Origin of the sequence: Sphingomonas sp. 3-13AW, from assembly GCF_049311085.1 — a bacterium.
Classification (GTDB): domain Bacteria; phylum Pseudomonadota; class Alphaproteobacteria; order Sphingomonadales; family Sphingomonadaceae; genus Sphingomonas.
Genome location: NZ_JASNVZ010000002.1, coordinates 288,358 through 345,266 on the forward strand (window position 1 = coordinate 288,358; position 56,909 = coordinate 345,266).

General features: G+C 65.8%; 53 protein-coding genes and 2 tRNA genes (1 of these 55 running past the window's edge). 23 read left to right on the plus strand and 32 right to left on the minus strand.

Translation table 11 applies throughout. The annotated features are described in order from the left end of the window. The first annotated feature begins 65 nt into the window (after positions 1 to 65). From QP045_RS04435 to QP045_RS04450, 4 genes are all read left to right on the plus strand, one after another. A complete protein-coding gene (locus QP045_RS04435) occupies positions 66 to 377 on the plus strand; it encodes a hypothetical protein (protein WP_422513750.1) in 312 nt (103 codons plus the stop codon). Further along, positions 374 to 1,954, plus strand: a complete 1,581-nt coding sequence (locus QP045_RS04440) for a PepSY-associated TM helix domain-containing protein (RefSeq protein WP_422513751.1) — start codon at positions 374 to 376, stop codon at positions 1,952 to 1,954. The genes QP045_RS04435 and QP045_RS04440 overlap by 4 nt, the downstream gene beginning before the upstream one ends. Beyond that, a complete protein-coding gene (locus QP045_RS04445; protein WP_422513752.1) occupies positions 1,951 to 2,238 on the plus strand; it encodes a DUF3325 domain-containing protein in 288 nt (95 codons plus the stop codon). The genes QP045_RS04440 and QP045_RS04445 overlap by 4 nt, the downstream gene beginning before the upstream one ends. Before the next feature lie 167 nt (positions 2,239 to 2,405). After that, positions 2,406 to 3,347 carry a family 43 glycosylhydrolase gene (locus tag QP045_RS04450; protein WP_422513753.1) on the plus strand — a complete coding sequence of 314 codons (942 nt, stop codon included), beginning with the start codon at positions 2,406 to 2,408 and terminating at the stop codon, positions 3,345 to 3,347. Between the two features lie 122 nt (positions 3,348 to 3,469). Here QP045_RS04450 and recA read toward each other — a convergent pair whose 3' ends face one another. From recA to smpB, 6 genes are all read right to left on the minus strand, one after another. Continuing rightward, a complete protein-coding gene (recA, locus tag QP045_RS04455; protein WP_422513754.1) occupies positions 3,470 to 4,564 on the minus strand; it encodes a recombinase RecA in 1,095 nt (364 codons plus the stop codon). 168 nt (positions 4,565 to 4,732) lie between these two features. Continuing rightward, positions 4,733 to 5,086, minus strand: coding sequence for a response regulator (locus QP045_RS04460; RefSeq protein ID WP_422513755.1), 354 nt, complete (start codon positions 5,084 to 5,086; stop codon positions 4,733 to 4,735). A 40-nt stretch (positions 5,087 to 5,126) separates the two neighbouring features. After that, a complete protein-coding gene (locus QP045_RS04465) occupies positions 5,127 to 7,520 on the minus strand; it encodes a response regulator (RefSeq protein WP_422513756.1) in 2,394 nt (797 codons plus the stop codon). A 94-nt stretch (positions 7,521 to 7,614) separates the two neighbouring features. Beyond that, positions 7,615 to 9,693: a M13 family metallopeptidase gene (locus QP045_RS04470; protein ID WP_422513757.1), complete on the minus strand. Its 2,079-nt coding sequence runs from the start codon at positions 9,691 to 9,693 to the stop codon at positions 7,615 to 7,617. A 56-nt stretch (positions 9,694 to 9,749) separates the two neighbouring features. After that, entirely contained in the window at positions 9,750 to 10,280 is a 531-nt protein-coding gene (locus tag QP045_RS04475; RefSeq protein WP_422513876.1) for a DUF2062 domain-containing protein, read from the minus strand. Between the two features lie 56 nt (positions 10,281 to 10,336). Beyond that, positions 10,337 to 10,819 (minus strand): SsrA-binding protein SmpB, encoded by a 483-nt coding sequence (smpB, locus tag QP045_RS04480; RefSeq protein WP_422513758.1) that lies wholly within the window; start codon positions 10,817 to 10,819, stop codon positions 10,337 to 10,339. A gap of 103 nt (positions 10,820 to 10,922) precedes the next feature. On the opposite strand from smpB, the gene pip reads away from it, so the two are divergent. Continuing rightward, positions 10,923 to 11,879 carry a prolyl aminopeptidase gene (gene pip, locus QP045_RS04485; RefSeq protein WP_422513759.1) on the plus strand — a complete coding sequence of 319 codons (957 nt, stop codon included), beginning with the start codon at positions 10,923 to 10,925 and terminating at the stop codon, positions 11,877 to 11,879. 46 nt (positions 11,880 to 11,925) lie between these two features. Here pip and QP045_RS04490 read toward each other — a convergent pair whose 3' ends face one another. The 7 genes from QP045_RS04490 to QP045_RS04520 form a co-directional block, all read right to left on the minus strand. Continuing rightward, a complete protein-coding gene (locus tag QP045_RS04490; protein WP_422513760.1) occupies positions 11,926 to 12,135 on the minus strand; it encodes a hypothetical protein in 210 nt (69 codons plus the stop codon). A 49-nt stretch (positions 12,136 to 12,184) separates the two neighbouring features. Next, a complete protein-coding gene (locus tag QP045_RS04495) occupies positions 12,185 to 13,006 on the minus strand; it encodes a glycoside hydrolase family 16 protein (RefSeq protein ID WP_422513761.1) in 822 nt (273 codons plus the stop codon). A 78-nt stretch (positions 13,007 to 13,084) separates the two neighbouring features. Beyond that, positions 13,085 to 15,295, minus strand: a complete 2,211-nt coding sequence (gene paoC / locus QP045_RS04500) for an aldehyde oxidoreductase molybdenum-binding subunit PaoC (RefSeq protein ID WP_422513762.1) — start codon at positions 15,293 to 15,295, stop codon at positions 13,085 to 13,087. 4 nt (positions 15,296 to 15,299) lie between these two features. After that, a complete protein-coding gene (locus QP045_RS04505) occupies positions 15,300 to 16,250 on the minus strand; it encodes an FAD binding domain-containing protein (RefSeq protein ID WP_422513763.1) in 951 nt (316 codons plus the stop codon). Further along, on the minus strand, positions 16,247 to 16,885 hold the full coding sequence (gene paoA, locus QP045_RS04510; protein ID WP_422513764.1) for an aldehyde dehydrogenase iron-sulfur subunit PaoA: 639 nt from the start codon (positions 16,883 to 16,885) through the stop codon (positions 16,247 to 16,249). Before paoA ends, QP045_RS04505 begins: the two co-directional genes overlap by 4 nt. Before the next feature lie 209 nt (positions 16,886 to 17,094). Next, entirely contained in the window at positions 17,095 to 17,682 is a 588-nt protein-coding gene (locus QP045_RS04515) for an alpha/beta hydrolase (RefSeq protein WP_422513765.1), read from the minus strand. 60 nt (positions 17,683 to 17,742) lie between these two features. After that, entirely contained in the window at positions 17,743 to 18,423 is a 681-nt protein-coding gene (locus QP045_RS04520; protein ID WP_422513766.1) for an RBBP9/YdeN family alpha/beta hydrolase, read from the minus strand. A 410-nt stretch (positions 18,424 to 18,833) separates the two neighbouring features. Here QP045_RS04520 and QP045_RS04525 point away from each other — a divergent pair, with 410 nt between their 5' ends. Together QP045_RS04525 and QP045_RS04530 are read left to right on the plus strand one after the other, a co-directional pair. Beyond that, on the plus strand, positions 18,834 to 20,936 hold the full coding sequence (locus tag QP045_RS04525; RefSeq protein WP_422513767.1) for a putative bifunctional diguanylate cyclase/phosphodiesterase: 2,103 nt from the start codon (positions 18,834 to 18,836) through the stop codon (positions 20,934 to 20,936). Next, a complete protein-coding gene (locus tag QP045_RS04530; RefSeq protein ID WP_422513768.1) occupies positions 20,933 to 22,780 on the plus strand; it encodes a diguanylate cyclase in 1,848 nt (615 codons plus the stop codon). Before QP045_RS04525 ends, QP045_RS04530 begins: the two co-directional genes overlap by 4 nt. A gap of 114 nt (positions 22,781 to 22,894) precedes the next feature. Here the strand turns inward: QP045_RS04530 and dapA are convergent, their stop codons facing one another. Then, positions 22,895 to 23,779, minus strand: coding sequence for a 4-hydroxy-tetrahydrodipicolinate synthase (dapA, locus tag QP045_RS04535; RefSeq protein ID WP_422513877.1), 885 nt, complete (start codon positions 23,777 to 23,779; stop codon positions 22,895 to 22,897). A gap of 65 nt (positions 23,780 to 23,844) precedes the next feature. Between dapA and QP045_RS04540 the strand changes: the two genes are divergently transcribed. The 4 genes from QP045_RS04540 to QP045_RS04555 all read left to right on the plus strand — a co-directional run bounded on the left by QP045_RS04540 (position 23,845) and on the right by QP045_RS04555 (position 27,629). After that, complete coding sequence (locus QP045_RS04540; RefSeq protein WP_422513769.1) at positions 23,845 to 25,914, plus strand: lytic transglycosylase domain-containing protein; 2,070 nt, start codon at positions 23,845 to 23,847, stop codon at positions 25,912 to 25,914. Positions 25,915 to 25,924: 10 nt separating this feature from the next. Beyond that, entirely contained in the window at positions 25,925 to 26,407 is a 483-nt protein-coding gene (greB, locus tag QP045_RS04545; RefSeq protein WP_422513770.1) for a transcription elongation factor GreB, read from the plus strand. Positions 26,408 to 26,457: 50 nt separating this feature from the next. Continuing rightward, complete coding sequence (locus QP045_RS04550) at positions 26,458 to 26,688, plus strand: hypothetical protein (RefSeq protein WP_422513771.1); 231 nt, start codon at positions 26,458 to 26,460, stop codon at positions 26,686 to 26,688. A 116-nt stretch (positions 26,689 to 26,804) separates the two neighbouring features. Further along, positions 26,805 to 27,629, plus strand: a complete 825-nt coding sequence (locus QP045_RS04555; protein WP_422513772.1) for an NYN domain-containing protein — start codon at positions 26,805 to 26,807, stop codon at positions 27,627 to 27,629. A gap of 35 nt (positions 27,630 to 27,664) precedes the next feature. Here the strand turns inward: QP045_RS04555 and QP045_RS04560 are convergent, their stop codons facing one another. Further along, the gene (locus tag QP045_RS04560) at positions 27,665 to 28,318 is read right to left on the minus strand and encodes a peptidylprolyl isomerase (RefSeq protein ID WP_422513773.1); all 654 of its coding nucleotides are present in this window, start codon (positions 28,316 to 28,318) and stop codon (positions 27,665 to 27,667) included. Between the two features lie 109 nt (positions 28,319 to 28,427). After that, positions 28,428 to 30,107, minus strand: a complete 1,680-nt coding sequence (gene ettA, locus QP045_RS04565; RefSeq protein ID WP_422513774.1) for an energy-dependent translational throttle protein EttA — start codon at positions 30,105 to 30,107, stop codon at positions 28,428 to 28,430. A 162-nt stretch (positions 30,108 to 30,269) separates the two neighbouring features. Between ettA and QP045_RS04570 the strand changes: the two genes are divergently transcribed. From QP045_RS04570 to QP045_RS04580, 3 genes are all read left to right on the plus strand, one after another. Next, positions 30,270 to 31,655 carry a M20/M25/M40 family metallo-hydrolase gene (locus QP045_RS04570; RefSeq protein ID WP_422513775.1) on the plus strand — a complete coding sequence of 462 codons (1,386 nt, stop codon included), beginning with the start codon at positions 30,270 to 30,272 and terminating at the stop codon, positions 31,653 to 31,655. Between the two features lie 47 nt (positions 31,656 to 31,702). Further along, positions 31,703 to 32,038 (plus strand): hypothetical protein, encoded by a 336-nt coding sequence (locus QP045_RS04575; protein WP_422513776.1) that lies wholly within the window; start codon positions 31,703 to 31,705, stop codon positions 32,036 to 32,038. A 483-nt stretch (positions 32,039 to 32,521) separates the two neighbouring features. Next, a tRNA-Pro gene (locus QP045_RS04580) sits at positions 32,522 to 32,598 on the plus strand. A gap of 77 nt (positions 32,599 to 32,675) precedes the next feature. Here QP045_RS04580 and QP045_RS04585 read toward each other — a convergent pair. After that, positions 32,676 to 33,290, minus strand: coding sequence for a TetR/AcrR family transcriptional regulator (locus QP045_RS04585; RefSeq protein ID WP_422513777.1), 615 nt, complete (start codon positions 33,288 to 33,290; stop codon positions 32,676 to 32,678). A 25-nt stretch (positions 33,291 to 33,315) separates the two neighbouring features. Between QP045_RS04585 and QP045_RS04590 the strand changes: the two genes are divergently transcribed. Beyond that, on the plus strand, positions 33,316 to 34,479 hold the full coding sequence (locus QP045_RS04590; protein WP_422513778.1) for a cytochrome P450: 1,164 nt from the start codon (positions 33,316 to 33,318) through the stop codon (positions 34,477 to 34,479). Further along, complete coding sequence (locus QP045_RS04595; RefSeq protein WP_422513779.1) at positions 34,476 to 34,892, plus strand: DUF2147 domain-containing protein; 417 nt, start codon at positions 34,476 to 34,478, stop codon at positions 34,890 to 34,892. Before QP045_RS04590 ends, QP045_RS04595 begins: the two co-directional genes overlap by 4 nt. 47 nt (positions 34,893 to 34,939) lie before the next feature. Here the strand turns inward: QP045_RS04595 and QP045_RS04600 are convergent, their stop codons facing one another. The 10 genes from QP045_RS04600 to QP045_RS04645 all read right to left on the minus strand — a co-directional run bounded on the left by QP045_RS04600 (position 34,940) and on the right by QP045_RS04645 (position 45,742). Further along, entirely contained in the window at positions 34,940 to 35,722 is a 783-nt protein-coding gene (locus QP045_RS04600; protein ID WP_422513780.1) for a hypothetical protein, read from the minus strand. Between the two features lie 90 nt (positions 35,723 to 35,812). Next, positions 35,813 to 36,604, minus strand: coding sequence for a helix-turn-helix domain-containing protein (locus tag QP045_RS04605; protein ID WP_422513781.1), 792 nt, complete (start codon positions 36,602 to 36,604; stop codon positions 35,813 to 35,815). A 154-nt stretch (positions 36,605 to 36,758) separates the two neighbouring features. Beyond that, complete coding sequence (locus tag QP045_RS04610; protein WP_422513782.1) at positions 36,759 to 37,517, minus strand: DUF4334 domain-containing protein; 759 nt, start codon at positions 37,515 to 37,517, stop codon at positions 36,759 to 36,761. 6 nt (positions 37,518 to 37,523) lie between these two features. Next, positions 37,524 to 40,649 (minus strand): TonB-dependent receptor domain-containing protein, encoded by a 3,126-nt coding sequence (locus tag QP045_RS04615; protein WP_422513783.1) that lies wholly within the window; start codon positions 40,647 to 40,649, stop codon positions 37,524 to 37,526. Positions 40,650 to 41,248: 599 nt separating this feature from the next. Continuing rightward, the gene (locus QP045_RS04620) at positions 41,249 to 41,635 is read right to left on the minus strand and encodes a hypothetical protein (protein WP_422513784.1); all 387 of its coding nucleotides are present in this window, start codon (positions 41,633 to 41,635) and stop codon (positions 41,249 to 41,251) included. Between the two features lie 205 nt (positions 41,636 to 41,840). Further along, complete coding sequence (locus tag QP045_RS04625) at positions 41,841 to 42,086, minus strand: hypothetical protein (protein WP_422513785.1); 246 nt, start codon at positions 42,084 to 42,086, stop codon at positions 41,841 to 41,843. 293 nt (positions 42,087 to 42,379) lie between these two features. Further along, entirely contained in the window at positions 42,380 to 42,778 is a 399-nt protein-coding gene (locus QP045_RS04630; RefSeq protein ID WP_422513786.1) for an HdeA/HdeB family chaperone, read from the minus strand. Positions 42,779 to 42,865: 87 nt separating this feature from the next. Continuing rightward, a tRNA-Ile gene (locus QP045_RS04635) sits at positions 42,866 to 42,941 on the minus strand. 48 nt (positions 42,942 to 42,989) lie between these two features. After that, positions 42,990 to 43,994, minus strand: a complete 1,005-nt coding sequence (locus QP045_RS04640) for a polysaccharide deacetylase family protein (RefSeq protein WP_422513787.1) — start codon at positions 43,992 to 43,994, stop codon at positions 42,990 to 42,992. Positions 43,995 to 43,996: 2 nt separating this feature from the next. Next, positions 43,997 to 45,742, minus strand: a complete 1,746-nt coding sequence (locus QP045_RS04645; RefSeq protein ID WP_422513788.1) for a histidine kinase dimerization/phospho-acceptor domain-containing protein — start codon at positions 45,740 to 45,742, stop codon at positions 43,997 to 43,999. A 180-nt stretch (positions 45,743 to 45,922) separates the two neighbouring features. Here QP045_RS04645 and QP045_RS04650 point away from each other — a divergent pair, with 180 nt between their 5' ends. Then, the gene (locus tag QP045_RS04650; RefSeq protein WP_422513789.1) at positions 45,923 to 46,390 is read left to right on the plus strand and encodes an Lrp/AsnC family transcriptional regulator; all 468 of its coding nucleotides are present in this window, start codon (positions 45,923 to 45,925) and stop codon (positions 46,388 to 46,390) included. 79 nt (positions 46,391 to 46,469) lie between these two features. Here QP045_RS04650 and QP045_RS04655 read toward each other — a convergent pair whose 3' ends face one another. Continuing rightward, a complete protein-coding gene (locus tag QP045_RS04655; protein WP_422513790.1) occupies positions 46,470 to 47,726 on the minus strand; it encodes a tetratricopeptide repeat protein in 1,257 nt (418 codons plus the stop codon). Between the two features lie 196 nt (positions 47,727 to 47,922). Between QP045_RS04655 and yaaA the strand changes: the two genes are divergently transcribed. The 4 genes from yaaA (at position 47,923) to QP045_RS04675 (ending at position 52,640) form a co-directional block, all read left to right on the plus strand. After that, positions 47,923 to 48,684: a peroxide stress protein YaaA gene (gene yaaA, locus QP045_RS04660; RefSeq protein ID WP_422513791.1), complete on the plus strand. Its 762-nt coding sequence runs from the start codon at positions 47,923 to 47,925 to the stop codon at positions 48,682 to 48,684. Then, positions 48,681 to 49,379, plus strand: coding sequence for an SDR family NAD(P)-dependent oxidoreductase (locus tag QP045_RS04665; protein WP_422513792.1), 699 nt, complete (start codon positions 48,681 to 48,683; stop codon positions 49,377 to 49,379). Before yaaA ends, QP045_RS04665 begins: the two co-directional genes overlap by 4 nt. A gap of 100 nt (positions 49,380 to 49,479) precedes the next feature. Next, entirely contained in the window at positions 49,480 to 52,296 is a 2,817-nt protein-coding gene (gene gyrA / locus QP045_RS04670; RefSeq protein WP_422513793.1) for a DNA gyrase subunit A, read from the plus strand. Then, a complete protein-coding gene (locus tag QP045_RS04675; protein ID WP_422513794.1) occupies positions 52,293 to 52,640 on the plus strand; it encodes a DUF952 domain-containing protein in 348 nt (115 codons plus the stop codon). Before gyrA ends, QP045_RS04675 begins: the two co-directional genes overlap by 4 nt. A 146-nt stretch (positions 52,641 to 52,786) precedes the next feature. Here the strand turns inward: QP045_RS04675 and QP045_RS04680 are convergent, their stop codons facing one another. Together QP045_RS04680 and QP045_RS04685 are read right to left on the minus strand one after the other, a co-directional pair. After that, positions 52,787 to 53,023, minus strand: a complete 237-nt coding sequence (locus QP045_RS04680; protein WP_422513795.1) for a hypothetical protein — start codon at positions 53,021 to 53,023, stop codon at positions 52,787 to 52,789. Between the two features lie 270 nt (positions 53,024 to 53,293). Continuing rightward, complete coding sequence (locus QP045_RS04685) at positions 53,294 to 53,740, minus strand: DUF488 family protein (RefSeq protein ID WP_422513796.1); 447 nt, start codon at positions 53,738 to 53,740, stop codon at positions 53,294 to 53,296. Between the two features lie 105 nt (positions 53,741 to 53,845). On the opposite strand from QP045_RS04685, the gene trmFO reads away from it, so the two are divergent. Continuing rightward, positions 53,846 to 55,162: a methylenetetrahydrofolate--tRNA-(uracil(54)-C(5))-methyltransferase (FADH(2)-oxidizing) TrmFO gene (gene trmFO, locus QP045_RS04690; protein WP_422513797.1), complete on the plus strand. Its 1,317-nt coding sequence runs from the start codon at positions 53,846 to 53,848 to the stop codon at positions 55,160 to 55,162. Here trmFO and QP045_RS04695 read toward each other — a convergent pair. Together QP045_RS04695 and QP045_RS04700 are read right to left on the minus strand one after the other, a co-directional pair. Beyond that, positions 55,159 to 55,467 (minus strand): hypothetical protein, encoded by a 309-nt coding sequence (locus QP045_RS04695; RefSeq protein WP_422513798.1) that lies wholly within the window; start codon positions 55,465 to 55,467, stop codon positions 55,159 to 55,161. The genes trmFO and QP045_RS04695 overlap by 4 nt on opposite strands. 217 nt (positions 55,468 to 55,684) lie before the next feature. Further along, positions 55,685 to 56,386 carry a squalene/phytoene synthase family protein gene (locus QP045_RS04700; protein ID WP_422513799.1) on the minus strand — a complete coding sequence of 234 codons (702 nt, stop codon included), beginning with the start codon at positions 56,384 to 56,386 and terminating at the stop codon, positions 55,685 to 55,687. A gap of 154 nt (positions 56,387 to 56,540) precedes the next feature. Between QP045_RS04700 and QP045_RS04705 the strand changes: the two genes are divergently transcribed. Continuing rightward, a protein-coding gene (locus QP045_RS04705; protein ID WP_422513800.1) for a pilus assembly protein TadG-related protein crosses the window boundary here: on the plus strand, positions 56,541 to 56,909 show its 5' end (the start). The gene runs 1,353 nt beyond the window's last position; the window shows 369 of its 1,722 coding nt (coding positions 1-369); it begins with the start codon at positions 56,541 to 56,543; its stop codon lies off the right edge, out of view.

The following is a 56,909-nucleotide window of genomic DNA, read 5'->3' on the forward strand; positions in this document are numbered from 1 at the left end:
AGGGCAGCATGCGCTGACATGCTCGCGGTCCCTCCCCAACCGCTGGGCCCGCGAGTGCGCCGCCCGTGACCGCCTCCCTATCCAAGCAGAAGGCCGGCGGTTTCTCGGCCGGCCTCGCCGCTCGCATTCTTGCCGCTACCATCGGCAATTACGTCGTCACCTCCCTCGCGATGGCGCTGCTCGCTCGCATCTGGCCGATCGCGCCGGAGCAGGCGAGCATGGCGTCGACGCTGTTGTCGTTCGCGATCTTTCCTGTGCTGGCAATGACCGCTTTTGCCGTGCGGTCTCCCTGGCGGCTGTGGGCGTGGCTGATCACCGCGACGGTGCTTCTGAGTGGCGCCCTGTGGCTGTCGCTCGCGTCGGGAGGGCGGCTGTGAAGGACGGCTTCCGCCAGTGCATGGCCTGGCTGCATACCTGGACCGGCTTGCTGTTCGGCTGGCTGCTCTTCGCGGTCTTCGCCACCGGGACCGCCGCCTATTTCCAGGACGAGATCACGCGCTGGATGCGACCGGAGGTGACCGGTCGCCCGTCCACGCTTCAGTCCGCCGAAGGTGCGGTTCGCTGGCTGAGCAAGGAAGCCGGGGACGCGCGGAGCTGGTACATCACCCTGCCCAGCGCACGCGGTGCCGAGACAACCGTGTACTGGGTCCCGGGCGAAAAGGCAGAAGGTCCGCGCAAGGGCGGCGGCCGGCGTCGGCAGGACACCCAGGCCGTGCTCGACGGCGACGGGCACAAGGTTGCGGCACGCGACACCCGGGGCGGCTTCTTTCTCTACCGCTTCCACTTCGACCTTCATTACATGCCGGTATATTGGGCGCGCTACCTCGTCGGCATCGCCGCGATGTTCATGCTGATCGCGATCCTCTCCGGCATGGTCACCCATAAAAAGATCTTCGTCGATTTCTTCCTGCTGCGCTTCGGCAAGGGGCAACGCAGCTGGCTCGACGCGCATAATGTCACCGCGGTGACGGCGCTGCCGTTCCACCTGATGATCACCTACACGGGCCTGGTGACGCTGGCGGTCATGTACATGCCCTGGGGCATCGCCGCGAACTATGCGGAGCCGACCACCTATTACCAGCAGCTGCGCGGCGACCTGCCGCCGGTCGAGCGGGCCGGGGTCGCTGCGCCCCTGGCCCCCATCGCGCCGATGGTCGCAGAAGCGCGGCGGCGGTGGAACGGCGCGGATGTGGGTGTGGTCACGGTGGCGAATCCGGGCGACAGCACCGCGGCCGTGACCCTGATCCGGTCGATGGGCAGCGCGATCGGTACGCGCGGACCCTCCGTCACCTTTGAGGGAGCGACGGGCAAGTTCGTATCGGCCAGTCCCGTTCAGGGCATCGCAGCCGCGACCGAAAGCGTGATGATCGGCCTGCACGCTGGCCGCTTCGCCGAGGTCGGCCTGCGCTGGTTCTACTTCCTGTCGGGCGTGGGCGGCACGATCATGGTCGCCAGCGGCCTTGTACTGTGGACCGTAAAGCGGCGGGCGAAGCTGCCCGACCCCGCCCGTCCCCACCTCGGCTTCCGCCTGGTGGAGCGCCTCAACATCGCCGCGATCGGCGGTCTGATGGCAGGGATGGCGGCATATTTCCTCGCCAACCGGCTGTTGCCGCTGCAGATGGCCAACCGCGCCGACTGGGAGATCCACTGCATGTTCATCGTGTGGGGCGCCTCGCTGGTATGGGCGATCGCCCGCCCGGCGCGACGGGCATGGGTTGAGGTTCTGACGGTTGGCGCCGTCCTCTACGCCCTCGTCCCCGTCGTGAACGCGGTGACGACGCCGCATAATCCGATCACCAGCCTGGCTGCCGGCGACTGGCTGTTCCCCAGCTTCGACTTGGTGATGCTGGTGACTGCGGCAGCGCTCGCCTGGAGCGCCCGCAAGGTCCACCGCTACACGCCCAAGCAAGCGCCGGAGCGCGCCCGAGAGGCGAAGGAGCTCGCGCTCGCATGATCGACTTGCTGCTCTTCGTCGTGGCTGCGCTGAGCTTCAGCGCGCTGATGCACGGCCAGCCGCGGCACCAGGGACCACTGTTGCACCGCATGTTGCCGCCGCAAACCAGCCGCGGTCTGCGCGTGGCGGGATGGGTCGGGCTGGCACTCGGCTATGCGCTGGCCGTCGTGGCGCTTGGCTGGGGCTATGGCACGATCACCGCCCTGGGTGCCGCCACCTTGGGGGCGCTGGCTGCCGTCCTGCATCTGGCGTTCCGAACCCAGTCCCGCCGCCACGTCCGCTGAGGGGCTACCCTTCCGCGGAAGCGTCCTGGGGGTTCTTGCCACCGCCTTCGATCCAGAGGTCGATCTGCTGCCGGAGGACAGGCCACCAAAGTGCCCGGCCCGCCGCAGCGTTCGAGTTCAGCCGCCGTCCCTTGCGCGCGTCCCTGTTCACCCGCCAAACTGGCTCGATGACAGAAAGGAAGCGCGAACCCCGACCCTTGGCGCCGTTTGGGGCGGCGGTGGGGTTGCTCCTGGCGAGTGCAGGGGTCGCACAGGAGGTACCGTCGGTATTTGCCGGTGCCGACCCCTCGGCGTTGGTCACGGCTGGTCGGATGTGGATCTACCCGACCGGCGGCGACGGGCTCCATGCCTGGACATCGACGGACCGCCGCGCGTGGACGAAGCATCCGCTCCTTCGTCTGGCGGACATCCGCTGGGCGGAATGCGACGGTGCGCCGGTGCATTTCCTTTGGGCGCCCGACATGGTCGCCGTGCGGGGGCGCTATTATCTCTATTATTCGGTGGGTCCACAGAACCCGACGCCGAGCCGGATCGGCGTTGCCCTGTGCACCTCCCCTGCCGGCCCCTGCACCGACAGCGGGAAGCCGCTGCTCACCGGCGGACGGGGCTTCGAAGCGATCGATCCGAGGGTTTTCGTCGACCGCAAATCCGGCCGACGGCTGTTGTATGCAGGCGGCAGCGCAGGCGCAAAGCTGCGGGTGTTCGAACTCACGCCAGACATGGTGACGATCGCCCGTGAAATCGCCGTGGATCAGCCACCCAACTTCACCGAAGGCGTGTTCATGCACGAGCGCGGTGGGGTCTATTATCTGTCGTACAGCCACGGAAGCTGGAACCGGGCCGACTATACGGTCCACTACGCGACCGCGCCCTCACCCACCGGGCCGTGGCACTACCGCGGCACGATCCTGAAGGCGGATGCCAAGTACAAGGGGCCAGGCCACCACAGCTTTGTCCGCGATCCCAAGACCGGCGAATGGCTGATCGTCTATCATCGTTGGGAAGGACAAAGCGGGGACGGACCCTATCGCGGAGAACGCCGCGTGGCGATCCAGCCGATCCGCTATGATGCCAAGGGGCTGATAGAGCCGGTCCGAATGACGGACTGATACCCCACCCCCACGCGACCCCAGATGAAATCCGCACAGGGATCTGCAGACCGCAACCGCCCAGAACGAGAAAGGCCCGCCGGCGGATGCCAGCGGGCCTTCTTCATTCCAGAGGATTTCGATCAGAGATCGTCGCCGTCGTCCTCGGCGTCGGGCCCGGTCATCATTTCCTCGGCGACCTTTTCGGTACGGGCGCGGATCGCGCGCTCAAGGCGCTCGCGAAGCTCGTCGTTTTCCTTGAGGAAGGTCTTGGCGTTCTCACGACCCTGGCCGATGCGGACCGAGTCATAGCTGAACCAGGCGCCAGCCTTTTCTACCAGCCCGGCCTTTACGCCCAGGTCGAGGATTTCGCCGATCTTGGAGATGCCCTCGCCATACATGATGTCGAACTCGACCTGCTTGAACGGCGGGGCGACCTTGTTCTTCACGACCTTTACGCGCGTGGCGTTGCCGATGATGTCGTCCCGATCCTTGATCTGGCCGGTGCGGCGGATGTCGAGACGCACGGAAGCATAGAACTTCAGTGCGTTGCCGCCGGTCGTCGTCTCCGGGTTGCCGTACATCACGCCGATTTTCATCCGCAGCTGGTTGATGAAGATCACCATGCACCGCGAACGGCTGATCGAGCCGGTCAGCTTGCGCAGCGACTGCGACATCAGGCGCGCCTGAAGGCCGACGTGGCTATCGCCCATCTCGCCCTCGATTTCGGCACGCGGCACCAGTGCCGCCACCGAGTCCACGACCAGCACGTCAATCGCATTGGACCGCACCAGCGTGTCGACGATCTCCAGCGCCTGCTCGCCGGTGTCCGGCTGCGACACGATCAACTCATCGATGTTGACGCCCAGCTTCTTGGCATAGACCGGGTCCAGCGCATGCTCGGCATCGACGAATGCCGCCGTGCCGCCGCCCTTCTGCGCTTCTGCAATGACATGCAGCGCAAGCGTCGTCTTGCCCGAGCTTTCCGGACCATAGACTTCGATCACGCGGCCGCGCGGCAGGCCGCCGACGCCCAGCGCGATGTCGAGGCCGAGCGAACCGGTCGAGATCGCCTCGACCTGCATCGCTTCCTTCTGGCCCAGCTTCATCGCCGAACCCTTGCCGAATGCGCGATCGATCTGCGCGAGCGCTGCGTCGAGCGCCTTCTGCCGCTCGCCCGCCGCCTTATCGTTGGTCGCTGCCATCTTGCCGTCGATCACCTTGAGGTTTGCCGCCATTCGTGGCCTCCATCGCTAGAGCAACCGCGCGAGCCGTTCAACGCGTTGTTCGCCATGTATCCGATATGTTCCGCGGGAACAAGAGGCGAACTTGCACGAGAACGGGACACTGCTGCGCCCGCCCGCTTCACTAACCCTGCAATGAAAGCCGAGACCGCGCGTGCCGGATCAGCCGAGTTCGGCGAGCGCCTTTTCTACGCCGTCCATGGTGAACGGCTTGGCCAGCACCGGCCGGCTGCGATGCCGCGGCTCGACCGCGTCGCCGGACCCGCCGGTGGCAAGCACGAACGGGATGTCGGCAGCCTCGAGCGCGTCGGCGATCGGCCAGCTTTTCTCTCCGCCCCGCAGGTTCACGTCCAGGATAGCGGCATCGATTCCGCCGTCCTCGATTCGCGCAAGCGCATCCGCCACGCAATCGGCAGAGCCGGCGACGGACTTCCCGAGGATATCGAGGAAGTCCTCGAGCATCATCGCAATAAGGGGCTCGTCCTCGACAATGAGGACCCGCTGTGGAGCTGTCATGTACGCGCGTCTAAGCAGATGCGCGCGCCCGCGCCAAGCGTCATTTCGTTGCCAGAACATCGCGCGCTGCTTCGCCGAGTTGCTGCACGGAGAACGGCTTGGGCAGGAACGCGACATTGCCAAGGTCGATGGACCGACGGAGCTGTTCTTCGGCATAGCCGGACATGAACAGGATCGGGAGATCCGGATAGATGCGCCGCACCTGCCGCGCCATCGTCGGCCCGTCCATCGCCGGCATCACCACGTCGGAGATGAGCAGGTCGATCTGCGGGCGATCGGCCAGCAGGTCGAGGGCGACTTCGCCATTCTCCGCGGTCAGCACCTTATACCCCTGGCGTGTCAGCGCGCGCTCCGCGACCGAGCGGACCATGTCCTCGTCCTCGACCAGCAGGATCGTACCCGTGCCCCAGATGTCGCCCGGCCGTTCACGACGTGCCGGCACGGCCAGCGGCGCCGCCGCGATCGCAGGTGCGGCGTGGACCGGCAGGTAGATGGTGAAGGACGTACCCTGCCCCACCGCGGAGTCGGCAAAGATATATCCGCCCGACTGCTTGATGATGCCATAGACGGTGGAGAGGCCGAGGCCGGTCCCCTTGCCGACTTCCTTGGTGGTGAAGAACGGCTCGAAGATCTTTGGCAGCACCTCCGGCGCAATGCCCGTCCCCGTATCGGTGATGCGCACGGCGGTATAATCGCCCACCGGCAACACCTCATTCTCCATGGCGCGCACCTCGGCGGCACCGACCGACAGCGTCTCGATGATCAGGCGACCCCGCCCGTTCGGGTTCTTGGCCACCATCGCATCGCGCGCATTGACCGCGAGGTTCACGACGACCTGTTCGAGCTGGCCCGGGTCGGCGCGCACCGGCCCCAGGTTGCGGCCGTGGCGCACCACCAGTTCGACCGCTTCGCCCAGCAGGCGCTTCAGCAGGTTGGATACCTCGGAAATGACGTCCGGCAGCTGCAGGACCTGGGGACGCAAGGTCTGCTGGCGCGAGAAAGCGAGCAACTGCCGCGTCAGGCTGGCCGCGCGATTGGAGTTGGCGCGGATCTGCTGGATGTCGTCATAGTCGCTGTCGCCCGGCGTGTGGCGCATCAGCATAAGATCACAATGGCCGATAATAGCGGTTAGTATGTTGTTGAAATCATGGGCCACGCCACCTGCCAGCTGACCCACGGCCTGCATCTTGGTGGCCTGTGCGACCTGCCGCTTGAGCCGTGATTCCTCGCCCGTATCCTTGAGGGTCAGCAACACCGCGGCGTCGCCCAGCCCGCGGCCGCCGCCGATGGTGAGGGCAATCGGCTCGTCCGGGTGGCTGATCAATCGCACCGCCATGTCGGACGCATGCTGCGCGCCGCTGGCAAAGCGGCGGATGGCGTCGGCAAGCGCGCCCTTGTCCTCGCGCACCACCAGATCCCCCGGATAGAGCGGCGGCGCGTTCGTGTTGACGCCGGTCGCTCGTGCAAAGGCGTGGTTCATGTGCAGGAAGCGCCCGTCGCGATCGACCAGCGCCATGCCGACGGGCAGCAGCGAAACAAGCGCGCGCACATGCCCGGCCGCCCCCCCGGCGATCGGCTGCGCGGTATCGGTCGCTTCCTCGTCCAGGAGCACGACGAGCATGGGAGCGCCTTCGTCGGCGAGGAAGGGCACCTGCAGCAGGCGCAGGGGATTGCCGGCGTCGCCCTCGCGTTCGAAGCGGATGCGCCCCTCGCCATCGGTCGTGAGCAGGCGCGCGAAGTCGCGGCCGACGACGGAGCCTTCCTCATGCCCCATCGCACGCGCGCGTAGGACCCGGTTGGCGGCGCGAATGCGGCCGTCGGACCCGAGCAATGCCGCCATGATCCCGGCCCCGCCCAGGCGATCGCCATGCGGGCCAACCAACCACTGCTCTGCCTCGACGGAAGCAGTGGCAGGGCCACCGCCGAAGAACCGCCATACCAGGGTGCCGTCGCCCACCTTTTCGATCGCCGCTTCGAGCATGTTGCCGTCGGTGCGGACCCAGGTGGAAGCGCGGCCGTCGCGCCATGCCGCGCGACCTGCCGCCGCCAGCTGGGCGCCGCCCTCGCCTTCTAATGGCAGACCCGGCGGCGTTGGATAGCCCCCGAAGCGCTCGGCAAACCGCTCGTTCGCGCAAACCAGCTGGCCGGCGCGGTCGGTCACCGCAAGCGCATCCTCGCTCGCTTCGGCAAGAGCATGCGCCAACGCCCAGTCGGCAGGCGGTGCCTCGACCTGCGGGGGCGCGGAAAAGCGGAACCAGGCGAACACCGCAACCGGGATCAGCAGCGCAAATGCCAGGAAGCCAGCCGCGACCAGGGGCTCGCCCACCATCTTGAGGACGAGGAGCGCCGAAATCAGCCCGACGCCGAGCGCGACGAGGAACGGGAGACGGTCGACCTTGGCGGGACTGTCGTTGGCGGTGGGAACGCTGGCCATCGCGGCGTTGTTGGGCGCGACGCCGGGCAGCGTCAAGCGGCCTGCCGGCAGGCCGCCGCGCGCCACCGGTTACGTAGCGCGCGGCGGGTATGGATCACCAGATGCGAACGCGCGCGTCGGGTGCCAGGTACAGCTTGTTGGTCGGTGCCGGCTTGAAGCCGTCGTACCAGGGGTCGAGGTTCCGCACGACCCAGGCGCGCTGCTGCGACGGCGAGTGCGGATCCGTCAGCAGCCGCTGACGCAGGTTCGCCTCGCGGTAGCTGCGACGCCACACCTGCGCCCACCCGAGGTAGAAGCGCTGCTCGCCGGTGTACCCGTCGACGACCTTGTCCGGCTTGCCGCCGAGCGCATGCTGATAGGCGTCCCAGGCAACCGTCAGGCCGGCCAGATCGGCGATGTTCTCGCCAAGGGTGAGCGCACCCTTCACATGCAGGCCCGGCAGCGGCTCATACGCGTCATACTGGCGAACCAGCGCGGCGGTGCGCTCGTCGAACCGCTTGACGTCCTCCGGCGTCCACCAGTCGGTCAGGCTCCCGTTTGCGTCGTACTTGCGTCCCTGATCGTCGAAATGGTGGCTAATTTCGTGACCGATCACGGCACCGATGCCGCCATAGTTCACGGCCGAATCCGCGTTGGGATCGAAGAACGGCGGCTGAAGGATCGCGGCGGGGAACACGATCTCGTTCATGACGGGGTTCGCGTATGCGTTCACCGTCATCGGGGTCATGTACCATTCCCACTTCTGGATCGGCTTACCCAGCTTCGAGAGATTGTCGGCGCGTGCCCAGTTGGCGGCGCGCATCGCGTTGCCCAGCGCATCGCCGGCGCGGATCTCAAGCGCGGAATAATCCTTCCACTTGTCGGGATAGCCGATCTTGGGCGTGAAGGCGGCGAGCTTTGCGCGGGCCTTTACCTTGGTTTCCGGCGCCATCCACTCGAGCTGGTCGAGCCGGCGGCCCATCGCGTCGATGACGTTGCGGACCAGATCATCCGCAGCCGCCTTCGCTTCGGGCGGGAAATATTTGGCGACATAGAGCTGGCTGACGTCGTCCGCGAGCGCGTCGCTGGTGAAGTCGACCGCTCGCTTCCACCGCTCCTGCTGCTCCGGCGTGCCCGACAGCGTCGTTCCGTAGAACGCGAAGTTCTCACGGTCTAACGGCGCCGGGAGGACATTGGCGTACTCGTCGAGCGAGCGAACGAGCATCTGGTCCTTCAGGACCGAGAGCGGTGCCGACGAAATCGCCTTGGCAATGCCGGCAACCGCGCTCGGCTGCGCTACGATCACCGAGTCAACATTCGCGCCCAAGGTCTTGAAATAGGTCGCGAAGTCAAAGCCGGGCGCCTGCTTCTGCAGCTGCGCCAGTGTCATCTTGTTGTAGGTCTTGTCCGCGTTGCGGCTTTCCACGCGGGTCCAGTGGGCCTTCGCGATCGCGGTTTCATACGCGAGGATCGCGGCAGCACGGGCCTGGGCATTGGGCTCACCGGCAAGGGTGAACATCTTGGCGATATGCGCGACATAGGCATTGCGCATTTCGACCATCTTCGGGTCGTTCGAGAGGTAATAGTCACGATCCGGCAGACCCAGGCCCGACTGGCTCAGGTTCATCGCATAGACGTCCGGACGCTTGTCGTCGGGCCCGACATAGCCGCCGAAGGGGCCGGAAATCCCGTTCCGCGATGCCTCGGCCGCAAGCGCGGCATAGCCCGTCTTTGCGGACAGGCCCTTGATCTTGCCGAGCCACGGCTGGAACGGCGCGAGGCCCTTGCTGTCGATCGTCGCCTGATCGAGATAGGTCGCATAGGCGACGCCCATCTTCGAATTCGGGTCCGCACGTACCCCGTCCAGGATTTCGCGGGTGCGGGTGCGGGACAGGTCCTCCAGCACGGTGAACATGCCGAAGTTCGCCTTGTCGGCCGGGATCGGCGTGTTCTTCGTCCACGTGTCGTTCGCAAAGCCGTAGAAGTCGTCGCCCGGTGCGATCGAGCGATCCATGCCCGCCTCGTCGAAGCCGAAGCTGCCGATCTGCGGCTGGGCGGTGCTGGCCGCGGCGGTCGTGCCGCCAGGCTGCGTCTGTTCAGCGACGGCCGCGGTGTCGGCGGCGCCGGTGGTGGCGCACGCGCCGAGCAGCGCAGAGCCGGCGAGCAGAGTGGATAACAGAAGCGAACGCCGCATTGTGAGTCCTTCAAACAGAATGGGATATGATTGTCTTAACCGGCAGGAAACGCCCGTCAATTCAAGGGGGTGTCATCGGGTCTGGTCTGCCGGCGGCGCCGGCGGCGCCACTTGCGCCCGATCCACCAGCGCCAGCCAAAGGCACTGCCGAAATAGCCGAGCAGCGCCCCTAAAAGAGAAAAGAACAGGAGCCCGACCAACGTGGCGGGGCCAGCGTCGACCAGCAGCCAGTCGAGCCAGCCGATGTCCACCTGTGCATGTTTCGCCAGCGGGCTGCCCGGCACATTGGCATCGAAGCGCAGCAGCCACGCGCCAACCCAATAGGCGGCGACCCACAGGGGCGGCGTCGTCAGGGGGTTGGTGAAGAAAGTGGTGAGCGCGGCGGCCGGAATATTTGCTCGAAGCGGCAGCGCGAGCACGGCCGAGGCCGGGATCTGGCCCATCGGCACCATGATGCCGGTGACCATCCCCAACGCGACGCCCCGCGGCACGGAGCGACGGGTGAAACGCCACAGCTCCGGCGCCAGCACCCGGTGCGCCACAGGGCGCAGCCAGCGATTCTCGCCCATGCTCTCGCGGGTCGGCATGTTGGCTGCCGCCCAGCGCAGGATCCGGACCCCGAGCTGCTTGTCGCCCAATGGCGTCAGCCGCGGTCGCGCAGCAAGCGCTGCTGTTCGCGCTTCCAGTCGCGATCCTTGATGGTGTCGCGCTTGTCGTGCGCTTTCTTGCCCTTGGCGAGCGCGAGTTCGACCTTCGCCCGGCCCTGACCGTTGAAGTAGACGCTGAGCGGAACCAGCGTCATCCCCTCACGCGCCACGGCGCCGTGCATCTTGTTGATCTCGCGCATGTTCAGCAGCAGTTTTCGCGGCCGCTTGGGCTCATGGTTATAGCGGTTGCCGTGGCTGAACTCGGGGATGTTGGCGTTCACTAGCCAAACCTCCTCATCCTTTACCTCGGCATAGCTTTCGGCGATCGAACCTTCGCCGAAACGGAGCGACTTCACCTCGGTGCCGGTGAGCGCGATGCCCGCCTCAAAGGTGCGTTCGATGAAATAGTCAAAGCGTGCGCGCCGGTTTTCGGCGACGATCTTGCGCTTGTCGAAGGTGGCGGGGTGCGGTCGGGCCATGGGATGCCGGACATAGGGGCTCCGGCCCCGGGAGGAAAGGTGGAACGACGCCTTAGAAGCAACGTGGCTGGACCTTGCCGCGCCCGGAGCCCACAACCCCGCCATGACGGAAACGCTGCGCACCCTGTACCCGCCCATCGAACCCTATGCGACGGACATGCTCGACGTGGGTGACGGCCACCAACTCTACTATGAACGCTGCGGCACGCCGGGCGCGAAGCCTGCCGTGTTCCTGCACGGCGGCCCCGGGGGTGGCATCTCTGCCGACGTGCGGCGCCTGTTCGATCCCGAACGCTACGACCTGCTGCTGTTCGACCAGCGCGGTTGCGGGCGCTCGAAACCGCATGCGAGCCTTGAGGCCAATACGACCTGGCACCTGGTTGCGGACATGGAGCGACTGCGGAACGAGATCGGGGTGGAGCGCTGGCTGGTGTTCGGCGGATCCTGGGGGTCGACGCTCGCGCTCGCCTATACCCAGACCCATCCCGAGCGGGTGACCGAGCTGGTGCTGCGCGGGATCTTCACGCTGACGGAGCGGGAACTGCACTGGTATTATCAGTACGGCGCATCCGAGGTGTTTCCCGACAGATGGGCCGCGTTCCAGGCCCCTATCCCTGAGGCTGAGCGGGAGGACATGCGCGCGGCCTATCGCCGGCGGCTGGTGGGTGCCGATCCCGAGGCGCAGTTGGAAGCGGCGAAGGCGTGGAGCCTGTGGGAGGGGCAGACGATCACGCTCCTGCCCGATCCCGAACTCAGTTCAGGCTTCAGCGACCCTCAGTTCGCGCTCGCCTTTGCACGGATCGAGAACCATTATTTCGTGCATCACGGCTGGCTGGAGCCCGACCAGCTGATCCAGAACGCCGGGCGCCTTCGCGGCATCCCCGGCACGATCGTTCACGGCCGCTACGACATCGTCTGCCCTGCGCGCACCGCCTATGCGCTGCACCAGGCTTGGCCGGAAGCGGACTTCCGCTTGGTGGAAGGCGCGGGCCACGCCTGGAGCGACCCGCCGATCCTGGACCAGTTGGTGCGCGCGACGGATCGCTACGCGGCACGCTAGGCGTTGCGCCGCCGGTTGAACGGCAAGCGCCTTCGACGCGATCGGGTCAGGCCGGCTTCTTCTTCGGCGTGACCCACACGGACACAGGCACTACGACTTTGCCGGGCGCCGGCTTCCCTACCTCGACCCGATCTGCGGTGACGAGTTCGCCCGTCTCCAGGGTGAAGGAAGCCCAGGGCTTCGGCATGCGGCCGAAGCTCATCCGCTGGATCGGCTGACCCGTGGTCGTGTTCATGATCGTTGCAATGATACCCATCGCCGGGCGGATAGCGGCGACGCGCGGCGGCTGTCCAGCGGGCTTGCGGTCAGTCGCGATGCTTCCAGTAGCGAACATAGTCGACCGACATCCGCTGCGGGAACGCAGGATCGTCAATGCCCTTGGCACCACCCCAGTCCCCGCCGACCGCCAGGTTCAGGATCAGTGGATAGGGCCGGGCAAACGGCCAGGCTGCCTTGCCGCCCGGTTGATCGTTCGCCACCTGCATATAGGCGCGACCATCCACGCCGATGGTGATCGAATCCGGTCGCCAGTCGAGTTGGTAGCGGTGGAAGGCGGTGCAGGCGTTCGCTACCCGCTTCTGGGCGCCGCGCTGCGTCGCGAGCCGATGGTTGAAGGCGCCGCTGTGCACCGTCGCGTGGATGACGTCCGGGTCCCACCCGACCATCTCCATGATGTCGATTTCGCCCACGTCCGGCCATGGACCGTCATCGCCGACCATCCAGATCGCAGGCCATGCGCCCCGCCCGCAGGGGAGCTTGGCCCGTACCTCGTAAAATCCGTACCCAAGCGCCTCGCGCGTGACGAGCTTGGCAGAGGTATAGGCCTGCCCGCCCCAGTCCGGGAATGCCGCCTTCGACAAAGCCTCCCGCCGCGCCTCGATCACCAGCACGCCGCCGTCGACGCGCGTGTTCTCCGGCCGGTTCGCGGCGTAATATTGCTTCTCGTTGTTGTACCACCCCAGGGCATTGCGGGAGGTGTCGAAGCGCCAGCGGCGCTGGTCGACTTTCGCACCGGAAAACTCGTCTGCAAAGCTCGCCGGCCGGGAGGGTGCGCTCATGGCGAGGTCGGCGCCATGGTTCGCAGCGCCAAGCGTTGCGGTCTGCACCGCCAGCAGCATCCAATGCATCGACACCTCCCCCTGTTGGCTGCCGGACGCCGTCGCAGTGCCATGTGACACGTGCGAGCGGGCATCCGGCGCTTCGCCTCACGCTACTGCGGGCAGTTTCTCCAGATGTTTGTCCAGCGTGATCGGATAATCCCGCACACGGACCCCCGTCGCATTGTAGATGGCGTTGGCGATCGCAGCGCCGACGCCGCAAAGTCCCAACTCACCCACGCCCTTCGCCTTCATCGGCGAGGTCTTGTCGTCGGGATAGTCGAGGAAGATTACCTCCTGATGCGGGATGTCGGCATGGACCGGCACTTCATACCCGGCAAGGTCGTGGTTGACGAAGAAGCCGAGCCGCTTGTCGACGGCGAGCTCCTCCATCAGCGCCGCCCCTGCCCCCATCGTCATCGCGCCAATCACCTGGCTGCGCGCGGCCAGCGGGTTGAGGATGCGGCCGGCGTCGCACACGGCGAGCATCCGGCGGATGCGGATCTCGCCGGTGTAGGCCTCTACAGCCGCCTCGACGAAGTGACCGGCGAAGGTCGACTGCTGGTACCGCTTGTCGAGGTCGCCATATTCCATTCCCTCTTCGGCAGAGAGGCCGGCTGCGTCGCTGAGGGAGGCGGTGCGGTTGCCGGAGCGAACCTTGCCGTCGGCAAACACCGTGTCGGCCGAGTTGAAGCCGAGCTTCGCCGCGACCGTCTCGCGCAGCTTCATGCAGGCGGCATAGACGCCCGCGCTCGCGCTGTTGCCGCCCCATTGCCCGCCCGAGCCCGCCGACACCGGGAAGTCGGAATCACCCAACAGGACGACCACCTTTTCCAGCGGCACGCCCATGACCTCGGCAGCAGTCTGCGCAAGGATGGTATAGCTGCCGGTGCCGATGTCGGTCATGTCGGTGGCGACCGTCACGACGCCCTTGGCATCGATGCCGACGCGCGCCGCCGACTTCATGTTGATGTTGTTGCGGAAACCCACGGCCATGCCCATCCCGACGAGCCAGCGCCCGTCGCGGACCTGCGCTGGCTTCGGATTGCGACGCGACCAGCCGAACCGCTCTGCACCGGTGCGAAGACACTCCGTCAGGTGTCGCTGCGAATAGGGGCGCTTGGGATCCTCGGGATCGACCTGGGTGTCGTTGGCGATGCGGAACGCCACCGGGTCCATGCCCAGCTTCTCCGCCATTTCGTCCATCGCGACTTCGAGCGCCATCATCCCCGGGGCCTCGCCCGGCGCGCGCATCGCATTGCCCTCCGGCAGGTCGAGGACGGCCAGCCGCATCGCGGTCATGCGGTTGGGGGCCGCATAGAGCAGCTTGGTCTGCGAAACCGCCGTTTCCGGGCCACCGCCCGGCAGATCGCCGGATGTGCTTTCATGCGCGATGGCGGTGAGCTTGCCATCGCGGGTTGCTCCCAGCCGCAGCCGCTGGATGGTGGCGGGCCGATGGGTCGTGTTGTTGATGCTCATCGGTCGCGTGAGCGCGACCTTGACCGGCCGCCCCGCAGCGCGTGCGCCAAGCGCCGCCATCACCGCGTCGGTGCGCAGGAACAGCTTTCCGCCGAAGCCGCCGCCCACATAGGGAGAATCGAGCCGCACATTCTCCGGCTTGATGCCAAGTGTCTTGGCGAGATCCTCCTTGCCCCAGGCGATCATCTGGTTGGAGGTCCAGACGGTCAGCTTGTCGCCTTCCCAGGCGGCAATGCTGGCGTGCGGCTCCATCATCGCGTGGCTCTCGTCCGGGGTCGTATAGACCTGATCGAGGGTCACCGGTGCCTTGGCAAAGGCTTCCTCGAACCTGCCGACGCGCTCGATCGGCGGAGCGCCCGAGCCCTCCCCGCTGCTGCCGCCGTATAACGGTGCCGTCTTCGCTTCCTTGGCAAGGTCGAAGCGGCCGTTTGCGCGGGTGTAGTCGATGCGGATCAGGTTGGCGGCGGCGCGCGCCTGCTCGAACGTCTCGGCAACCACAATGGCGACCGCCTGATGGTAATGTTCGACATCCGGGCCGGCGAGCAGCTTGGCAGTATTCTTCCCCGCCTTCTCGAGCTTGCCTGCATCGGCAGCGGTCACGATCGCCAGAACGCCTGGCGCGGCGCGAGCCTCGCTCACGTCCATGCGATTGATCCGGCCCTTCGCGATGGCCGATCCCAGGATGAAACCATAGGCCTGGTTCGGCACCACATCGTGGCGTTCATAGGCATAGGGCGCGGTGCCGGTGGTCTTGCGCGGGCCATCGATACGGGGCGTGGAGCGGCCGACGACCTTCATCTGGTCGATCGGGTTGGTGCCTGCGGGCTTCTCGAATTTCATCGGCTCAGCCCTTTGCTTGCGCCAGTACCGAGGCGATCGTTCGCTCGGTCAGGGGGATCTTGAACGCGTTCTCGGATGTCGGACGGGCGCCGGCGAGCAAACGGGACGCAACGGCCTTTGCCCCTTGCGGCATCGCTGCTTCCGCAGCCTCGACCCGCCACGGCTTGGGAGCGATCCCGCCCACGGCGACGCGGCCGGTGCCGTCCGGCTGTACCACGGCGGCAACCGAGACGAGCGCAAAGGCGTAGGAGGCGCGATCGCGGACTTTGTGATAGAAATGCTGGCCGCCGATCGGCGCGGGCAAGGTTACCGCAGTGATGAGCTCGCCCTTCGCGAGATTGGTATCGATATGCGGGGTGCTGCCCCAGAGCCGGTGGAAGTCGGCAATCGGAATGCTGCGTGTTGTTCCGGAAGCGTCGATCGTCTCCACCTGGGCGTCGAGCAAGCGCATCGCCACTGCCATGTCGCCGGGATGGGTGGCGATACACGCGTCGGACGTCCCGATGATGCCCAGCGGACGGGAATAGCCGCCGATCGCCGCGCAGCCGGAACCGGGCTTGCGCTTGTTGCAGGGCTGGTTGGGGTCATAGAAATAGGAACAGCGCGTGCGCTGGAGCAGATTGCCCGCCGTCGTCGCCTTGTTGCGCAACTGGCCCGATGCGCCGGCCACGATGGCGCGGGTAAGGACGCCATAGTCGCGCCGGACGCGGGGGTGGGACGCGAGGCGCGTGTTCGTGACCAAGGCGCCGATCCGCAGACCGCCGTCCGCAGTCTCCTCGACGCGGTCGAGCTTCAAGTCCTGAACATCGACAAGATGGCTCGGCGCCTCGATCTCCAGCTTCATCAGGTCGAGCAGGTTGGTGCCGCCCGCGATGAACTTGGCGCCGGGGTTCTGCGCGACCGCAGCCGCTGCTGCCGCAGGCGTCGCCGCGCGCTCATAGGTGAACGGCTTCATGCGCGTGCCCTCGGGTTGCCGGCCACTTCCGCAATGGCTTCGGCGATGTTGGAATAGGCGCCGCAGCGGCAGAGGTTTCCGCTCATCCGCTCTCGCAGTTCCATGTTGCTGGCGCCGGGCGCAGCCGTGATGTCATCGCTGACGTGGCTGGGCACGCCCCTCGCAATTTCGTCCAGCACGCCCGCCGCGGAGCAGATCTGCCCCGGCGTGCAATAGCCGCACTGATAGCCGTCGTGCTTCACGAACGCCGCCTGGAGCGGGTGGAGATCGTCCGGCGTCCCCAGACCTTCGATGGTCGTCACGGCATCGCCATGGTGCATAACTGCGAGGCTGAGGCAGGCGTTGATCCGCTCGCCATTCACCAGCACCGTGCAGGCGCCACATTGCCCGTGATCACACCCCTTCTTCGTGCCGGTCAGCTGAAGGTGGTCGCGCAGCGCGTCGAGCAGCGTCGTACGCGTATCGAGCTGCAGCTTGCGCGTGCGCCCGTTCACCTTGAACGACACTGCTGCCTGAGGAGCCGGCGCCGCGGGCGCGGCTTTGGCAACCTCGGGCGCGACCGTTGCCGCGACGGTCGCCGCACTGCCGGCGAGCACACCGCGCCGCGAAAGCTCGAAGGCGGAAGATTGTGGCATGTCGATTGAACCCTTTTCGCGCACAGGACGCGCGCGTCCTATCTTTACGCAGAAGCGCGACGAAGGTTCAGCCTTTTTCTGATGTGTGGCTCCACTTGCAGGAGCGAACATGCCCGTGCCGGTTTGCTACCGCGACGTACACCTCAGGTCGAACAGCCGTGGCAGGACTGCGGAAAGACGCGATTTCGGGCACGCCGACAGCAGCGCGATTAATGTCCGGGGCTTAGGCCACGCAGCGCGCGGTCCCGCTCGACGTCGCGTTCGACGACCGCCGCCGTGAAGCGGCGGAACAACCGCTGCGCCTGCCGCCATGATCCACCGGCAGCGCTCTGGCGCTCTCGCGTCCGTACCAGCCCACTGCCCCAGTCCGCTGCAATTCGCTGCAGTTCCGCGTCCTTGTCGCCAAGGGCTTCGTCGATCACGAGGGAGGAAAAGGGCATCGCAATGCGCGGGGCTGCGAAGCGCGCCCTCCACTCCTCACGTGCTTCGCCGGGCGCGAACAATAGTGCGCCGGCGACCTGCGACGCATAGTTTGCCGGCGACAGCTTGGCCCACCAACTGACCGCAAAGCAGCTGAGGCCGCTCGCGATCAGCAGCACGGAACGATCGGAGTCGGTCACCGCCCGGTCGAGCTTTGCTGCCCAGCGAGCTCGATCCGCCCGGGTCGCAAAGCCACCCGAGAGGTGCCGTCCGCCCTCGGCTGGCCAGCCGAGTTTCCGCCACGCCGGAAGCGGATCCTGCGGGTCCGAAAGCGTGATGACGGAAAGATCTTCCCGCCAAAGTGCCAGACTGGTCATGTGCCCTCATCCTTCCCTGCCTGTTGATGGCGCCCGGCTCCCCATGCGCGCCGCCCTTCTTTACGCCACCGGCCCCCTGCGGCCGTTCGTATCGTGCCGCCGCCGCACCTCGCTCGCCACCAGGCTGCGGGTGCTGGCATGCCCACCCCCGTGCCGTCCTGTTTCGAAGCTATCGAGCAGCACGTGATCCAGCAACTCCTGCCCCTCGCGCCACACTCCAAGCCCGCTGTCGGCGTTCAGATGTCCCCGCGCGCCCGCATCAACGAAATGGCTGCCCCAATCCGCCGCAAGCCCGCGCGCGCGCTCCAGCGTGACCCAGGGGTCGTCCTGGGACGCCACCACGATAGAGGGAAACGGCAGGCGCAGCCGGGGTATGGGCGCGAAACCCTTGATCTCCGATGGAGCGGCAGCGCGATCGACATCGGCGGGCGCCACCAGAAGCGCGCCCACCACCGGCCAGTCCGGCAGCTGCGGTGAAAGCTCCGCCCACCAGGCGACGGCTACGCAACCCAGGCTATGCGCCGCGAGCACTACCGGCGCCCCGGCACGGCGGATCGCCTGATCGAGCTTCGTTACCCAGCTGTTGCGATGGGGCGTGTGCCACATGCCCAGCTCTACCCGCGCGGTATCGGGGCGGCTCTGTTCCCACAGCGTCTGCCAATGATCGGGACCGGAGCCGTTCAGGCCGGGGACGGTCAATACGGTCGCACACCGTGCGTTAATGGAAGAGGAACTGGCCATCGCGCTTCTCCTTCTTTCGAGAAGAACCCCTGAGTATCACCCCTCCCAGCCGCTTCGAACATAATCCTACTATGTCGGTAGACAATGAAGCTGCGCCCGACCGGGCTTGCCCTGCGGCTAGTGATGTGCCGGCCGGGCAAGGCTAGAAGGCGGGCGCGTTTGCTTTGGGCGGACATGCGCATCGGCCCGGCCACGCTAAAAGGCAGCGGCGTACGCGATCGACGGGAGAGCCCGGAGGACAGCACTCTCGCAACCCAGACCAGGGTTTCCAGTTTTTAACGAATCACGTTTATCAAGGAATGCGTTCTTGGGGTGAGTGCGTGCGACTAGCGAAAATCAGTGCGAATGAAGGTGCGCGGCTTGCCGCAGTTGCGGACTATGGCTGGCCGGACATTGCAGCGCACCCGGCCTTGACGCAATTGACCAAACTTGCCGCGCGCCGCTTCGATACTTCGACTGCTGTAGTGACCCTGGTTCGGGAGTTCGACCAGGTCTTTGTCGCGAGCACCGGGATCGACGGACAAGGGACGCCTCGCGACATTTCCTTTTGTTCGCATGCACTTGAAAGCGATGATCTGCTGGTGGTGCCAGATGCCAGGCTTGACCCGCGGTTTGCAGGCAACCCGCTGGTCATCGGGCCGCCGTACGTTCGTTTCTACGCCGGTGCGCCCCTCCGATCTCCGGCAGGTCATGTCGTTGGCACCCTTTGCGTCATCGATCACAGACCTCGCAACGGCATGTCAGCGCGTGACCGCCAGGCACTCCGCGCGCTGGGTGCCCAGGCCGCTCAACGACTCGAGGGTCTGCGTCTTGCCCATGCACGCACTCTGGGGAACGATGGCTTTCGACGAGCCGCGGCACGCTCACCCGATGCGGTCGCCTTCGCCGATGCGCGCGGGCGGATCACTTTCTGGAACGAAGCGGCCGCACGGTTATTAGCGCTCGACAGCGAAAACGCCGTGGGCCGCGATCTGGGCGAGGTCGTACCCGCGCTTCGCTCCCACATTGCCCTCGATGGCACCTCGTTTTCGCCGAACGGTCTGATGCCGTTCGGTGAGCCATTTGACGCCGACGCTCGGCGTGGCGATGGAACGCTGGTTCCGGTTACCCTCACGATCCATAGCAACGGGCAAGGCGGTCCTTGCGCATATGATATCGTCCTGCGCGACATCACGGCCCGCCGACGCAGCGACGACCTCGTGTTTGAAGCAGCGCATCGCGACGCGCTCACTGGCCTCCCCAACCCGAACGTATTGATCGAACGCCTGGGCGAGCACATCGAGCGGGGGGAACAGGTCCATGTGCTTTGCGTCGGCATCACAGGCCTGCAGCATATTGATGGTGGCGCGTCCGCCCATCTTCGCGAGATGATGGTGAAGGAAGTCGCTCAGCGCCTTGTCGAGAGCGTGGGCTATGGCGACACGGTTACTAGGCTCGAGGCGGACGCCTTCGCCATTCTACGCGTGGCAGACCGCGATGAAACGCCATCCGCCCCGTTGGTCGTGGCCGACAGGATCCTCGGGTCGCTGATCGCGCCGGTGCATGTGGAGAAGCAGCGTGTCCGGGTGAGCGCTCAGGTGGGCATCGCCTGCTATCCAAAGCACGCGACCACCGCTGACGCGCTGATGGCGGCAGCAAGCGCGGCCCTGCACCAGGCCCGGCGGGAGGGCCGCCGCGTCCGGCGGGTCTTTGGCGAGGCGGAGAACCATGAGGCGCTGGATCGCGACGACCTGGACGAGGCGCTTGCCCAGGCTTTCGCGCGGGGCGAGTTCGAACTGTTCTACCAACCCCAGGTCAACCTTGCCGATGGTAGCATGGTGGGTGCGGAAGCATTGATCCGCTGGAACCACCCGGAACGTGGGCTGCTGTTGCCTGCCGAATTCCTGGACCAGGTTGAACATGGGCCGGTTGCATCTGCGTTTGGCACCTGGGTGCTGGAGACAGCCTGTTCGCAGGCAGTGGCCTGGCGGCGGCGGGCGCCAGGTTTTCGTATCGGAGTAAACCTTTTTGAAGCCCAGTTCCGCAGTCGCGACCTGGCCGGTGAAGTGCTGGCGATTCTCGACCGCACCGGCCTAAGCCCCGACGCTCTCGAACTGGAAGTCACAGAGAAGATCATGCTGGACGATGATCCCAGCAGCCTGGCGTCCCTAGCGGCCCTGCATGACCGCGGCGTGAGCGTGGCGTTCGACGATTTCGGTACCGGCTACGCATCCCTGTGCATGCTCAAGAACTGCCCCCTAACTCGCCTGAAAATCGATCGCAGCTTCGTGCAGGACATCGCCAGCGGGGGAACGGACGCGCTGATCGTCGCCTCTGTCGCAGCGCTCGGCACTGGCCTGGGCCTCGACGTGCTTGCCGAGGGAATTGAGAACGAAACCCAATGGGCGATGGTGCGCGCGAGCGGCTGCCATACCGGCCAAGGCTTTTGGTTCGGGCACCCCATGCCCGCGCCCGAGTTCGAGGAATGGATGCGAAACAAGCCCCCTGCCCATGTCAGCGGGGTCCGCGCATGAAGCGCCTCGTGTCCCTCAGCGCCCGCATCTACGCTGTCATGGCATTGTCGGTCATGGGCACGCTGTCGCTTGGCGCTCTCCTCCTGGCGAGCAGCTACCACTCCCGCGAAGCATTTCAGTGGGTGGGCCACTCACAGCGCGTGATCATCAGCCTCAACTCCCTGGTATCGAACCTGGGAGAAGCTGAGTCCGGGCTGCGGGGTTATCTGATGACCGACGACCCGACTTATTTGAGGCGGTTCGACGGCAACCTCGCCCAGGCGCACAATGTTCGCGAGACCATCGTGGAGCTCGTCCGGGACAACCCCCGCCAGCTCAAGCGCGCGCAGCGGCTGCGCACGCTCGCCGCCGAGAAGGCGGAGATCATGGGAGCCGTAGTCCAGCGTGGACGGCGCGTTGGAGCGATGAAGGCGGTAAACCCGGCGACGCGCGAGCACGGGCGTTCCTTGATGGAACAGATCAGCGCCCTCACCGCTGAAATGCGTGACGATGAACGCCAGCTGCTGCTCGAGCGGACCGCAAACGCGGACGCGAGCTACAAGATCGTTCGCGTGCTGGTGATAGTCGGGTGTGCGCTGCTCACACTGCTGATCGGCCTGCTCGCCTGGCAGCTTCGTAATGGCATGACGCGCCCCCTGGCCGACCTGCTGGAGGCTGTGAAGCGCTTTGGTTCGGGCGACCATGAGGCTCGTGCGACGGTCGCGGGAAGCGCCGAGTTCCGCAATCTCGCGGTGGCGCACAACGTCATGGCAGAACAGCTGGAGTCTGCCATCGCGCAATCGAACATGGCAGAAGCAAAGCTCGCTCGGGCCAATGCCGAGTTGACCGACCGAAGCCGGGCCTTGGAGGCGCGGCAGACATCGGTCGAATTGCTCAGCGGCATGGCACGGCGCCTTCAGGCGATCCGGGACGAGGGCGAGCTCACAACCGTGCTCGACTGTTTCCTGCCGCAGATGCTCCCGGATCTCGCGGGCGCCCTGTACGTGCTCAACCACTCACACAATTTGCTCGTCCGCATTTCGGCATGGGGAGAGCCCTATTCCAAGCCCGAGATGTTCCTGCCCGACCAATGCTGGGCCTTGCGGCGCGGCCAATCGCACGCGGTGGACCGTCCCGGCGCCGACATCGTCTGCGCCCACGCCGCCGGCGAAGTGCCGGTAGAGCGCCTGTGCGAGCCGGTCATCGCGGGTGGCGAGGTACTGGGCCTGATCTATGTGGAAGGGCTTTCGGACCCGGAGGATCGCTTCCGTCTGACGCTGCTCATGGAAAACGTCGCGCTGGCGCTGGTGAACGAGAACCTGCGCTCGCGTCTTCGCGAACAGTCGATCCGTGATCCGCTGACCAAGCTGTTCAACCGTCGCTATCTGGAGGAAGCCCTGCAGATCGAGGCGGCACGCGCACAGCGCGGGGGCACGCCGCTGGCGGTGGTCATGGCCGACATCGACCACTTCAAGCGTTTCAACGACACCCATGGGCATGAGGCGGGTGACGCGCTGCTGCGCGAGGTCGCCGGCCAGATCCAGTCCCACTTCCGGCACGGCGACATCGTCTGCCGTTACGGCGGCGAGGAATTTACGGTCATCGCTCCGGGCGCTTCGCTGGAGCTGATCTGCCGCCGGGCGGACGAGCTGCGTCGTCTGGTGCGCGAACTGACGATCGATTTCCGGGGCCAGCGACTGGGCCCGGTCACTATGTCGTTCGGGATCGACGTGTGGATCGCTGCGGACGAGCGATCCCCCGACACGCTCATTGGTGAGGCCGACCGCGCACTGTTCCGCGCAAAGCGGCTGGGGCGCGACCGGATCGAGGTGGTGCCGCCGCGCGAAGAAGAAGCCGCGGAATAATGCACCCCTCCCCCGGCTTACGCCCGGGGGAGGCTGGCTTCGCACCGTCAGCTTATTCCTTAGAGTACCGCGCCTTAGGTCGCGGTGCTCACAAGATTTAGAAGTCCCTGGCAGCTATTGTATCAGGCCCGCATGCGCCAGAGCCTCGTCGACGAGCTTTTGGCTCGCTTCCGATGGCGGCGTCATCGGCAGGCGCAGCTCTGCGGAGAATCCCGGGCGCAGGCGGTTCAGCGCATACTTCACGGGGCCCGGGGATGCGTCGCTGAACAAGGCCGCGTGCAGCGGGAAAAGCTGGTCCTGCAGGGTCAGTGCGCGCCCGTAGTCACCCGCCAGGCAAGCGTCCTGGAACTCCGCGCAAAGTGCCGGAGCGACGTTGGCCGTCACGGAGATGCAACCGCGGCCGCCCATCGCCATGAAGGCGAGTGCCATGTCGTCGTTCCCGGACAACTGGCAGAAGTCCGGGCCGCATGCGTCACGCTGGGCGGACACGCGCTGGATGGCGCCCGTCGCGTCCTTCAGGCCGATCACGACATCCGGAAACGCAGCCACGATCCGGGCCATCGTCTCGACGGCGATGTCGGTCACGGTGCGTGCGGGCACGTTGTAGAGAACGATCGGCAAGCCGCCGTCGCGCGCCAGCACCTCGAAGTGGCGGAACACCCCCTCCTGGTTCGGGCGGTTGTAGTAGGGGGGCACCAGCAGCGCAGCCGTCGCCCCGGCACCCTTGGCCGCGCGGACATGATCCAGCGCGACCGAGGTATCGTTGGACCCGCAGCCGGCGATCACCGGCACCCGGCCCGCGGCCTGATCGACGCAGACTTTGACGATATGGTTATGCTCCGCGATCGTCATCGTTGCCGCTTCGCCCGTGGTGCCGCAGGGCACCAGGGCGGTCGAGCCGCTTTCAATCTGCCAGTCGATGTGCGCGCGGAAGGCCGCCTCGTCGAAAGCGCCGTCGGTGAACGGCGTGACCAGGGCCGGAATCGAGCCGGAGAACATGGGCAAGGAGGCTCCAAGCAACAAAGGAAAGAATTGGCTGGCGACATAGGGCCGCCTTCCATATCATGTCCAGCATGCTCACCCCCTTGATTTCGCACATATTGAAGGGCGGCTTACTCGCGGCAGGCGTGACCGGCGCCTCGTTCGCTTCCGGCCCGATCCAGAACCGCGCTGCCTCCCTCCTCTATGCCCAGGCGATCCCGCTCCCACAGCAGCTTCCGGGCCAAAACCCCGGCAGCACGCAGATGGTGCAGCCCATCGTCCAGCCAGTGTCGCCTTCCGATCCGATCGCGGCACCGATCGCCGAGTGGAAACGGCTGCAGCAGTCAGACAATCTGCCGTTCGGGGACTACGCGCGTTTCCTGCTCGCGCATCCCGGCTGGCCGGGGGAAACCAGCCGCCGCGCCGCTGCCGAGACTGCGCCCGGCACTGCCGATCCGTCACTGACCGTCCAGTTTTTCGGGCGCTTCCCGCCACTCACCGCGGCGGGTCGTTTGCGGCACGCCGAGGCGCTGATGGCGATGGGCCGAGCGGATGCGGCACGCGAGGCAGCCCGCGCCGCGTGGCGAACGGGCGTGCTGCGGCCTTCCGACGAAGCGCGGCTCATCAGCGGCTTCTCCGGCGCGCTAACCCCCGCGGATCGGGAAGCGCGGGTCGATCGTCTGTTGTGGGCGAACTCGACCAGCGCTGCCATGCGCGAGCTTCCCTATCTTTCGCCGGCCAAGCAGCCGCTGTTCCGGGCACGGCTGGCCTTCCGCACCAATGCGCCGGACGCGGCCGCGCTCGGCGGGATGGTGACGGGTGCCGACCGCAACGATCCCGGCTTCATCGCCGATCGGGCAAGCTGGCTGCGCAATTCTGGCCAGAGCCCAGCCGCGCGCGCGTACCTGGCGCAGCGAGGCCCTTTGTCGGCGCTGCCGGGCAATGTCGAGAAATGGTATGAAGTGCTGCTGGCGAACGCCAGCGCTGCGGCCAACGACGGCCAATATGCGCTGGCGTTCGATATCGCCCGCCAGATCGACGACGCCTATCCGGCCGGCACCGACGTCTCGACCAAGCCCTATGGCGAGCGGGACGACTATACGAGTCTAGCATGGCTCGCGGGTCGTACCGCGCTGAAGAACCTTCGCCGCCCGGCGGATGCGGTCGGCATGTTCAGCCGTTACGGAAACGGCTCGCGCACGCCGACGACCCGCGCCAAGGGCTTCTACTGGGCGGCACGCGCGGCAGAAGCGGCAGGCGACACGGCAACGGCCAACAAGTGGTACGAAAGTGCCGCCGCATTGTCGGACGTCTATTACGGCCAGCTCGCGCTCGAGCGGCTGGGCCGCCCCCTGCGGGCACCGTCCGCGACTGCCGCGGTTACGCCGGATCCCGCTGCTCGCCAGGCCTTCTTCGCGAGCGAACCGGTCCAGGCAGTCCAGTATCTTGGCCGCACCGGCGCCTATGCGGACCAGACGCTGTTCGTGCGGCAGATCGCCGACGCTGCGACCAGCGACACCGATCACGCCTTGGCCGCGGAGCTCTCCAAGAAGATCGGGCGCCCCGATCTGGGGGTGATGGTCGGCCGCAGCGCGCTCATGAACGGGCACAGCGACTACACGGTCGCGGGCTATCCCTCCGTCCCCGTGCCCGCCGCGCAGCAGGCCAATTTCACGATGATCCACGCCATCGCGCGGCAGGAAAGCCAGTTCGATCGCACTGCCGTCAGCCACGCGGGCGCCCGCGGATTGATGCAGCTGATGCCGGGGACCGCGCGTGAGGCCGCTACCAAGCTGGGATTGAGCTACAACAGCGACTCCCTGACGCGGGACACCGGCTACAACATCCAGCTGGGATCGAGCTACTTCCAGCGGATGCTCAACTATTATGGCGGCAGCTATCCACTGGCGGTCGCCGCCTACAATGCCGGGCCGGGCAATGTGAACAAGTGGCTGGCTGCCTTTGGCGATCCGCGTACCGGTTCCATCGACACGCTCGATTGGGTGGAATCGATCCCGTACACCGAGACGCGCAACTATGTTCAGCGCGTGCTGGAGAATGCGGTCGTCTATGACCTGCTGCACCCGCAGCACGCCCGTTCCCGCGGTCCCGCGAACCTCTCCTGGTATCTCGGCAAGAACCGCCCGGGCTGATCGTAGGGACATGGACCGGCCGAACTACATCACGCCCGGCGGCTATTCGGCGCTGAAGGCCGAATATGACGCGCTGTTCGCGACAGAGCGGCCCAAGCTGGTCGAGACCATCTCCTGGGCCGCCGGCAACGGGGATCGCTCGGAAAACGGCGATTATATCTACGGCCGCAAGCGGCTGCGCGAGATCGACCGCCGGCTCGGCTGGCTCGCCAAGCGCATGAAGGCGGCCAAGGTCGTCGACCCCGCCCAGCAGCCCGACCGTGAGCGGGCCTGGTTCGGGGCGACCCTGACGATCGCGGACGAGGACGATAACCAGCGCGCCCTGACCCTGGTCGGCGACGACGAGGCGGACGCGGGCAGCGGCCGCATCGGCTGGAACGCTCCGCTCGCGCGCGCGCTGCGGGGCGCCGCGGTCGGCGACCTGCGCCGTGTCACGCTGCCGGTCGGCGAACGGGAATATGAGGTGATCTCCATCACTTATCCGGCGAACTGAAGGAACGTCCCTACCCCTTCGGCGATTGATACGCCGTAAGGAGATCAACCATGGAAAACCCGCGCACCGAAAGTGCTCGCATCCACGACGATCGTGCCATCATCGACGCTGCCGAGGACGCGCCGTCGGGCGCCGGCAGCTCCGGCGGAAACCTGGCGCGCGATGTCGCCACCCAGAATGAGATCGCCGAAACCTTCGATCCCGAAGCGCTTACGCGTCCCAAGAAGGAAGATGCGATCAACAACGACACGGCACGCCCGAGCCGGCGCGTCCCTGGCTGAGCCTACGCGCCACCCCTTTACGCCTTCGTCGCGCGGACGGGCCCCTGCCACTGGCGGGGGCCCGTTTTCGTTTGTCCCGCATCGCCATCGCCCGCTAGCTGTTCTAGAGACATGTCATGGACCGTTCCCCGCCCCCTTCCAACGCGCCGACGGGCAACGTCGCGCTGCTGATCGACGCCGACAATGCCTCGCACGCGTCGCTGGACTTCGTCCTCACCGTGCTTGCAGAGCTCGGCACGGTGAACGTGCGACGGATCTACGGCAACTGGCGCAAACCAGCGCTGAAGGGCTGGGCTGACCTGACCCTTCGCTACGGGATCGAGCCGTTCCAGCAGTTCGACGTCACCAAGGGCAAGAACGCCACCGACATGAAGATGACGATCGACGCGATGGACCTGCTTTTCCGCGGGCGCATCACGGGTTTTGGCATCATGTCGTCGGACAGCGACTTCATGCCGCTGGCCCAGCGCATCCGGCAGGAAGGCGTGCCCGTCTACGGCTTCGGCACCGATCGCACGCCGGAGGGATTCCGCGAATCCTGCTCGCGCTTCATCGACGTATCGCGTGCGCGGGCGCTCGAAAGCGAGGGTGAGCCCGAGCTGATACTGCCCCCCGCGATCGGCCGTACCCGGGAAGCTGCGAAGCCGGCGGCTGCCAGCACGGCGGCGGCAAAGCCCGCAGCCGTGGATGCCGCCGCGACCAGCCAGAAGCGTAAGGTCGACGCGGCGTTGGTAAAGCTGCTGGTCGACGCCTACCGCCAGTCGCGGCAGGACGCGCAGAAGTTCGCGAGCCTATCCGAGGTTGGCCAGCGCGCCGGGAACCGGTCCAGCTTCGACACGCGCAACTACGGCTTTGCGCGGCTTTCCGACCTGATCGAGCAGGTGCCGAACTTCCAGGTCGAGCGCCGGGACAACGGCGTGTTCGTCAAGCAGGTCCGCTGAGGACCGCCTCCGCCCAAACTGCGTCGCGCCACGCCTCAGCGGCGGATGTTGATCAGCCACGGCTTGCTGAGGCCGGTGGGCTTGGGCGTCCCATCCAGCCGCTGCGCGCGCAAGATCTGCACCGGTTCGACGATCATCTGCCCCTTCATCGCCTCGCGTCCGCAGCACGTCGGCATCGCGAGGATCTTGCGGACCACTTCCATCCCGCTCGCCACCCGCCCGAACGCCGCGTAGCCGCGATAGCTGCCCCGCGCGTCGAGTGACGGGTTGGGCCCGACCATGATGGAGAAGTTGCCGGTAGCCGAATCCGGGTCGGCAGCGTGCGCCATCGACACCATCCCATCCAGGTGCAGGATGCCGGTCTTGTCGGTGGGCTCGAGGACGACCGGGCTCAGCGTGCGGCGTGCGTCGGTCCCGACGCCGCCCTGGATGAAGCCGTGTTTCGGATCACCCTTGCGGGGCGCAGAGCGGTAGAACTTGGTGCCGTCGAGCCGCCCGTCGTCGACGTACTTCAGGAAATTCTCGGTGGTTTTCGGCGCGCGCTTGCCGTCGAGCGCCAGCACGATCGGTCCTGCCGACGTGACCAGCCGAACGCGGACGGTGCCGGGCGCCGGCTGGGTTTGCGAGAACGCCGGGGTGGCAAGGGAAAGTAACGGAAGGGCGAGAGCCAGACGAAGAATCGAACGCATCTGCCTATCCTAGCGCCGGCGCGCGCAGATGGCACCCGCCCGACGATCCAACGAAAAAGGGGCGGGAGGCACCTGGCCCCCCGCCCCCTTTTCGGTCAGCGTATCGCGATCAGCGCGTGAGCTTCTTGTACGACAGCGCGGTCGGACGGTCCGCGGCGTCGCCCAGGCGGCGGCGCTTGTCCTCCTCATAGGCCTCGAAGTTGCCTTCGAACCACTCGACGTGGCTGTTGCCTTCGAACGCGAGGATGTGGGTGGCAAGACGATCGAGGAAGAAGCGATCGTGGCTGATGACCACGGCGCAGCCTGCGAAATTCTCGATCGCCTCTTCCAGCGCCCCCAGCGTCTCGACGTCGAGATCGTTGGTCGGTTCGTCGAGCAGCAGGACGTTGCCGCCCTTCTTGAGCATCTTGGCGATGTGGACGCGGTTGCGCTCACCGCCGGACAGCTTGCCGACGTTCTTCTGCTGGTCCTGGCCCTTGAAGTTGAAGGCGCCAACATAGGCACGCGTCGACATGTCGTGGCCGTTGACCTTCACATAATCGAGCCCGTCGGAGATTTCCTCCCAGACGTTCTTCTTGGGATCGAGGTCGTCGCGGCTCTGGTCGACGTATCCCAGGCGCACCGTGCTGCCGATGTCGATCTCGCCCGCGTCGGGCTGCTCCTGACCGGTGATCAGCTTGAACAGCGTCGACTTACCCGCGCCGTTGGGCCCGATCACGCCGACGATGCCGCCGGGCGGAAGCGTGAAGTCGAGGTTCTCGAACAGCAGCTTGTCGCCATAGGCCTTGGTCAGGCCCTTGGCCTCGATGACCTTGCCGCCCAGGCGCTCGGGCACCTGGATGACGATCTGGGCGCCGCTCGGCTTGCGGCTCTCCTGCGTAGCGACGAGCTGCTCGAACTTGGCGATACGCGCCTTCGACTTGGTCTGGCGAGCCTTTGCGCCCTGCCGGATCCACGCGAGCTCGTCCTGGATTGCCTTCTGGCGCCCGGATGCCTCACGGTCCTCCTGCTCAAGGCGCTTGGCCTTCTTTTCCAGGTAGGTCGAGTAGTTGCCCTCGTAGGGGAAGTACTTGCCGCGATCGATCTCAAGGATCCAGCCGACGACGTTGTCGAGGAAGTAGCGGTCGTGGGTGATCATCAGCACCGCGCCCGCATAATCCTTCAGGTGGTTTTCCAGCCAGTTGACGCTTTCCGCGTCGAGGTGGTTGGTCGGCTCGTCGAGCAGCAGGATCGAGGGCTTCTGGATCAGCAGGCGGGTGAGCGCGATGCGGCGCTTCTCACCGCCCGACAGGTTCTCGACCGGCCAGTCGGACGGCGGGCAGCGCAGCGCTTCCATCGCCACTTCGAGCTGGTTGTCGAGCGTCCAGCCGTCGACCGCGTCGATCTTTTCCTGAAGGGTGCCCATCTCCTCCAACAGGGCGTCGAAGTCGGTATCGTCCTTCGGGTCGCCCATCTCGGCGGAGATCGCGTTGAAGCGATCGACCATGTCGGCCACTTCGCGCGCGCCGTCCTTGACGTTCTCCAGGACCGTCTTGGTCGAATCGAGCTGCGGCTCCTGCTCCAGGTAGCCGACCGTGATGTTCTCACCCGGCCAGGCCTCGCCGGTGAAGTCCTTGTCGACACCGGCCATGATTTTCATCAGCGTCGACTTACCGGCACCATTCGGACCGACGATGCCGATCTTGGCGCCCTGGTAGAACTGCAGGTTGATGTTCGAAAGCACCGGCTTGGGCGCGCCGGGGAAGGTTTTCGTCATGTCCTTCATGACAAAGGCGTATTGGGCGGCCACAGGGGTCTCCAAAAGAGCGGGTCTACAGGTATGGGATTTCGCAGCGGGACATAGCGATCCGATAGGCATTTAGCAACGCGGCGCCAGCTTGCGCCCGGTCGCGCTGCGCCGCATCATGGCGGCGGGGGCGATCCGCTCCTGCCACTCCATGACGGAACGCCCATGCCGCTAAAGCCAGCCCTTCTGCTCGCCGCCCTCGCCCTGCCGATGCCCGCGCTCGCGCAAATGTCTCCTGCCCAGGTCGCCAAGCTGCGGGATGCCGCGCTCAAGGACGAGATCGCCTGGGACATCACGGAAGGCCTGACCACGGAGATCGGCCCGCGCTTGGCGGGTACCGACAGCGAGGCGCGCGCCCGGACGTGGGCGGTGGCCAAGCTGAAGGCGCTGGGCTTCAGCAACGTCCGCATCGAACCCTACCAGATGCCGGTGTGGGTGCGCGGTGAGGAGAAGGCCTCGATCGTAGCGCCCTTCCCGCAGCAGCTTCATCTCACCGCGCTCGGCAACTCGGGCGCGACCCCGGCGGAAGGCCTGGAAGCGGAAGTCGTGTATTTCCCGACCCTCGCCGACCTGGAGGCGGCGCCTGCTGCCAGCGTTGCCGGCAAGATCGCCTTTGTCAGCCACGCCATGCATGCCGCCCAGGATGGCTCCAGCTATGGTCCGTTCGGCCAGGTTCGCCGCGCAGGTCCCGCCATCGCGGCCCGGAAGGGCGCAGCCGCGGTCCTGATCCGCTCGATCGGCACGGATTATCACCGCAATCCGCATACCGGCGTCACGAATTTCCCTGAAGGGATCGCCCCCATCCCGGCCGCTGCGCTGTCGCTCCCCGACTCCGAACAGCTCGAGCGCGTGCTCGAGCGCGGAAAGCCGGTGCGGATCAAGCTGCTGCTCACGCCGCGGCAGATCGGTACCCGCGAATCCGGCAACGTCATTGCAGAGGTTCCCGGCCGTGATCCGAAGGCCGGCGTGGTGCTGATCGGCGGCCATCTCGACAGCTGGGACCTGGGTACCGGCGCGATCGACGATGCAAGCGGCGTGGCGATCACGGCGGCAGCCGCCAAGCGAATCATGGCGGCGGGCCGCCCGCGGCGCACCATCCGCGTGGTGTGGTTCGGCGCCGAAGAAGTCGGCGGCTTCGGCGGCATCGCCTATGCCAAGGCGCACGCCGGCGAGCGGCACGCGCTTGCTGCAGAATCGGATTTCGGCGCGGATCGCGTGTGGAAGTTCGACACCGCCCTGCCTGCGAACGCTTCCGCTATCGCCGATCGCCTTCAGGTGGCGCTGGCGCCGCTCGGCATCACCCGGGGCAATGCGGTTGCGGGGGACGGCACTGACATCGCACCGACGCTGGCACTGGGCGTCGCGGCGGTGGATCTGGCCCAGGACGGGACCCGCTACTTCGATTATCACCACACGCCCGACGACACGCTCGACAAGATCGATCGCGCGCAGTTGCAGCAGAATGTCGCCGCATGGACCGCGATGCTGGCCGTGGTGGCCGACGCGCCGGAAGAAATTGGACCGGTTCAGCGCCCCGCAAACGGCCATTAATTGCCACAAGATTGCCATGAACGTTTCGCCCACATGAATTATCGGGATTGACGCCGCAGGAGCGAACGCTATTGCGGCAGCTTCGCGACGGCGACGGGCCGGCCGCGAATTTTGGATTGCTTGGGAGCACCCGAATGAAGAAGATCGTTCTTGTCGCTGCTGCCGCCGGCCTGCTGTCGCTCACGGCCTGCGGTTCGAACACTCCGGCTGAAAACGCGGCTGACGCGCAGGCGGACAACCTCGAGATGATGGCCGACAACATGGAAGACATGGCCGACAACGCCACCACCGAGGCTTCGGAAGCCGCTCTCGAGAACCAGGCTGACAACCTGCACGAGGCAGCCGACAACGTCGAGGACGCAGGCGTCGCAAACGCCATGTGATCCGACACCGTCCGGTTCATCCGGGCGGATCGGTTAGAAGGGGCGTCCCGGCAACGGGGCGCCCTTTTCTTTTGTCCTATGCTTGGTGGCGTGTGATCCTAAATTTACGGGACCCCCTCGCCAACTTGCGCTTGCGGGCGACATCCGGACGCGTTGTCGCACCATTTCGCGCCACCAAGCCTAGGGTGCGTGGCATGCGGCGCGGCCAAAAGGCCGCCCCGGCGTTTCGAGTTGCTGTCCGATGCCGGGGCGGGAGCGAGGTTGGGGCTGCTCGCTCGGCCGTGACATGCCCCCACGCCGTTACCGCAGGATTTCAGCCGAGTTACCGATGACATGCGCTTGGGATAGGTGAAGTCCCGCCCACAACGGCTCGACGGCCCGGCCAGCGACTCGGCTGTGCCTAGCGAGTGCTCCCTTATATCCCCGCCACTGAGATTGCCGCTTGCTCCCGGGCACAGGCTACGCCTAAGGGCAGACAGGCGTCGGGGAGTGGCGCAGTCTGGTAGCGCGCCTGCTTTGGGAGCAGGATGTCGCAGGTTCGAATCCTGTCTCCCCGACCAGGTTTTCCGCGATAACAGCCCCCTCTCTCCGCCGTGCGGTTGCCAGCGGCGGCGCGCTGAACGCGATGTACCCTCCATCACTTTGACGAACTCGCAGGCAGCACCTCGGCTCGGCCGGTAATCGGGCCGAACACCAACCGGTTCAGCAGCTCTGCGACGGCCACGGCGTCTTGCGATCGGTCCTGTTCCAGCCACCAGCGCAGGATGGTCAGGGTCGCGGCGACGCCGTGGATGATGCCCAGGTCGCGCGGGAGCCATTCCGGGCCCGATGCTCCCGCTGCCTCGGCCGCGGCGACGGCGCGGGCGGTGATGTCCCGGCGCATCGCGTCCCCTGCCCCGACGAGCAGCGCCCGGCAGACCGGGCGGCGCGCTTCCACGAACTGCATCAATGCCAGCGCCGCGCCACTGCTATCCTGCGCCAGCACCAGCGGCGCAACGAGGGCGAGAAGCTCGCCGATCCATTGCTCCGCTATGTCGGCCAGCAGCGCCTCACGGGAGGGATAGTGCCGGAAAAAGGTCGCGTAGCCGACGCCGGCGCGACTGGCGATTGCCGCTACCGTCACCTCTTCAAACGGCATTTCGCCCATCAGGTCGAGCAAGGCGGCGCTGAGCGCGCTGCGCGACCGGGCTATCCGAGCGTCGGGTCGTCCCGCCCTTGACATGCCTGACGTCGCCTCCACTTTATGAGCCATCGTGTATCATAAGTAGGCGTACCCCATGACTGATCAAGCGATATCTGCCCGGTGCCCGGCATTGGGCCGCGACGACCGCAAGTCTGCCGCTGTCGCGCGGGCGGGAGCAGGCGGTGTGCCGATGCGCGTCGTAGGGAATTTCGCCGACGCCCGCGGCCTGTTGCGCGATCCGGACGCGCGTCAGGCGGGCTTTCTCGCCGATCTCGTCAACAAGGTATCGCTCACGCGAGCGCCGATCCTCTATCAGCATGGAGCGGAGCATCGGCGCCAGCGTGGCGCCACCGCGCGCTTCTTCGCACCCCGGGTGGTGACGACTGCCTACCGCGCGCTGATGGAGCAGACGAGCGACGCGCTGGTCACGCGGCTGGTCGCCGATCGCCACGCGAACCTGGACGATCTCGGGCTCGAGATGGCGGTGACCATCGCCGCCGAGATTGTCGGGCTGACCGACAGTGATCGCGCGGGCATGGCAAAGCGGCTGGGCGCATTGGTGACAGGCATGCCGCAGGGCGATTCGCGGCTGGCAACGATCCTCGGCTTTGCACGCGGACAGGCGCGATCGATCCATTTCCTGCTGCGGGACGTGAAGCCGGCGATTGCCGCACGCCGGCGGCAGCGGCGCGAGGACGTGATTTCGCACCTGCTCGACGAGGGCTACTCCGACCGGGAGATCCTTACGGAATGCCTGACCTATGGCGCAGCAGGCATGATCACCACGCGGGAGTTCATCACCATGGCAGGCTGGCACCTGCTGGAAGACGAGGCGCTGCGCGCTCGCTTTCTTGAGGGCGACGAAGCAACCCGGATGGCGATCCTCGAAGAGATCCTCCGCCTGGAGCCGGTCGTGGGCATGTTGTTCCGCCGCGTGGATACGGAAGCGGGAGTGATCGCGCTGGACGTGCGAGGCGCGAATGCCGACGCGGCCGCGGTTGGCGGCTGCCCGCACCGCCTCGATCCCGATCGCGAGACTGCGGAGCGCGTCGGCCGCGCCGGCCTCGCCTTTGGCGACGGGGAACACCGCTGCCCGGGCGCACAGGTCGCCCTGCAGGAAGCGGCGATCTTCCTCGACCGGTTGCTGCGCGTTCCTGGGATTCGGCTCACGCGAGCGCCGGACATTGGATGGAATGGCCTGATCGCCGGCTATGAACTGCGCGGTGCGACACTCGCCTGCGACGGAGCGGCATCGTGAGGTCTTGGGGCGCGGCAGCGATCCTGTCCTTGTGCCTCGCCGGGCCGGCAGCGGCATCGCCGGCGAGCGTCGCTGGCCGCTGGTTGACCGAGGGTGGTCAGGCGATCGTCGAGATTGCCCCGTGCGGCGCCGCGATCTGTGGCACGATCGCCAAGGTCCTGAAGGTCGACCCCAAGGCGCCGAAGACGGACGTCAACAATCCCGACCCTCGTCTGCGGCAGCGTTCAACCGGCAATCTGCGCATTCTTACGGGCTTCGTGCCGGACGGCTCGCGCTGGAAGGGAGAAGTCTATGACCCGCGCAGTGGCCGCACATACAAGTCTTTCCTGAAAGCGCAGCCGGACGGGACGCTCGACCTCACCGGCTGCGTCTGGAAACTGTGTCAGACGCAGTCCTGGGCAAAGGCCGGGTAGCGCGGACGACCCGGCTTCCTTCGCCTGCCCCAGCCGGGAGCAGCTTATCATGCGGGCAAACGACGCCTCCCCGTGGGGGCTTCGGCCTCCCCTACCGACAGCACGGCACCAATCAACGCGAGGTTGATGAGATTCCCGGCGAGGTTGGCAGCCGTTGGCCTCTCGATAAGCATCGGCAGCCAGACCATCAGGCCGAAGACGGCGAACATGGCGGCAAGGCACCGGGTGACGAGGACCGTGCGGATTGCCGAAAGCAGCAGGACGCCGCCCGCCAGGTGCAGTCCGCCCGTCGCCAATGCCCAGAACCGCGGCCCGGGCGGGAGGTAGGACGGCGTCATCCCGATCGTCTCCGGAAGGGCGAGGAAATGGGCCAGCGCGAACACGATCTGGCAGAGACCAAAGACGATCCGGCACGCTGAAGGCAGGAAGGCCGGGGCCGTGCGAGACTGGGCGAAGACCGCCACCGCCCCGGTCGCGAGCGCCAGTTGCTCGGCAAGACCGAGCCAGGTCCCGATCATCGCCGGGAACATGGCCACGCGAACCATCCACCCGAGGGAAAGGAACACCAGCACCGCCGCCAGCAACCCCGCTCCAACATGCCACATGCGCCCGGACGCGAGTGCGATCCCCGCCCCCAGGAGCACCGTGCTGCTGAGCGCGGCGCTGAGCGTTCTGGCAGGCAGGGAATCCGGCATCGGGTGAAAGATGGGGGTAAAGTCTCCGCGCCAGAGGTTCATCACACCCGCCGCGACTAAAGCGATCCCGAGTAGCCGGGGTCCCGCGCCGTGGAGCATTTCCTGGTCGAAGGTCACCGTTTCTTCGCGGCGCACTGCTTGATCAAAGGCCATGGTCCGTTCCTCCGGCGCCCACGTTAGACGGTCGGCACGAGCTGGAAAGTAAACTGGAGCGGGACCAGGTGTTTACGCGGATTTCGTGACAGTCCGCATCAATGTTCGCCGTGCCCCGGGCGGGTGGCCGAACTGCGCCGTGAACACACGAGCAAGGTGGGATGCGCTGTGGAACCCGGTGTGGAGGGCGACTTCGGAAAGTGGCATGTCTGTCGCTTCGACCAGCCCTCGGGCTTGCTCCGTCCGCACCCGTCGGGAGAACGCGGCAGGCGTGGCCCCGATGCTGCCGCGAAATCCACGCAGGAAGGCAGAGACTCCGAGGCCGGCAAGGGCGGCCAATTCCGCGAGCCCAGGGGGATCGGCGGGCGTCGAGCGGATGCGCTCCACCACGCGCTTTAAGGCCGCAGGGTGCAGCCATGCGTCGTCATATCTCCGATCCGCGCCGCCGTGGCGCTGCCCGAGATGACGGGCGAGGCCCACCATCATGGTGTCGATGAGCAGAGGCTCGCCCGCCCCCCGCAGTGCCCGGTCCAGCGCCTCGACAAAGGCGAAGGCACGCGCGTCGTGCGCGTCGCGGGTCCCTTGCCACGTCTTGTCGAGCCGTTGCTCGCACACCTCCTCAATGCGGTGTTTGGGGAGGCAGACCTCGACACCCAGCACGGTGCCGGGAAGGACCTCGCCTGCGCGCTCGGCGTTGGCGGGAAGGAAGGAGACCGCGCCCTTTCGGTCGGACGGGGGAGTCGATCGGCCGCCCCGCTCCTTCTGAGAGGCAAAGCTTCGTTCCAGCGTTACATGGAGCGTACAGGCTTCCGACCACTGCCGGTATGAAATTGCGCCTGAGATGGAGACCGCGGCCGTCCGCATCCAGCCCCCCATTACGGGCAGCGTCGCGGAAGAGGAGAGCACCCGTGCCGTGCCGCCAAGCACTTGCGTGTGAACTTCGGTCACTGGCCACCGTCCAAGCTTCCCGACCCGGATAGGAGGCTATGGAGGATCACCACGGGCTACAAGCGGATTGTCACCGTTGTGGACGCTCGACCCGGTGCAGGGCGAAGAAGAACGGCGGCTCGCCGCGCAGGTCCATCAAGCCGAGGATGATATCCGGTGCCACCTGCCGGAACAGGTCGATGATCGGTAGGCGGTCATAGATCATCGCGGCCGTTTCCACACCGCGATACGCCACCATGCGAAGACGTGCCTTGGGTTCTTCCGTGCGCAGCATTGGAAGCGCCGCCGCAAATCCCGCCCGCGCCACGGCGGAGCGGGTCACGCGATTGCTGTCGAGCATGCTGGTCGGAACCCAACGTGGATCGATCGCGACGGTGCCGCCGCGATGCCGGAACAGTAGTGGGTGGGCGTCGCCGTTCGCGTCGAACGCCTTGCCATACCAGCCATATGCCTCGAGCAATCCGTCGATGGGATGGCCGGTGTGCAGCCCCGTGCCGCGCCAAAGCCCAGGCATGGCTTCTAGCGGCACCGGCGGAAGGAGGTCGAACTGCTCGAGCGCCTCCTCTGGGCTACTGCCGAGGCGGACCGCCTGTTCGAGCCAGGCGCGGGCATCATCAACCCGATGATCGATTTCGGAGCCGCCAGCGCTTGGCCGCACGGCTGGTTCGCTTCGCAATGTCATGAACAAGGGAACCCGATCGGCAGCGATCAGGTTCCAGTGCGTCCGCGTACAGCACTGTCGGGACGGTAGCTCCGTGGCTGCGCCACAGGTTCGGAGTTCTGGCAGGAAGGAGAGGAAGAGGCGGCATGACACCGCCTCTTCCCGCAATCCGCTTTAGAAGCGGACCTCCGCTCCCATGTAGAAGAAGCGACCCGTGTTGGTCCACAGGCTGCCAGCTTCCGTACCGAGCTGGCCGTACGGCGGCAGGGTATCGGTAACGTTGTCGACACCGCCATAGAGGCGGAACTGATCGTTCACCTTCGTACCCACCCGGATGTTGTGATAGAAAATCTCCGGGTAGTAGATCATGGGATGCGAGTCCGCGTTCTGCGGCGGACGGCCGTCGAACGAGTTCTGCGTCTCATAGGTCGCGATCGTCTGCTTCCCGACGTACTGCAGCTGATAGTTGACGTCGAAGCGACCGACCGCGAGGTTTGCGGTGACGTTTGCGCGCCACTGCGGATCGCCGACCTGGCTCAGCTGGCGGGTCCGGAACGTCGGATCCGCGATGTCGGTGAAGTTGTTGCGCTTGATGACATAGGTCATGATCGCGCGCAGGCTCAGACGCGCATCGCCACCCAGCGAGTGGTTATACGCAAGATCCGCGTCGATGCCCGAGGCTTCGAACTTCGCATAGTTGAACGGCTGCGAGTAGAAGGACGGACCCGCCAGCGGGAGCGAAACGACGCCGCCCGCATGCGTTACGTTCTGCTGACCGGCGAAGGTACCGTCCGGACGGCGGAAGACGACGGAGCAGAACTCATTGTCGATGCCGCTCGGATTGTCATAGCACTGGTTGATGATCGTCTGCCCAGTGAGCGACGAGATCGCGTCCTTGATGCGGATGTTGTAGTAATCGACCGAGGCAGTGAAGCCGGGCAGCATGCTCGGCTGGAAGACAGCACCCGCCGTGAAGCTGTTCGACCGTTCCTCGCGGAGCAGCGGATTGCCACGGTTGAAGCCGGAGATGCCCGAGGTCGGCACGTTGGTGAACGGCTCGGTTGTCCCGTTGAACGTCTGGGTCCCCGGGACGCCGGCCGCGGCGCAGTTACGTGCGCGGTTCGGGTTGTTGTTGATGTTCTGCTGTCCGCACGGATCCGAGAAGCTGTTCGCAAACGTCTGGACGTTCGCGGTGAACAGGTTCCCCAGCGTGGGCGCACGAACCGAGCTGCCATAGCCGGCCCGCAGGCGAACGTCCCGAACCGGCGCGAACACGCCGCCCAGGTTCCACGTCCACACGCCGCCGATATCGCCGACATTATAGTCGGAATAACGCGCAGCACCTTCGAGCGAGAGCTCGTGGATGAACGTATCCGAGAGGAGCGGAACCCGGACTTCGGCGAACGCTTCCTTGCTCACGAAGGATGGCGGATCGAAGGTCGGAATGGCGTTCAGGAAGGTTGCGCCGCTTGCGGTAACGTCGTCGTACGTCGCGAAGGCACGCTCACGACGATATTCCGCACCGATCGCGAATGCGATCGGACCGCCGGGCAACGTAAACAGCTGACCGAGATCGCCCGATACGTACGCGGTTGCGTTGATCTGGTCCGCCCATTCTTCGCGCGTCGAGGTATAGCCGAAATAGTCCAGCGCCGCCTGCGAGACGTTGCCGTCGCCGAACAGGTTGACGGGGACGCAGCGCGCATCGTCGTTTGCCGGGTTGGCATCGGCGTTCACGGCGCAGACGATCTGCCCCGCCCCGTTCCGCACGGCGTTGATCGACCGGTTATATTCCGCCGTCAGCACGTTGCCGTTGGTGGAGTATTGGGTTTCGGTCCGGCCGTAGTTGAACGCCACTTCATAGCGCCAGGTGTCGTTGAACGTTCCCTGGACGCCGCCAACGATCCGATAGGTATCGCGACGATGGTCCTCGCCGCGGCCGCCGAAGTCGACGTTGAAGCGCTGCGCGGTGAAGGTGCTGACGCCCGGTGCGAGCACGGACGCAAGCTGCGAACGTGCCTGGTCGGTGAGGAACGGGTTGTTGATGCTGAAGCTGTTGTTGAAGAAGGTCGGCTGACCCGACTGCAGCGAGTTGATCCGCGTGAACTTGGCCTCGACAAACGGCGAGAATGCCTCGGACACGTCGAAATGTGCGAGCAGATTGCCCGAGAAGCGCTCGATGCGAGGCTGCAGCATTTCCGTCAGGCGGAGCGTCGAACCCAGGCCGCCCACGCAGTTGGAGCTCGCAACCGTGTAGCGCAGATCCGTGACGCAGTTGTTCGGTGCCAGGCTTCCGTCCCGCTGGAACGCAAACGCGCGCCCATATTGCGCCGTCGCGTTTGACGAAGTCGGCACCGGGATGCCGGTGCAGGCTGCAGCCCGGCGCGCTGCAAACGCCGTTGGCGATTCGCCGGCCGCCGCTGCCGTCGGGCAGCTGGCGATGAACATGCCGCCTTCCGAGATGTTGCCGTTCCGGACCCCGCGCAGGAACGCGTTGTCGGGGATGCCATTGCCGCTTGCAGGCTCGGCCGGACGGATCAGGCCGGCAGACGGATTGGAGTTTGCAGCCGTGTTCTCGATCAGCTGAAACTGCGAACGACCGCTGAATGCGCCGGTCTGGTTGTCGCGGTCCGTGTGGTAGAGCACGTCCTGGAACGAGTATTCAGCATTGATAGCAACGTTGCCGCGCCCTTCGGCGAAGTTCTTGCCTGCCGTCCCGCTGATGAAATAGGCGCCGCGGTCACCGCGGTCGGAGATGCCGCCCTGCGCGCGCAGACGAACACCTTCGAAATCCCGCTTGGTGATGAAGTTCACCACGCCGGCGATGGCGTCGGAACCATAGACGGCGGAGGTGCCACCAGTGACGGTATCCACGCGCTCGACCAGGTCGATCGGAATGGTGTTGATGTCGACTTCGAACGAACCGGGGGTACCGGTCACGTGGCGGCGACCGTTCTGGAGCACCAGGGTACGCGCAGTACCCAGACGACGGAGATCAAGCAGGCTCAGACCGGCGGTGCCGATGAAGCGCGTCGAGTTGGCAGAGCTGTACGTTGCGCCAAGTGCAGGAAGAGAATTCAGCGCGTCTCCCAGCGAGACATTTCCAGTATTCGTCAGCTCCTGAATGCTGATAGACTGAATAGGGTTCGCCGCATCAAGATTCGCGGGACGCGCAATGCGGGAGCCCGTCACTACAACGTCGCCGCCGGCAGCTTCTTCAGCCTGCGGGCGGACCTCGTCTATTTCGCTCTGGAAGTCCTTGTCTGACGACTCGGTCGGCGCTGTCTGTGCGTGTGCCATCTGCGGGATGGCGAATACGGCGCTGGCCAAGAAGGTCGCGGAAAGAAACCTGCTACTCTTCATTTGTGATGCCCCCAATCTGCGATCCAAAGCTGGATCGAAGGCATCTAAAGAAACCCGGCGGGCCCAGCGTGGCAAGCCATGAGGTTAGGGAAGTCGTAGTTCACATTGCGAATGTTGCAAGAATGGCACATTACAGCAACACTTTGATACAAACCGCATATCAACGCCTAAGATTAAATGCCTCATGGCTGTCGTCACGAAATATACAGTCATTAAACTGTGGTCTGCCTATTGTTTTATTATAGTCTAGGTGAACGATCACGGTAGATAGAAATTGAACCCGAGCGGATGGGCGTACGGACGTCCGATACAATCCCTATACTTTCAGGGATTTATATAGCGGGACGGTGATTGCGCGAGATTGCAGTAGTGAGGAGGAAGGGGCGTCACGCCACAGTGAAGGGCCGGCAACTTTCGTCCGCCGGCTTGTACGCGAACGCTTTCAACGAGGTATGTTCGCCCGGCCGTCCTCACGAACATCCAGTACGTGCGACCATGAGGCGCAGGTATGACATGACGGCCTAGGACGATTTCCGTCAGTCGGGCGCGCGCCCCTGTCCTCCCTGCTCTGAACCGGTCGACGGATACCCGGAACCTGCAGCGGGATCGCTATCGAAATCTTCGCCGGGGTTCCCCCCGCCCGCACCGGCGCCGCTGCCATGCACCTGGCCGGTCTTCTGATCGATCCAGGCACGCCGGCCATTTTCTGGCGGGATATCGACGGCATCATCGGCGGGAGCCGGTGCTGGAAGCCCGCTCTTGTGGACGGGCGCCGCCGGGCTATCGCCATATTCCTCCAAGGCGCGCTCGCCGGAATATTCCTGGCCTGAGGTGCCGTCGGTCCGGTCGAAAGCGTTCAGCGGCTCGGCCCGCCGCGGGTCGACCTCTGGGTGGTTCTTGTTGAAAGCGCTGGTGCTCGTCATGGCGATCTCCTCGCCGCTTTAACGGGCAGCGATCGTCGCGCGTTCCGCAGAGGGCCACCAGCCCATCTCTTCCGTTTCCAGAGACCAATTGTGCCTGCGCTGCCGCACATCGCAGCGGAGGATAAGACCGGTGCTTACCGGCCCCTCTGCTCCAAAAAAAATGGCGGCCCGGGGGCCGCCATTTTCTTCACAACTGCGCGAGCGCTTAGTTGCTGTCGGACTTGTCGTCGTCGAGGCCGTCGGCCGTGACAATGACCAGGCCGACCAGGAACGCAACGCCAGCGGCGATCGCAACAAACGGGATCCCGCCCGGCGTGCCAGCAAGCTTGCTGGACTTAGCGGCCGGCGTGGAAGCCTTCACGACGGAAAGCGACGAAGCCGGGTTCGCCATGACAGGAGCAGACACGAACGACACGGCTGCGGCGGCGGCAAGTAGGCTCTTGATACGCATAGATGTAGATCCCGACAAAGTAATGAGTGTCGGGGGTTAGCATCGATTTCGTTAGGATACCACTAACCTAGCCGAAAATTCCGGGCGATTGAGCACAATTTCCTGCACGCCCGCCGCCGCAACCCGGCGCAACGCTCGCAAATGCCAGTATATGACTGGCGTATCGATGCTCACGACGCCTTCGTGGCGCTTCAAGAGCGGTGCTGTGCTTACGCGGTGCACCAGTCAGAAGGCGCCATTCTCCGGCTGCGCCTCGAAGGCTGCCGGCGAACGGGGCCGCCGGCAGCCATTACTCACTTGCCAGACCTTTTCAGCCCGGCCCTCTGTTGCGCCCGCGCCCGTTGTACTGCCGCTATGAAATTATCACCGGGCCGCGCTCGACAGGCGTTGACCACAAGCGGCACCACGTCCGCCACGCCGTCGACCGTCACGGTGGGATGGGGTTTACCCTTTGGCCCATAATTGGCCGCGTATACGACCGCCTGCGGCCGATAATTCACGTCCACCAGGTTGAAGTCGCGGCAGGTCACGGTTTCAAAGCGCTTGTTGACCTTGAAAACAGTGACGTCGGTCATCCCGTTCTGCTGATTCACCTGGGCCTTTTCGTACACCTGGGGCTTCTGCTGCCCAGGGCTTGCGACAGCGGTGGATGCGGCAAAGAGCGCCCCGACGATTACAAAGCTTCTCAACATGGAGAACTCCTCTTCAATGAGTCGTTCTGACCTAACGTCGCTCTGTCGCCCGAGCGCTACGTAACTTCCACATCTGGCAGGAAACGCTGGTGGGCCCGGCAGGACTCGAACCCGCAACCTAGCCGTTATGAGCGGCCAGCTCTAACCATTGAGCTACAGGCCCCGCCAGCACGGCTGCGATAGCGGAGGGTGGGCGCGCATTGCAAGGCACCTATGCTGCAGCGGCGAGGATCTCTTCGAGGGAGGCAGGAAGAATGCCGAGCCGATCGAGAAGGTCGAGGACTTCCTCCCACCACTCCCAAAAGCAGCGGAGGTCGGCGGCGTCGCGGACGTACGGGGTGTTGCCGGGCACGAGCGAGGGCGAGTGGAAGGCGAAGTTGAGCAAGCGGACCCCCTCACCCGCTGCGACGCGGATCGCCTCAAGCGCCTCGTTCAACGGCATGCCCTCCGGCGTCAGTGAGACGCGGTTCAGCAGGCGGAGACGGGCGGCCATGCCCATCCCCTTCGGCAACCGACCCAGCCGGTCGTACAGGGCGCCACCGCCGCCCCGCGCCCGGCCCGTGAACACGGTCGTCAGCGGCAGCTCAAGGATGGCTTCGTGCGGCCCGGTTCGGAAGGCGTGGTTGGGAATGGCGGTATAATCAGGCCCGCCCTCCGCCGAATAGTCATACCCGGCACGCATTGAAGAATCGACCCGATAGCCGCGGGCGGCGAGCAGCCTCAGCGTATGCGCGCCCAGCCCGTATCGGCCGGCGCGATATACCCGCGGAGCCCTGCCGAAGCCGAGACGGATCGCCTTTTCCAGTTGATCGAGCTTTGCCGCTTCGAGCGTGTCGGCAAGATTGCCCGCAAAGCTGTTGGAAAGGATGAGTCTTTCGTCAAACGGCGGGGTTACCCACGGGTGGAGTTGCGCACCGACTTCCGATCGTCCGTCAGACAGGACCTGCCGCAGGGAATCGACGGCGGCGGGGTCGCACGCGATCGGATAGTCGATGAGGTACACGATCCCGACTCCGCGGGCTTCGAAGCGACGGTGCGCCTCCGGCAGGGCAGTGATTGCGGCGGTTCCAAAGCCGTCCCGTCGGAACGGCGCCCCCCAGTCGAACTCTTCTTCGGTATCGACGAACAAGGTGAAGCGGGTGCCGAAGGCCTCTGGCCAGTGAACCAGCGCCTCGGGAGACGGTGCCGGTGGACGATAGGCCGGCAACCCGCTCACGATCAGCCCCCGTGCGCCTGCTCCAGGGGAAGGACCTCGGGCGAAGGGAGCCTGAGCATCAACCGGTCCCGCTCGAACAGCAGCGCGCCATTCAGTTCCCGGGCAAGGTTGCGCACGAGCCGCATCGCAAAGCCCGTACCGAGCAGCGCTGCATCCTCGCCCTCATCATCGATCGTGAGCATCGCTTCCCCGGGGTAGGCATCAAATGCAGCAGGACGATCGAACGCCAGCAGCGGCGGTTCGCCTTCTGCGTGCAGCCCCTGGACCCGGATCACCTCGCCGGCATCCGCGGCGGAGACCAACGTCGCCAGCAAGCGTGCCAGCAGTCGCTCGACAGCGCGGCGATCGCCCCGCACGACCGAGTCTACATTCTCCACCAAAAGCTCCGCGCCGCGCAGCTCCGTGAGCGGGGCAAGGTCGACGGCAATCTCTGCAAGCAAGGGCGCGAGCGGGACCGCGTCGGGCCGCAGGTCCAGCGCATCCTCTTCGATGCGGGCGGCCAGGTCGAGGTCGTCGATCACGCCCAGCAGGTCACGCGCCTGCTGCCGTATCACCCCCGCCTGGCCCCGATATACGGACGGTACCGGGCCCAGCATCTGCGCCTCGATCATCTCGGCGAAGCTGGAGATCGCGCCCGCGGGGGTGCGCAACTCATGGACGAGTTGGCGCAGCGAATCGGCGGTCGACGCTCCGGCGGAGGCGGCAGGCATGGGCTCGGCCCGCTCCTCGCGCCGGGGGCGACGTGCAGAACCCCGATATCCGATGAAGCGGCCTGAGGCAGGGTCGAACGCCGGTACGCCCGAGATGCGCCAATCGCCGGCCGCATCACTGCTGCCCGAAACGCGCAGTCGGGCGCTCGAAAAGGGAGCGCGGCGACGGAACGCGCCGGCAGCCACGCTGTCGAGCTCGGCGAGGCCCGTCTCTCCCGCACGTGCGAGCGACAACCCGATCAGCGGCCCGCGCTCGACGCCTTCGACGCGTGAAAGTGCTCCGCGGCTATCGGTTTCGAAGCGGAAGCTGGCAACCACGCCTGGCGTAGCAATGGGACGGCGCGGACGGCTCTCGGCCTGACGCTGATAGGCGTCGATCCTGGCGACCACGTCCGAAATGCGGAACGGCCCTTCCGGCACCGCCGCCTCCGAGCTGGCGGCCTCGGCCTCCTGCACAGGCACGGCAACCTCATCCGCCACCGTTGCCGGTTCGGGAGCACCAGCGGGCACGGTCGCTTCTGGGGCCTCAGCGGCGCCAGCATTGTTTTCGGCCGTACCGGGCGCCTCTACTGCCGGGACATTCGTTTCCACCGGCGCACGTTCCGGATTCTGGTCCGTCAGAACCATGTCTGCGGGACCGAAGCTTGCAAGCGCACGCTCCACTTCAGCCGGCAAGTCGCGCCGATTGCGCAGCACTGACCGCGTAGAGGGACTGAGGTCGGGCAGCAGCGCCATCCATTCCTCGGCATCCAGCTTCGCGCTCGCGAGCACGGGAGCGGCAATCGCCAGCGTGTCCTGCGCGAGCAACCGCACGAGCGTTGCCGGCGGATTGGCAAAGACCAGTGCTCGGGCGCTGGCGGCGCGCACCGCCTGTGGCACTGCGTCGCGGATATCTGCCAACAGCGTGATCGCGCGCGGATCTGCGGACGCGCGCCGGCGACCGATCAGGTCGACCAGTTGCCGCCACGCTGACTGCCGCGCCAGCGGATGGCTGAGATCGGTGGTGAGCACTGTCTGTAGAGTATCGTCGAACCGCACGCGTCACCTGATCCCCGACGCAGCTTGCGCCTTCGCACCCTCTTAGGAGGGAGATTGCGGTTCGGGTATAGACATTTTCGGCACGTCGCATTGTGGGACAATTGCGTTCCCGTGTAATTATCTTATAGGAGGCACCTCGAAAGCTTTGTCCTTGTATCAGATTCCGGAGTGTCCCGTTTCATGGTCCTCGATCGTATCGACCGTCAGATTCTTTCCCTGCTTCAGGAGGACGGCCGAATGACCAACGTCGAACTGGCGGAACGCGTCGGTCTGACCGCCCCACCCTGCCTTCGTCGCGTCCGCGCACTGGAAGAATCGGGTGCGATCGGCGGCTACCATGCCGCGCTCAATCCCGCCTCGCTCGGCTACACGATCACCGTGTTCGCGCTGGTGAGCCTGCGCAGCCAGGCCGAAAGCGACCTTGCAGCCTTCGAATCACATGTCGCGGGCATTCCGGAGGTCCGCGAATGCCACATGCTCAATGGCGAGATCGACTTCATCCTGAAGATCGTCGCCACGGACCTCAAGGCGTTCCAGGACATCCTCACCACCCGGCTGACGACCGCGCATAACGTGAGCAGCGTGAAGACGTCGCTGACGATCCGCACTTCCAAGCAGCTCCCAGGGATCCCGGTCCCAACGGAATAGGGCCGCGCGACACCCGGTCGCACGGCCCCATCCACTCAAAATCGAAGCGGGCGGCAGGTAAGCCTGCCGCCCTTCTTCGTCAGCCTGCGGTCTTCGGCGCGTCCAGCCAAAGTGCCCAGAACTGCGCCAGCTCGTTGCGCGGTGCGCCGGTCACCTTCGCAAAGGCAGCCTTTGCTTCGTCACGACGGCCGCTCTTGGCCAGCGCGATGCCCAGGCGGGTGTTGACCTCGTCCTGGTCAACGCCGCCCTTCTGCAGCGCGATCTGGAAGAACTCCGCCGCCTTGGTCGCGTCGCCGTTGGCGAGATAGGCGTTGCCGGTGCCGGACGCGAGCTTGCCGTTCGCCGCCGAACGCGCCTTGGCGTCGAGCGACGACAGCGAGCCTTCGGCCTTGATCGAGGCCTGCGCCTCGGTCTTCAGCTTGTTGTACTGCGTGGCCGAAGCCGGGATCTTGCCGGCGGCACGACCCTGATCGATCACGGCCACCGTCTCGTACGGCAGACCCAGGTCCTGGGCGAGCTGTGCGTATTCGCCGAACTCAGCCTGGTCGGTCAGCGCACCCGTCTCCCGCATCAGGCGGAAGGTGTCGAGGCGTGCCGAGCCACCCAGGGCACGGCCCTGGTCCGCACGATCGCGGAACAGCACCAGCGCCTTGCGCCAGTTCGTCGGGGTCGGATAATCCTTGAGCTGACGACGCATCCAGGCAGCGGTCTCTGCCGGCTTGTTCGCCTTGTAGAGCTGCGAGATCGCCAGGTTGTACCAGTCGTTCGGGACCGGCTGCCCTGCGGCGACCTTTGCCTGAACGGCCTTGTCGAGCGCCTCGACACCCTGGTCGACGTTGCCGCCGCCCAGTTCCAGGCTGGCCATACGCAGATCATATTCCGGATCGTTGTAGCCCAGCTGCTTTGCGCGCTGGAAATACTGGCGCGCTGCGTCCTTCTGCTTGGCGTTGAGCGCCAGGATGCCGCGGTTGTAGTTCAGCGTCCCCTGCTGATCGGCGGGGGTGTTGGGGTTGGCGATCATCTGGTCGAGGGCCGTCGCAAGCATCGCCTCGTCCTTCGCCGCCTGGGCTACCTGCAGACGCAGGTTGGCGGCGTAGAACTTCTCCATGTCGTTGGTAGCGGCCGCATCTGCTTCCGCCAGCCGAGCCTTGGCCGTGGCAAGGTCGCCGGCCTTCGCCGCCGTCTCGCCCGCGACTGCGGCGGTACGGAAAGCGTCGTTCAGCTGGACCTTCGCTTCTTCCTTCTTCTTCTTTTGCGCCTCGGCAGGGGCCGCCGTCAGTGCTGCCGCTCCAAGAGCAAGAACCGCGGCAAGCGCCGACTTCGATACGAAACCCATTCGGAAATCTCCTGATGCTGTGCGCACACGCGTCGAGACCATCTGTAAGTTGCGCGGTAAGGGCAGACAAGTCGCGCCGGTCATCCGGACGGATGCCATTGCCCGCGTGAACGCGGATTGAACACGGTCGATCCCTGAGGAGCGCAAAACCGTGATATTTTGACCGGCTGGCGCATCACAGCTAGGCACGCGGCCGATGATCGCCGTGATTTCTCCCGCCAAGTCGCTCGACTACGAATCCCCCGTACCTGCGAGCAGTTCGCCCAGCCAACCGAGGCTGGCCAAGGAGGCGCACACCCTGGCGCGCGGAGCGGCAAAGCTGGGTGCCGAGCGGCTCGGCACGCTCATGCACATTTCGCCGAAACTCGCCGAACTGAACGCGACCCGCTTCCGCGAGTTCGAGCACGCGGCCGAACGCCCGGCAATCCACGCGTTCGCTGGCGACGTCTACACCGGGTTCGAGGTGGCCACTCTGGATGCGCCGGCAGTGGATTTCGCACAGGATCACCTGCGCATCCTTTCCGGCCTCTACGGCCTGCTGCGGCCGCTCGACCAGATGCGGCCCTACCGGCTCGAGATGGGGACGCGCTGGGCGCCGGGATCGGCCAAGACCCTGTACGACTGGTGGAAAGGCCGGATCGCGGACCTGCTTGCCGAGGATGTCGCGGCTGAAGGCTCAGGCACCATCCTCAACCTCGCCAGCCAGGAATATTGGAAGGCGGTGGCAGGCAAGCTGCCCGCAAGCATTCGCGTGATCGAGATCGATTTCCGCGAATCCGGCCCGAACGGCCCCCGTTTTCTCAGCTTCCATGCCAAGCGCGCGCGCGGGATGATGGCGCGTTGGATGTGCGAGCACCGCGTGACCGAAGTGGATGCCATGCGCGGCTTCGACAGCGACGGCTACCGCTTCGATCCCGAACAGAGCAACGATACCCGGTGGAGGTTCACCCGAGCATGAGCGGCGCGGCTGTCATCATCGGCGCTTCGGGCGCGATCGGATCCGCGCTGGAGACAGCGCTGGTCGAAGAGGCCGCGCATGACCGCGTCTGGGGCTTCGGCCGCTCGCGCTCGGGAGCCGCGCATCTCGATTTGCTCGACGAGACGAGCATCGCTGCCGCCGCGGCGCAGGTCGCAGCAGGCCCTGCCCCCACATTGATCCTCATCGCCACGGGATTGCTCCACGAGGGCGAGCAGATGCCCGAGCGTGGCTTCAAGGATGTGAACCCCGGCTGGATGGCGCGCAGCTATGCGATCAACGCGATCGGCCCCGCCCTGGTGATGAAACACTTCCTGCCGCTGATGCCCAAGACCGGAACGCCCGTTCTTGCCGCCCTTTCCGCGCGGGTCGGCTCGATTGGGGACAATGGCCTCGGCGGCTGGCACGGCTATCGCGCCTCCAAGGCTGCGCTCAACATGCTGATCGCCAACGCCGCGATCGAGGCCCGGCGTTCCAGCCCCCGATCGATCGTCGTCGGCCTGCACCCCGGCACCGTCGACAGCGCGCTCTCCAAGCCTTTCCAGACGAACCTCGCTCCCGGCAGCCTGTTCGCACCCGACCGGGCGGCGCTGCAGCTGCTCGACGTGATCGAGACGCTCAAGCCCAAGGACAGCGGCAAGCTATTTGCGTGGGATGGTGCCGAAATCCCGTTCTGATGGCTTCTCGCGTACGCGCACGCGTGCGCGCGGCTTGGCATAGGAGCCTGCGCCCGCTAGTCAGGGGACAGGACTTCAATCTTCCCGAAAGCAGGACGCCTTGACCGACGAGATTCGCCTCGCGGACCCTTCCGACATTTCTCCCATCTCGATCGTCGACGAGATGCGATCGAGTTACCTCGATTATGCGATGAGCGTGATCGTGTCGCGCGCGCTTCCGGACGTGCGCGATGGTCTGAAGCCGGTGCACCGGCGAATCCTGTTCTCGGCGAACGAGAGCGGCTTCCACTACAACCGGCCCTATCGCAAATCGGCGCGCATCGTCGGTGACGTGATCGGTAAATATCACCCGCACGGCGACACCGCGATCTACGACGCATTGGCGCGCATGACCCAGGACTGGTCGATGCGGCTGCCGCTGATCGACGGTCAGGGCAACTTCGGTTCGATGGACCCCGATCCGCCGGCAGCGATGCGCTACACCGAGGCGCGCCTTCACCGCGCCGCCGGGTTCCTGCTCGACGATCTCGACAAGGACACCGTCGACTTCGTCCCGAACTACGACGGGTCGGAGCGTGAGCCGTCGGTGCTGCCGGCGCGCTTCCCCAACCTGCTGGTGAACGGCGCAGGCGGCATCGCCGTCGGCATGGCGACCAACGTGCCGCCGCACAACCTGGGCGAGGTCATCGACGCCTGCCTCCTCACGATCGATCGTTCGGTCGAGGGCGGCGAGCCCGTGACGATCGACGAACTGGCGGAGATCGTGCCGGGGCCGGACTTCCCGACCGGCGCGATCATGCTCGGCCGCGCCGGTGCACGCGCTGCCTACACCGGCGGCCGTGGCTCGGTGATCCTGCGCTCGCGCCACACGGTCGAGGCACGCGGGGACCGCCGCTCGATCGTGCTGACCGAAATCCCCTTCCAGGTCGGCAAGAACGGCCTCGTCGAAAAGATCGCGGAAGCCGCCAAGGACAAGCGGATCGAAGGCGTCAGCGACATTCGCGACGAATCGAACCGCGAAGGCGTCCGCATCGTCATCGACCTGAAGCGCGATGCGACGCCGGAAGTCGTGCTGAACCAGCTGTGGCGGCATACCCCGGCGCAGTCGAGCTTCGCCGCTAACATGCTGGCGATCCGCGGCGGCCGTCCGGAACTGCTCAACCTCAAGGACATCATCGACGCGTTCATCACCTTCCGCGAGGAAGTGATCACCCGCCGGTCGAAGTTCGAGCTCGCCAAGGCGCGCGACCGGGCGCACCTGTTACTCGGCCTGGTGATCGCGGTCACCAACATGGACGAGGTGGTGCGCATCATCCGCGGTGCCGCCAACCCGGCGGCTGCCCGTACCGCCCTTCTCACCCGCGAGTGGCCGATCGCCGAGATCGCGTCCTACATCCGCCTGGTCGAGGCCGTTGAGACCGAGATCACGGGCGACACCTATCGCCTGTCGGATGCGCAGGTCCGCGCGATCCTCGACCTTCGCCTCCACCGCCTGACCGCGCTTGGGCGCGACGAAATCGGCGACGAGCTTGCCAAGCTGGCGGACTCCATCGCCGAACTGCTTGAGATCCTGGGCAACCGCGCCAAGCTCTACGCCGTGATGCGCGGCGAGCTGGTCCAGGTCCGCGCAGAATTCGCGACACCGCGCCGCACCGAGATCGCCAACGCCGCCGACGGAATCGACGACGAGGACCTGATCGAGCGGGAGGACATGGTCGTCACCGTGACCATGGAAGGCTATATCAAGCGCACGCCGCTGGATGCTTTCCGTGCCCAGAAGCGTGGCGGTAAGGGCCGCGCCGGCATGGCGACGAAGGACGAGGACGCCGTTACCTCGCTGTTCGTCACCTCGACGCACACGCCGGTCCTGTTCTTCTCGACCGCGGGCAAGGTCTATCGCATGAAGGTCTGGCGCCTGCCGGAGGGCGGCCCCGCCACCCGCGGCCGTCCGATGATCAACCTGCTGCCGCTGGCGACGGGCGAGACGATCTCGACCGTCCTGCCGCTGCCGGAGGATGAGGAGAGCTGGTCCGACCTGCACGTCATGTTCGCCACTGCGAACGGGACAGTGCGCCGCAATTCGATGGACGCGTTCACGAACGTGCCTACGGCGGGCAAGATCGCGATGCGCTTCGACGACGACAGCGACGATCGCCTGATCGGCGTCGCACTGCTGACCGAGAGCGATGACGTTCTGCTCGCCACCAAGTGCGGCAAGGCGATTCGCTTTGCCGCGACCGACGTGCGCGAGTTCCAGAGCCGCACGTCCACCGGTGTGCGCGGCATCAGCCTGGCCGAAGGTGACGAGGTCATCTCGCTGTCCATTCTCGGCGGCTTCCAGACCACCACCGAGGAGCGAGACGCCTATCTGAAGGCAGCTCCGTGGAAGGAGGGCGACCGCGAGGTTACGCTTACTCCGGAGCGCATGGCCGAGTTCGAGGCGGCGGAGCAGTTCATCCTGACCGTGACCGCCAACGGCTATGGCAAGCGGACGTCTGCCTATGAGTATCGCCGCACCAATCGCGGTGGCCAAGGCATCACCAATATTGTCACCTCGGACCGCAACGGCCATGTCGTGGCAAGCTTCCCGGCCAGCTCCGGCGAGCAGCTGATGCTGGTCACCGATCAGGCCAAGCTGATCCGCATGTCCGTGGGCGACACGCGCGTCACCGGTCGTGCGAGCCAGGGCGTGCGCCTGTTCCACGTCGCCGCGCAGGAGCACGTCGTCTCCGCCGCCCGGATCGACGAGGAAGAGGAGCCTGAGAACGAGGCGGAGGCGATCGTAGCCGAGGAGCGCGCAAGCGGCCCCGAAGCGGAGCCGATCGCAGGCGCCGCGATCCAGCTCGACGATGGCACGGGTCCGGAAACCCTGCCGGAGCGCATTGAGGAAGAAGACCCGGAGAGCGAGGACGAATGAGCAAGCCAAACGCCGCGTTCAAGGTACTGACCGCCGAGCAGATGATCGCGCTGGAAGCCGGCAGCTTCGCGGGCGCCCCGATCGACCAGGCGGATGGCTACATCCACCTGTCGACCGCGGAGCAGCTGACCGAGACGGTCGACAAGCACTTCGTCGGTCAGGAAGGCCTGTGGGTCGCCGAGGTCGATCTCGACGCACTCGGCGATGCGATCCGGTGGGAAGTTTCGCGCGGTGGCCAGGAATTCCCGCACTTGTACGGAGAACTGACGCTGGACACCGTCGTCGCCTATTCGCCGCTCGAGCGGGAGCACGACGGCAGCGTGCGGCTTCCGGTCACCGGCTGAGGCCAGAAGTCCCGATCTGTCAGGTCCGTGCCCCGGCTGGGGAACGGACCTGACGGTTCACAATCGCTGGCGCCTCAGCCTGATGCTCACGGCCTTTGAGGCGCCGCCTAAAAAGGTGCGGGCAGCCCCCTCCGGCGGGCGTCGGCTCAACCTGCGGCCGGGTTTCCCATCTGCGCCGATTCCCCCGTTGCCAGCGGTTCGCTAGCCCCCGTCAGCGGAACGGCGGGGGTGTGCTGATCCCCGGGTCCGTAGACCTTGTCGAGATAATAGCCGGCCAGCACATAATGCGCCTTCACCACTGCGGGATGTTCGGCAGTCTGCGCGAGCTTCAATTCGGCTTCGGCGCGGTCGTAGAAATAATCGGTGTCGTCGACGTCGTTCATGATCGCCCTTCCAACGAGCCTTTTCGGCCCGCGGATCCTGTCCTTGGCGAAGCCGGCTGACCCGGCTTCCTGTTATGATGGTGCGTTAGCGGTGGGCAGAAGGCCCGTCAAAACGGGATGGGACGCCATCGTTGCCGGTCGCCGTGTTGCCTGACCGCCACGGCTAAGCCCCCGCGCCCGCATGTGCGGCACGGTCCTCGGATGACCCGGAGATGGCGAGACACTTCCCCACAGGCCGCGAAACGACCCCCGCTGCTCTTGGTTCCGCGCCTACGGCATCAAATCGACGACCTGTGCGTCCGGGGCCTCGGCGTGCAGCAGCATGGTCCGATGGCAATGACACGGATCGCGTTCGAAGCACATCAGCGCAGACGGCAATTCCGTTGCGAGCTCGAGCATTACGGGAACCTGCGCCTGCGCCTCGGGCAGCTTCAACTGCTCTTCATAGACTTCGCGCAGCGTCTCTATGTCGCCCTTCTTCCTCGCGTCGCGCCCCCGCTTCGGCGTGCCCAGCGCCTTCAGGTTCCGATAGTCGATCCCGACTTCCTGCAGATGGGCGGCGAGTGACGATTTGGAGAAGCCCGGGCGGCGGGAGAGCGGCAACGCACGTACGTCGATCACGCGTCGAACGCCGGCATGCTGCAGCGCTGCCAGGAAATCGGCCATGGTCGTGTCTTCATATCCGATCGTGTAAATGGTCAGCGGTGCGTCCGGCATGACGATCCCCCGTGTTGCGACTGTCCAGCAGCAGGCGGATCGGCTAGGCAGCGGCCGATCGCGGCGCCAGCCGCTTCTTTCCATAGCATTTTTTCGAGACGCTTTGTGACGCAAACTCACCAGATCCACATCATCGGCGGCGGACTTGCCGGGTCCGAGGCCGCCTGGCAGCTGGCGCAGGCGGGTTTCCGTGTACGCCTTTCCGAGATGCGCGGTGGCGGCGACTGCACCCCCGCGCACCAGAGCGATAGCCTCGCCGAACTCGTCTGCTCGAACAGCTTCCGCTCGGATGATGCGGAAAGCAACGCGGTCGGACTGCTGCATTCGGAGATGCGGGCGCTCGGCTCGCTGATCATGGCCAAGGGCGACGAACACCGGGTTCCCGCAGGCTCCGCACTCGCAGTCGATCGCGAGGGCTTCTCCGCGGGCGTCACCGCGGCGCTGGAGGCGCACCCCAACATCACCATCGTGCGGGAGCGGGTCGACGTCCTGCCGTCGGAAGGTCCGACGATCATCGCGACCGGTCCGCTGACCGCGCCCGGGCTGGCTGAGAGCATCGGCAGCGCCACCGGCAGCGACGCCCTCGCCTTCTTCGACGCGATCGCCCCGATCGTCCATTTCGACAGCATCGACATGGACGTCGCCTGGATGGCGGCCCGATGGGACAAGGGCGGCAAGGACTATATCAACTGCCCGATGGACCGGGAGCAATATGCTGCCTTTCACGCCGGTCTTCTGGCGGGCGAGAAGACCGAATTTCGCGAATGGGAGAACGTCCCCTATTTCGAAGGCTGCATGCCGATCGAGGTGATGGCCGAGCGTGGGTTCGATACGCTGCGCTATGGGCCGATGAAGCCGGTGGGGCTCGACAATCCCCGCACCGGCCGCTGGCCGCATGCGGTGGTGCAGCTCCGCCAGGACAATGCGCAGGGCACGCTGTGGAACATCGTCGGCTTTCAGACCAAGCTGAAGCATGCCGAGCAGGTGCGCCTGTTCCGGACGATCCCCGGGCTTGAGAAGGCGGAATTTGCGCGACTGGGCGGCCTCCATCGCAATACCTTCATCCGCTCGCCCGAACTGCTCGATCCGACGCTGCGGTTGAAAGCACGTCCGCATCTGCGGTTCGCGGGACAGATCACCGGTTGCGAAGGCTATGTCGAAAGCTCCGCCATCGGCCTGATGGCCGGTCGCTTCACCGCCGCCGAGCTCGCCGGTCGCGAGCTTCTCCCGCCCCCGCCCGAGACTGCGCTCGGCGCCCTCCTCGGGCACATAACCGGGGGCGCGGAGGCGGAGACCTATCAGCCGATGAACGTCAATTTCGGCCTGTTCCCGCCGATCGAGGGCCGCACCAAGAAGGCGAATCGCAAGAAGATGTACACGACGCGGGCGCGCGCCGCCCTGGCGGAGTGGATGCCCGCCTAATCCTCCGCGCCGCTCTCGGGCGGCGGGCAGGCACAACGCGCGGCGGCCTTGCGCTGCACGGCCGTCGTCGCGAACTCCGCGGCGTCCAGCGCGGCGGAGCGGTCTGCGTCCGCCTTGGCGAACTTGGTCGTCGTCTTCACCGCCCACTCGTCAAAGGTCAGGCGGCCATCGCCGTTGGCGTCGAGCTTTGCGAACGCCTTTTTGCGGCTGGCGAGATATTCCTCGCGAGTAACCCGGCCGTTGCGGTCCTTGTCATAGCGGTCGAAGCGCTTCTGCTCACGCGTGCGCGCCGTGGCGCTGGGCACCGCAGCGGGCTCCTGCGGCGGCAAAGGTGCCCTGCTGCCTGGGGCAGCCTGGGGCGAAGGCAATGGCGCTTCCACCTGCGCGCTTCCCCGGAAGACGAAAATTCCCGCCGTCGCGAGCAACAATGCCGACAATACCCCCGCCCCGTACCGCCACATGCCCGCCCCCATGCGTTATACCGCGGCGGAGGCTATCGCACGTCATGGCCGGCGGATAGCCCTAAAGCCCTGTTAACCTATGCCAGATTACCCGGGCGAGCCGACGAGGGGAGCCGGGAGCAGCGCCGCCTTCCAAATCCATTCGTGCGAAATGCGCCAGCATCCCAAGCGGCCTCAGTGCGGTTGGCCAGGACTGGGCAAGTCCGGCGCGCAACTGCTCCAGCGCCAGCTCCCTTGCGGCACTTGCCTCGGCTGCGTTCGACAGCCCCCGGGCGAGGTCGGCCAATGCCCATCCGGAGCCCGCGGCGCGGACGGCCGAACTGGCGGCGGCCTCACCCAGCCCTACGGACGCGAGCGCGAACAACGTCGATCCGCGAGCCTCGCCAAATCTGCGAAGTGCGTCCCGGTCGAGTTCCGCCTCCTCGATCAGCACGTCCCATCCATCGATCATCGCTGCAGCATCCGCCCCTGCGATGCCCTGCTGGAGCAAATCGCGCGCGACGCCTTCCAGTACCGGCTGTGCCGGCGGAGGTGCCGTGTCGAGTTTCCCGAGCGCGTCATGCCACCACGTCAGCCGCATCTGCCCGATCAAGGGTTCGCTCGTCGTACGGACGATCTCTGCGAGCGTGTCGTCGAGCGCGAACAGCGCCTCCAGTGCCGGTCGACGCGCGGCGGGAACATAGGCGAGGACGAGATTGCGCTCAGCTGTGCTGCCCAGGACCGCGGCATCCGCGCCTCCCTCTCGCGCCTTGTCATCACCCATCATGCATCAACCCAATTTTCATGCTTCCAGCGCATTTAAGTGCAACTCATTATGCGAAACGTAAGGCACTGACACCATGGGGGGCCGCGGATTGAAGCCGCCGGGTATATTCGCCCGTCTCGCTGGCGACGTCCGAGCGAACACCCTCGCGATCATGGCAGCAGCCATGATCCCGCTCATCGGAATGGTGGGCGGCGCCGTTGACCTGTCCCGCATGTACATCGTCAAGACGCGGCTGCAACATGCCTGTGACGCGGGGGCGCTCGCGGGCCGCAAGGCGATGGGTGGCGGTACCTGGGCGCAATCGAACGGCTATCCAGGAAAAGCCGCCAAGCAGTTCTTCGAAGCGAACATTTCTCAAGCCGCATATGGCGCCACGTCGGTCGCCAGTGCGTACAACGAAAGCGCGGGCAAGGTCACCGGCACCGCCTCGGCAGTCGTACCGATGACGTTGATGCGCGTGTTCAACTTCGATTCGGAAACAATCACCGTCACCTGCGACGCGGAAATGCGGCTTCCCAAC

Excerpts from the sequence above, each read along its gene's own strand:
- QP045_RS04530 (WP_422513768.1), top strand. The coding sequence starts at position 20,933 with ATGAAGCGCCTCGTGTCCCTCAGCGCCCGCATCTACGCTGTCATGGCA.
- QP045_RS04655 (WP_422513790.1), bottom strand. The coding sequence starts at position 47,726 with ATGGGTTTCGTATCGAAGTCGGCGCTTGCCGCGGTTCTTGCTCTTGGA.
- paoC (WP_422513762.1), bottom strand. The coding sequence starts at position 15,295 with ATGAAATTCGAGAAGCCCGCAGGCACCAACCCGATCGACCAGATGAAG.
- pip (WP_422513759.1), top strand. The coding sequence starts at position 10,923 with ATGACGGAAACGCTGCGCACCCTGTACCCGCCCATCGAACCCTATGCG.
- dapA (WP_422513877.1), bottom strand. The coding sequence starts at position 23,779 with ATGTTCTCCGGCTCGATTCCGGCCCTGGTCACGCCGTTCACCGACGGC.
- QP045_RS04465 (WP_422513756.1), bottom strand. The coding sequence starts at position 7,520 with ATGGCCAGCGTTCCCACCGCCAACGACAGTCCCGCCAAGGTCGACCGT.
- QP045_RS04650 (WP_422513789.1), top strand. The coding sequence starts at position 45,923 with ATGGTCCTCGATCGTATCGACCGTCAGATTCTTTCCCTGCTTCAGGAG.
- QP045_RS04570 (WP_422513775.1), top strand. The coding sequence starts at position 30,270 with ATGCCGCTAAAGCCAGCCCTTCTGCTCGCCGCCCTCGCCCTGCCGATG.
- QP045_RS04540 (WP_422513769.1), top strand. The coding sequence starts at position 23,845 with ATGTCCAGCATGCTCACCCCCTTGATTTCGCACATATTGAAGGGCGGC.
- QP045_RS04550 (WP_422513771.1), top strand. The coding sequence starts at position 26,458 with ATGGAAAACCCGCGCACCGAAAGTGCTCGCATCCACGACGATCGTGCC.
- QP045_RS04445 (WP_422513752.1), top strand. The coding sequence starts at position 1,951 with ATGATCGACTTGCTGCTCTTCGTCGTGGCTGCGCTGAGCTTCAGCGCG.
- QP045_RS04685 (WP_422513796.1), bottom strand. The coding sequence starts at position 53,740 with ATGCCGGACGCACCGCTGACCATTTACACGATCGGATATGAAGACACG.
- greB (WP_422513770.1), top strand. The coding sequence starts at position 25,925 with ATGGACCGGCCGAACTACATCACGCCCGGCGGCTATTCGGCGCTGAAG.
- yaaA (WP_422513791.1), top strand. The coding sequence starts at position 47,923 with ATGATCGCCGTGATTTCTCCCGCCAAGTCGCTCGACTACGAATCCCCC.
- QP045_RS04520 (WP_422513766.1), bottom strand. The coding sequence starts at position 18,423 with ATGGCCAGTTCCTCTTCCATTAACGCACGGTGTGCGACCGTATTGACC.
- QP045_RS04625 (WP_422513785.1), bottom strand. The coding sequence starts at position 42,086 with ATGCGTATCAAGAGCCTACTTGCCGCCGCCGCAGCCGTGTCGTTCGTG.
- QP045_RS04495 (WP_422513761.1), bottom strand. The coding sequence starts at position 13,006 with ATGCATTGGATGCTGCTGGCGGTGCAGACCGCAACGCTTGGCGCTGCG.
- QP045_RS04665 (WP_422513792.1), top strand. The coding sequence starts at position 48,681 with ATGAGCGGCGCGGCTGTCATCATCGGCGCTTCGGGCGCGATCGGATCC.
- QP045_RS04490 (WP_422513760.1), bottom strand. The coding sequence starts at position 12,135 with ATGGGTATCATTGCAACGATCATGAACACGACCACGGGTCAGCCGATC.
- QP045_RS04680 (WP_422513795.1), bottom strand. The coding sequence starts at position 53,023 with ATGAACGACGTCGACGACACCGATTATTTCTACGACCGCGCCGAAGCC.
- smpB (WP_422513758.1), bottom strand. The coding sequence starts at position 10,819 with ATGGCCCGACCGCACCCCGCCACCTTCGACAAGCGCAAGATCGTCGCC.
- QP045_RS04620 (WP_422513784.1), bottom strand. The coding sequence starts at position 41,635 with ATGACGAGCACCAGCGCTTTCAACAAGAACCACCCAGAGGTCGACCCG.
- QP045_RS04450 (WP_422513753.1), top strand. The coding sequence starts at position 2,406 with ATGACAGAAAGGAAGCGCGAACCCCGACCCTTGGCGCCGTTTGGGGCG.
- QP045_RS04615 (WP_422513783.1), bottom strand. The coding sequence starts at position 40,649 with ATGGCACACGCACAGACAGCGCCGACCGAGTCGTCAGACAAGGACTTC.
- QP045_RS04555 (WP_422513772.1), top strand. The coding sequence starts at position 26,805 with ATGGACCGTTCCCCGCCCCCTTCCAACGCGCCGACGGGCAACGTCGCG.
- paoA (WP_422513764.1), bottom strand. The coding sequence starts at position 16,885 with ATGCCACAATCTTCCGCCTTCGAGCTTTCGCGGCGCGGTGTGCTCGCC.
- QP045_RS04585 (WP_422513777.1), bottom strand. The coding sequence starts at position 33,290 with ATGGCTCATAAAGTGGAGGCGACGTCAGGCATGTCAAGGGCGGGACGA.
- QP045_RS04460 (WP_422513755.1), bottom strand. The coding sequence starts at position 5,086 with ATGACAGCTCCACAGCGGGTCCTCATTGTCGAGGACGAGCCCCTTATT.
- QP045_RS04700 (WP_422513799.1), bottom strand. The coding sequence starts at position 56,386 with ATGGGTGATGACAAGGCGCGAGAGGGAGGCGCGGATGCCGCGGTCCTG.
- QP045_RS04560 (WP_422513773.1), bottom strand. The coding sequence starts at position 28,318 with ATGCGTTCGATTCTTCGTCTGGCTCTCGCCCTTCCGTTACTTTCCCTT.
- QP045_RS04505 (WP_422513763.1), bottom strand. The coding sequence starts at position 16,250 with ATGAAGCCGTTCACCTATGAGCGCGCGGCGACGCCTGCGGCAGCAGCG.
- QP045_RS04675 (WP_422513794.1), top strand. The coding sequence starts at position 52,293 with ATGAGCAAGCCAAACGCCGCGTTCAAGGTACTGACCGCCGAGCAGATG.
- QP045_RS04590 (WP_422513778.1), top strand. The coding sequence starts at position 33,316 with ATGACTGATCAAGCGATATCTGCCCGGTGCCCGGCATTGGGCCGCGAC.
- QP045_RS04470 (WP_422513757.1), bottom strand. The coding sequence starts at position 9,693 with ATGCGGCGTTCGCTTCTGTTATCCACTCTGCTCGCCGGCTCTGCGCTG.
- recA (WP_422513754.1), bottom strand. The coding sequence starts at position 4,564 with ATGGCGGCAAACCTCAAGGTGATCGACGGCAAGATGGCAGCGACCAAC.
- QP045_RS04630 (WP_422513786.1), bottom strand. The coding sequence starts at position 42,778 with ATGTTGAGAAGCTTTGTAATCGTCGGGGCGCTCTTTGCCGCATCCACC.
- QP045_RS04515 (WP_422513765.1), bottom strand. The coding sequence starts at position 17,682 with ATGACCAGTCTGGCACTTTGGCGGGAAGATCTTTCCGTCATCACGCTT.
- QP045_RS04475 (WP_422513876.1), bottom strand. The coding sequence starts at position 10,280 with ATGCCGACCCGCGAGAGCATGGGCGAGAATCGCTGGCTGCGCCCTGTG.
- QP045_RS04605 (WP_422513781.1), bottom strand. The coding sequence starts at position 36,604 with ATGCGGACGGCCGCGGTCTCCATCTCAGGCGCAATTTCATACCGGCAG.